Annotated in this window: 43 protein-coding genes and 2 pseudogenes; 39 read left to right on the forward strand and 6 right to left on the reverse strand. The window is 62.5% G+C overall.

Going from position 1 to position 43,764, the window contains the following annotated elements:
* The 13 genes and pseudogenes from tcuB to ACIQ17_RS05800 form a co-directional block, all read left to right on the forward strand.
* Positions 1-647 (forward strand): annotated as a pseudogene (gene tcuB / locus ACIQ17_RS05740) (tricarballylate utilization protein TcuB); the annotation flags it as partial.
* A 155-nt stretch (positions 648-802) separates the two neighbouring features.
* Complete coding sequence (locus tag ACIQ17_RS05745) at positions 803-1,666, forward strand: LysR family transcriptional regulator (RefSeq protein ID WP_398466410.1); 864 nt, start codon at positions 803-805, stop codon at positions 1,664-1,666.
* 148 nt (positions 1,667-1,814) lie between these two features.
* The gene (locus tag ACIQ17_RS05750) at positions 1,815-3,071 is read left to right on the forward strand and encodes an amidase (RefSeq protein ID WP_398466326.1); all 1,257 of its coding nucleotides are present in this window, start codon (positions 1,815-1,817) and stop codon (positions 3,069-3,071) included.
* Positions 3,068-4,261 (forward strand): CaiB/BaiF CoA transferase family protein, encoded by a 1,194-nt coding sequence (locus ACIQ17_RS05755; protein WP_398466328.1) that lies wholly within the window; start codon positions 3,068-3,070, stop codon positions 4,259-4,261. The genes ACIQ17_RS05750 and ACIQ17_RS05755 overlap by 4 nt, the downstream gene beginning before the upstream one ends.
* A 30-nt stretch (positions 4,262-4,291) precedes the next feature.
* Positions 4,292-5,146, forward strand: a complete 855-nt coding sequence (locus ACIQ17_RS05760; RefSeq protein ID WP_398466330.1) for an ABC transporter permease — start codon at positions 4,292-4,294, stop codon at positions 5,144-5,146.
* 2 nt (positions 5,147-5,148) lie between these two features.
* A complete protein-coding gene (locus ACIQ17_RS05765) occupies positions 5,149-5,985 on the forward strand; it encodes an ABC transporter permease (RefSeq protein ID WP_398466332.1) in 837 nt (278 codons plus the stop codon).
* 45 nt (positions 5,986-6,030) lie between these two features.
* Positions 6,031-7,143, forward strand: a complete 1,113-nt coding sequence (locus ACIQ17_RS05770) for a PotD/PotF family extracellular solute-binding protein (RefSeq protein ID WP_398466334.1) — start codon at positions 6,031-6,033, stop codon at positions 7,141-7,143.
* Positions 7,140-8,279 carry an ABC transporter ATP-binding protein gene (locus ACIQ17_RS05775; RefSeq protein ID WP_398466336.1) on the forward strand — a complete coding sequence of 380 codons (1,140 nt, stop codon included), beginning with the start codon at positions 7,140-7,142 and terminating at the stop codon, positions 8,277-8,279. The genes ACIQ17_RS05770 and ACIQ17_RS05775 overlap by 4 nt, the downstream gene beginning before the upstream one ends.
* A gap of 17 nt (positions 8,280-8,296) precedes the next feature.
* Complete coding sequence (locus ACIQ17_RS05780; RefSeq protein WP_398466338.1) at positions 8,297-9,121, forward strand: sugar phosphate isomerase/epimerase family protein; 825 nt, start codon at positions 8,297-8,299, stop codon at positions 9,119-9,121.
* Positions 9,122-9,129: 8 nt separating this feature from the next.
* Entirely contained in the window at positions 9,130-10,110 is a 981-nt protein-coding gene (locus ACIQ17_RS05785; protein ID WP_398466340.1) for an NAD-dependent epimerase/dehydratase family protein, read from the forward strand.
* A 9-nt stretch (positions 10,111-10,119) separates the two neighbouring features.
* The gene (locus tag ACIQ17_RS05790; RefSeq protein WP_398466342.1) at positions 10,120-10,896 is read left to right on the forward strand and encodes an SDR family NAD(P)-dependent oxidoreductase; all 777 of its coding nucleotides are present in this window, start codon (positions 10,120-10,122) and stop codon (positions 10,894-10,896) included.
* 56 nt (positions 10,897-10,952) lie between these two features.
* On the forward strand, positions 10,953-11,837 hold the full coding sequence (locus tag ACIQ17_RS05795) for an alpha/beta fold hydrolase (protein WP_398466344.1): 885 nt from the start codon (positions 10,953-10,955) through the stop codon (positions 11,835-11,837).
* Positions 11,838-11,874: 37 nt separating this feature from the next.
* A complete protein-coding gene (locus ACIQ17_RS05800) occupies positions 11,875-12,663 on the forward strand; it encodes an enoyl-CoA hydratase/isomerase family protein (RefSeq protein ID WP_398466346.1) in 789 nt (262 codons plus the stop codon).
* Positions 12,664-12,921: 258 nt separating this feature from the next.
* Here ACIQ17_RS05800 and ACIQ17_RS05805 read toward each other — a convergent pair whose 3' ends face one another.
* Positions 12,922-14,424: a PLP-dependent aminotransferase family protein gene (locus tag ACIQ17_RS05805; RefSeq protein ID WP_398466348.1), complete on the reverse strand. Its 1,503-nt coding sequence runs from the start codon at positions 14,422-14,424 to the stop codon at positions 12,922-12,924.
* Positions 14,425-14,603: 179 nt separating this feature from the next.
* Between ACIQ17_RS05805 and ACIQ17_RS05810 the strand changes: the two genes are divergently transcribed.
* From ACIQ17_RS05810 to ACIQ17_RS05865, 12 genes are all read left to right on the forward strand, one after another.
* On the forward strand, positions 14,604-15,134 hold the full coding sequence (locus ACIQ17_RS05810; protein WP_398466350.1) for a CinA family protein: 531 nt from the start codon (positions 14,604-14,606) through the stop codon (positions 15,132-15,134).
* Positions 15,131-16,129 (forward strand): CobW family GTP-binding protein, encoded by a 999-nt coding sequence (locus tag ACIQ17_RS05815; RefSeq protein WP_398466353.1) that lies wholly within the window; start codon positions 15,131-15,133, stop codon positions 16,127-16,129. Before ACIQ17_RS05810 ends, ACIQ17_RS05815 begins: the two co-directional genes overlap by 4 nt.
* Before the next feature lie 249 nt (positions 16,130-16,378).
* Entirely contained in the window at positions 16,379-17,110 is a 732-nt protein-coding gene (locus ACIQ17_RS05820) for an orotidine 5'-phosphate decarboxylase / HUMPS family protein (protein WP_398466355.1), read from the forward strand.
* A 2-nt stretch (positions 17,111-17,112) separates the two neighbouring features.
* A complete protein-coding gene (locus ACIQ17_RS05825) occupies positions 17,113-18,570 on the forward strand; it encodes an aldehyde dehydrogenase family protein (RefSeq protein WP_398466357.1) in 1,458 nt (485 codons plus the stop codon).
* A gap of 114 nt (positions 18,571-18,684) precedes the next feature.
* Entirely contained in the window at positions 18,685-19,941 is a 1,257-nt protein-coding gene (locus ACIQ17_RS05830) for an amidohydrolase family protein (RefSeq protein ID WP_398466360.1), read from the forward strand.
* A 30-nt stretch (positions 19,942-19,971) separates the two neighbouring features.
* Complete coding sequence (gene nadC, locus ACIQ17_RS05835) at positions 19,972-20,862, forward strand: carboxylating nicotinate-nucleotide diphosphorylase (RefSeq protein WP_398466362.1); 891 nt, start codon at positions 19,972-19,974, stop codon at positions 20,860-20,862.
* Positions 20,863-20,908: 46 nt separating this feature from the next.
* Positions 20,909-21,616, forward strand: a complete 708-nt coding sequence (locus ACIQ17_RS05840; RefSeq protein WP_398466364.1) for a pyrimidine 5'-nucleotidase — start codon at positions 20,909-20,911, stop codon at positions 21,614-21,616.
* 167 nt (positions 21,617-21,783) lie between these two features.
* Positions 21,784-22,914, forward strand: coding sequence for an ABC transporter substrate-binding protein (locus tag ACIQ17_RS05845; RefSeq protein WP_398466366.1), 1,131 nt, complete (start codon positions 21,784-21,786; stop codon positions 22,912-22,914).
* Positions 22,915-22,928: 14 nt separating this feature from the next.
* On the forward strand, positions 22,929-23,813 hold the full coding sequence (locus ACIQ17_RS05850) for a branched-chain amino acid ABC transporter permease (RefSeq protein ID WP_398466368.1): 885 nt from the start codon (positions 22,929-22,931) through the stop codon (positions 23,811-23,813).
* Positions 23,810-24,706, forward strand: a complete 897-nt coding sequence (locus ACIQ17_RS05855; protein ID WP_398466370.1) for a branched-chain amino acid ABC transporter permease — start codon at positions 23,810-23,812, stop codon at positions 24,704-24,706. The genes ACIQ17_RS05850 and ACIQ17_RS05855 overlap by 4 nt, the downstream gene beginning before the upstream one ends.
* On the forward strand, positions 24,703-25,476 hold the full coding sequence (locus ACIQ17_RS05860) for an ABC transporter ATP-binding protein (protein ID WP_398466372.1): 774 nt from the start codon (positions 24,703-24,705) through the stop codon (positions 25,474-25,476). Before ACIQ17_RS05855 ends, ACIQ17_RS05860 begins: the two co-directional genes overlap by 4 nt.
* Positions 25,469-26,173, forward strand: a complete 705-nt coding sequence (locus ACIQ17_RS05865; protein ID WP_398466374.1) for an ABC transporter ATP-binding protein — start codon at positions 25,469-25,471, stop codon at positions 26,171-26,173. Before ACIQ17_RS05860 ends, ACIQ17_RS05865 begins: the two co-directional genes overlap by 8 nt.
* A gap of 100 nt (positions 26,174-26,273) precedes the next feature.
* Here ACIQ17_RS05865 and ACIQ17_RS05870 read toward each other — a convergent pair whose 3' ends face one another.
* The gene (locus ACIQ17_RS05870) at positions 26,274-26,987 is read right to left on the reverse strand and encodes a GntR family transcriptional regulator (RefSeq protein WP_398466376.1); all 714 of its coding nucleotides are present in this window, start codon (positions 26,985-26,987) and stop codon (positions 26,274-26,276) included.
* Between the two features lie 228 nt (positions 26,988-27,215).
* Here ACIQ17_RS05870 and ACIQ17_RS05875 point away from each other — a divergent pair, with 228 nt between their 5' ends.
* From ACIQ17_RS05875 to ACIQ17_RS05940, 14 genes are all read left to right on the forward strand, one after another.
* On the forward strand, positions 27,216-28,457 hold the full coding sequence (locus ACIQ17_RS05875) for an alpha/beta hydrolase family protein (RefSeq protein WP_398466378.1): 1,242 nt from the start codon (positions 27,216-27,218) through the stop codon (positions 28,455-28,457).
* 2 nt (positions 28,458-28,459) lie between these two features.
* Complete coding sequence (locus tag ACIQ17_RS05880) at positions 28,460-29,107, forward strand: cysteine hydrolase family protein (RefSeq protein ID WP_398466380.1); 648 nt, start codon at positions 28,460-28,462, stop codon at positions 29,105-29,107.
* Positions 29,108-29,144: 37 nt separating this feature from the next.
* Positions 29,145-30,032, forward strand: coding sequence for a polysaccharide deacetylase family protein (locus ACIQ17_RS05885; protein ID WP_398466382.1), 888 nt, complete (start codon positions 29,145-29,147; stop codon positions 30,030-30,032).
* Positions 30,029-30,736, forward strand: coding sequence for a fumarylacetoacetate hydrolase family protein (locus tag ACIQ17_RS05890; RefSeq protein WP_398466384.1), 708 nt, complete (start codon positions 30,029-30,031; stop codon positions 30,734-30,736). The genes ACIQ17_RS05885 and ACIQ17_RS05890 overlap by 4 nt, the downstream gene beginning before the upstream one ends.
* Before the next feature lie 2 nt (positions 30,737-30,738).
* Positions 30,739-31,623 (forward strand): polysaccharide deacetylase family protein, encoded by an 885-nt coding sequence (locus ACIQ17_RS05895; protein ID WP_398466386.1) that lies wholly within the window; start codon positions 30,739-30,741, stop codon positions 31,621-31,623.
* A gap of 21 nt (positions 31,624-31,644) precedes the next feature.
* The gene (locus tag ACIQ17_RS05900; RefSeq protein WP_398466388.1) at positions 31,645-32,496 is read left to right on the forward strand and encodes a branched-chain amino acid ABC transporter permease; all 852 of its coding nucleotides are present in this window, start codon (positions 31,645-31,647) and stop codon (positions 32,494-32,496) included.
* Positions 32,493-33,458: a branched-chain amino acid ABC transporter permease gene (locus tag ACIQ17_RS05905; RefSeq protein WP_398466390.1), complete on the forward strand. Its 966-nt coding sequence runs from the start codon at positions 32,493-32,495 to the stop codon at positions 33,456-33,458. The genes ACIQ17_RS05900 and ACIQ17_RS05905 overlap by 4 nt, the downstream gene beginning before the upstream one ends.
* Before the next feature lie 50 nt (positions 33,459-33,508).
* Positions 33,509-34,768 (forward strand): ABC transporter substrate-binding protein, encoded by a 1,260-nt coding sequence (locus ACIQ17_RS05910; RefSeq protein WP_398466392.1) that lies wholly within the window; start codon positions 33,509-33,511, stop codon positions 34,766-34,768.
* Between the two features lie 69 nt (positions 34,769-34,837).
* Complete coding sequence (locus tag ACIQ17_RS05915) at positions 34,838-35,593, forward strand: ABC transporter ATP-binding protein (RefSeq protein WP_398466394.1); 756 nt, start codon at positions 34,838-34,840, stop codon at positions 35,591-35,593.
* Positions 35,586-36,290: an ABC transporter ATP-binding protein gene (locus tag ACIQ17_RS05920; RefSeq protein ID WP_398466396.1), complete on the forward strand. Its 705-nt coding sequence runs from the start codon at positions 35,586-35,588 to the stop codon at positions 36,288-36,290. Before ACIQ17_RS05915 ends, ACIQ17_RS05920 begins: the two co-directional genes overlap by 8 nt.
* Before the next feature lie 7 nt (positions 36,291-36,297).
* Positions 36,298-36,492, forward strand: coding sequence for a hypothetical protein (locus ACIQ17_RS05925; RefSeq protein WP_398466398.1), 195 nt, complete (start codon positions 36,298-36,300; stop codon positions 36,490-36,492).
* Positions 36,492-37,880, forward strand: a complete 1,389-nt coding sequence (locus tag ACIQ17_RS05930; RefSeq protein WP_398466400.1) for an amidase — start codon at positions 36,492-36,494, stop codon at positions 37,878-37,880. The genes ACIQ17_RS05925 and ACIQ17_RS05930 overlap by 1 nt, the downstream gene beginning before the upstream one ends.
* A gap of 13 nt (positions 37,881-37,893) precedes the next feature.
* Positions 37,894-38,883, forward strand: coding sequence for an amidohydrolase family protein (locus ACIQ17_RS05935; RefSeq protein ID WP_398466402.1), 990 nt, complete (start codon positions 37,894-37,896; stop codon positions 38,881-38,883).
* A gap of 17 nt (positions 38,884-38,900) precedes the next feature.
* Positions 38,901-40,403 (forward strand): aldehyde dehydrogenase, encoded by a 1,503-nt coding sequence (locus ACIQ17_RS05940; RefSeq protein WP_398466404.1) that lies wholly within the window; start codon positions 38,901-38,903, stop codon positions 40,401-40,403.
* Positions 40,404-40,599: 196 nt separating this feature from the next.
* Here ACIQ17_RS05940 and ACIQ17_RS05945 read toward each other — a convergent pair whose 3' ends face one another.
* The 4 genes and pseudogenes from ACIQ17_RS05945 to ACIQ17_RS05960 form a co-directional block, all read right to left on the reverse strand.
* The gene (locus tag ACIQ17_RS05945) at positions 40,600-41,379 is read right to left on the reverse strand and encodes an ABC transporter ATP-binding protein (protein ID WP_398466406.1); all 780 of its coding nucleotides are present in this window, start codon (positions 41,377-41,379) and stop codon (positions 40,600-40,602) included.
* Positions 41,372-42,217, reverse strand: coding sequence for an ABC transporter permease (locus ACIQ17_RS05950; RefSeq protein ID WP_398466408.1), 846 nt, complete (start codon positions 42,215-42,217; stop codon positions 41,372-41,374). Before ACIQ17_RS05950 ends, ACIQ17_RS05945 begins: the two co-directional genes overlap by 8 nt.
* A 5-nt stretch (positions 42,218-42,222) precedes the next feature.
* Positions 42,223-43,170, reverse strand: coding sequence for an ABC transporter substrate-binding protein (locus ACIQ17_RS05955; RefSeq protein WP_398466412.1), 948 nt, complete (start codon positions 43,168-43,170; stop codon positions 42,223-42,225).
* A gap of 42 nt (positions 43,171-43,212) precedes the next feature.
* Positions 43,213-43,764: pseudogene (locus ACIQ17_RS05960) on the reverse strand (allophanate hydrolase); the annotation flags it as partial.

A 43,764-nucleotide genomic window follows, 5' to 3' on the forward strand; every position in this document is an offset into this window, starting at 1 on the left:
AATTCTGGCGCGACGTGTCGCCCACGAAGGACGGTACGCCCGCCGACATCAAGGCTGCCGCGCAAGCGCGCGTGCCTGCGGTGGCCGAAGCCGTGCACGACGTCGCGCGGCTGAAATATCTCGGCGGGGGACATGGCGATGGCTGCAACGAGGGCGATGACGCCTTCACGCTGTGGCGCCGCCGCTTCCATCAGTTCACGCTGTATGGCTTCCTGCTGTGCTTCGCCTCCACCTGCGTGGCGACGCTGTATCACTATATCTGGAACCTGCAGGCGCCCTATGCGCTGACGAGCGCGCCCGTGATCCTCGGCACGCTCGGCGGCATCGGCCTGATCATCGGGCCGATCGGACTGCTGTGGCTGAACTTCAAGCGCGACGCGCTACGCGCCGACGTCAAGCAGAACGCCATGGGCCGCGGCTTCATCATGCTGCTGCTGCTGGTGAGCATCACCGGCCTGCTGCTCTTGGTGCTGCGCGACACCCGCTTCATGGCGCTGTGGCTGGCGATCCATCTCGGCACGGTCATGGCGCTGTTCGTCACGCTGCCCTATGGCAAATTCGCCCATGGCATCTTCCGGTCGGCGGCACTGCTCAAGTTCAATATCGAGAAGCGCATGCCGAACCGGCTGGGGCTGGGCGGGGAGTAATCGAATATACTGGGTGTGCGCTCTTGGCGCGAAGCAGACAGCAGAGAACGTCTTGGTGTACATGTCACCGGTGACCGGCTAGATCTGAACACCGAACACGTTGTGCAACACGAGACGTTGAGGATGGCTCGATCTACCGGAACGATTTCAGGACCCTGCAGCTTTTCACGGTCGCTTGCGAGCTTAACAGCATATCGCGTGCAGCCGATCGGCTGGGCATGGCGTCGTCGGCAGCAAGTCGCCGGATTCAACTGCTTGAGCATGATGCCGGTACGCCACTACTAGACCGCAAGCCGCATGGCGTTCAAGCTACTGCGGCGGGGCAGACGTTTCTCCGCTTTGCGCGCGATATCCTTCATCTGGTCGATCGCGCCGACCACCTAATGACGGAGCACGAATCTGGCGTCCGCGGCTATGTGCGCGTTGCGTCATCTAGTTCGGTGTTGTTGGCGCGGCTGGCCGCCGATCTGTCGCGTTTTGCCGAGCAGCATCCGGATATCGAGATCGATCTCGAAGAGCGCGGCACCGAAGGCACGCTGGAGATGGTGCGCAACAAGGAAGCGGATCTCGGGCTGGTTGTGAATGCCTTCGAGGCCCATTCGCTGGTCACCTTTCCGTTCGGTGGCGACAGGCTGGTTCTGGCAGTACCGCAGGTGCATCGATTGGCGGCCTATCAGCGGCTGAAGTTTGAGGCCTTCATCGACGAGGATTTCGTCACCATGGGCCACAACACGGCAGTCCGAAAGGTTCTGCTGGAGCAGGCGAGGCTGGTCGGACGGACGCCGCGCATCCGCGTTCAGGTCAACAGCTTTGAGGTGATGGCGCTGATGGCGAGTCGTGGTCTTGGCATCGGCGTCATGCCGGAAGCGGCTGCAACACCGCTGCTGGCCGCCTACGGGTTGAAAATGATCGAAATCGACGAACCCTGGGCGCGCCGAAATTTTTTGCTTTGCGTCCGATCGGTGCCTGAGCTTGAACCACCTACCCAGCGATTGATGAACTTTTTGCTGAAGCTGTAGCCATTTCGAAAAAGTCGAAGCCTGTCTTGCGGTAATTCGACTTTATCGATGTCTCGCGCAATGAGAGCGTTACCAGGACGCTTTCGGGGGAATTATTTTGCGCGATATGGCGACTGGCAGCTGGTTCGATCTCACGTCTAATGGACGAGTGGCCGAGTTTGCCCGCTGCCAGACCGCTGTTGCATCTGTCGGAACAGGCCTGAACGCCGTTGCTGCGCCGATGCAGGCGGCGTTCAACGCTCAGGGTCCGCTGCGCGGTTTGCCCTACGTCGCCAAGGACATCTTTGATCGCGTGACCCGGCGCGCCCAATGGGGCGGCGCCCGATCGCCAGGCGTTGCCTCCAGCGATGCATCAATCCTCAGTGTGTTCGATGCGGCTGGCGGATCGCAGGTTGCGGTCGCCGGCATGACGACGCTCGCTTACGAGCCGTCAGGTCACAACACCCAGCTCGGGCGCACCAGGAACCCCTGGCATCCCGAGGTGATCTCCGGCGGGTCTTCGAGCGGGTCTGCCGCGCTTGTTGCCGCGGGTTGCGCGCATCTGGGGATTGGATCCGACACCGGCGGATCGGTCCGCATTCCTGCGGCCTGTTGCGGCCTGGTCGGCCTGAAGCCCGGCTGGGGCGTGATCCCCACCAACGGGACGATGCCGCTGGCACCCTCGCTGGATTGCGTTGGCTTCATGGCGCGCCGTGCAGATGACCTGATCCACACATGGCCGGCCATCGCCCCCGCAGCAAAGGAAGCCCCGACCATCGGCAAGGTGATGGTGCTTGCTCCGTTGATTGCGCAAGCCGCGCCCGTCGTGCGCGACGCGATTGCGCAAGCGCTGCGTGTTCTCGCCGCCAGCGGTGTGGTGCAGCATCACCTGGACGAGACGGGCGTGATCGCCGAAGCGGATCGTGACGTCCTGACCATCATGCAGGCCGAAGCCGCGCGCCTGTATGGCGATCTCCCGCTCGCGGGTGATCCGGTGCTGGCGCAGCGGATCGGGAAGGGCACTGGCATTGGCGCAGACGAACTCGCCGCCGCATTGGCGCGCCGTGACGGATTGCTGGAGGCGTTCCTGGCGAGCTGGCGCGGCTGCGATGCGGCGGTGCTACCGGTGCTTCCGATGCCGGTGCCGCTGGCGACCGAGGTCGATCCGGACAGCTCCAGCTTCAGCGCCAGAACGCTTTACGCGCTGTCAGTGCATACGCGCTTCGTCAATGCGCTGGGTCTGCCCGCCATTGCGATTCCAGTGGGCTTTGACGCGCGCGGCGTGCCGCTGTCCATGCAGGTGATCGGGCGGCCCGGTGCGGAGCTGCCATTGCTGAAACTCGCGGACGACTATCAGCGCGCCACCGATTGGCTTGCACGCGTGCCGTCCATCGTCGAACGAGAAGATTCCGGAGCATCGGCTTGACCTCACCAACACCAGCCATGGCCCTGTCGCATCTGCGCGTGATCGATCTGACCCGCGTGCGCGCCGGCCCGACCTGCTGCCGCCTGTTTGCGGATTTCGGCGCGGATGTCATCCAGGTCGCGGCGACCGATGGCGCTGATCCGAATTCGAGCGTCACAGGCAACCGCCTCGGCAGCGACAGCCAGAACCTGCATCGCAACAAGCGATCGATCGCGCTCAATCTGAAGACGCCCGACGGCCTCAAGATTTTGATGGGGCTGGTGAAGACCGCCGATGTGGTGGTCGAGAATTTTCGCCCGGACGTCAAGGATCGGCTCGGTTTCTCGTATGAGCAACTGGCGGCCGTCAATCCGCGCATCATCCTCGCTTCGATCTCGGGCTTCGGCCAGACCGGGCCCTATGCGAAGCGCGCGGGCTTCGATCAGATCGCGCAGGGCATGGGCGGATTGATGAGCGTCACCGGCGAAGTCGGCGGCGGGCCTATGCGCGCCGGCATCGCGGTCGCCGATTCCTCCGCCGGCAACTATGCGGCGATCGGCATTCTGGTCGCGCTCGCCGAACGCGAGCGGAGCGGGAAGGGACAGTGGGTGCAGACATCGCTGCTGCAGGCGATGATCGCCATGACCGATTTCCAGGCCGCCAGCTACCTGGTCGAAGGCCGGGTGCCGCAAACCGCCGGCAATGATCATCCCGTCACCACGCCCATGGGCGTGCTGCCCACCGCGGACGGCCACATCAACATCGGCGTCGGCGGCGAAGGACAATGGGCCAGCTTCTGCAAGGCCATCGCACGGCCCGATCTGCAGGCCGATCCGCGTTATTGCGCGCAGGAACGGCGCTACCACAATCGCGCAGAGCTGATGGGCGAGCTTGCTACGATCTTTCGCACGCGCAACTCGGCGGAGTGGACCGAGGTGCTGACCGCAGCCAATGTCCCCGTCGGCCCGATCTATTCCATGGACCAGGTTTTTGGCGACGCTCAGGTCGAGCATGTCGGCATCGCAGCGCCGCTCAGCCACAGCGAGCTCGGTGACATTCATCTGGTGGGATCGCCGCTCACGCTGTCGCGGACACCGCCATCGGTGCGGACAGAGGCGCCGAGGCCGGGCGAGCACACCATGGCCATTCTGAAGGATCTCGGCATTGCCGATGGCGAGATTGAATCGATGCAGGCCGCTGGAGCGATCTGACGGCAACGGGCAGGGACGATCGGAGACGAGATGACGACCGCGCGAAGAGGCCTATTGCTGGTGATCCCGGCGACGACGTGGCTGCTGCTGTTTGCAGTCGCGCCGGTTGCCTTACTGATCGTGATGTCGTTCTGGACATCGAGCATCTTCGGCACCACGGCCGATTTCACGCTCGATAACTACCGGGTCATCCTCGACGACCCCATCTATTTCAAGGTCCTGCTGCAGACGCTGCGGATAGCCGTGACGGTGACGATCATCTCGCTGATCGTGTCCTACCCGATGGCCTATTTCATTGCGACGCGGCCGCCGACAACCAAGTCGATCTTCCTGGTGCTGCTGTTCCTGCCGTTCTGGTCGAGCTATGTCGTTCGCACGTTCGTATGGCTGCCGATGCTCGGCCGCAACGGCCTCATCAATTCGGTCCTGCTGAATCTCGGCCTGATCGACGCCCCGCTTGATTGGCTGCTCTACAATGAAGGCGCAACCCATGTGGCGCTGGTCTATGTCTACACGCTGTTCATGACATTGCCGATCTATCTGTCGCTCGACAAGCTCGATCCAAAACTGATCGAGGCTGCGGCGGATCTCGGTGCCAGTCCGTGGCGCACCTTCCGCCGGGTCATCCTGCCGCTGTCGATGCCCGGCGTGCTGTCCGGCTGCGTGATGGTGTTCCTGCTCGCCTGTGGCGCCTATGTCACGCCGCAACTGCTGGGCGGCACCACCGGCATCATGTTTGGTAACATCATTGCCCCGCAATACACCGTGACGAACAACTGGGCGCTCGGCTGCGCGCTGTCCGTGGTCCTGATCTTGGTGGTGCTGATCTGTCTTGCGGTATTCGGCCGGAAGGTCCGCCTCAGCAACGTGTTCTCGGGAGGCTGACCATGACCGACCTCACCATCGCCCCGGTTGCCGCCCCGACCCGCACCATCAATCTACGCCGCGCGGCTCTCATCCTGTATGCGGGCCTGTTCTACGCGTTCCTTTATGTGCCGATCCTGCTGCTGGTCGTACTGTCGTTCAACGACTCCCAGACCGTCGGGCTGCCGCTCAAGCAGTTCACGCTGCGCTGGTACGACGAGGTCTTTCAGTCCCGCGACATGCTGCTGGCGATCGGCAACAGCGTGATGCTCGGCATTGTCAGTGCGGTGGTCGCGACCGCGCTGGCGCTGATGATGGCGCTCGGCTTTCGGCACGACTTTCCTGGCAAGGGTCTGCTGATGAAAGTCATCCTGATGCCGATGCTGATCCCGGGCATTGTCGGCGGCGTGATCTATCTGATCTTTTTCGGATACGCCGAAATCCCGTTCGGTCTGTGGACCACGGCGTTGCCGGTTCACATCACATGGGTGTTGCCCTTTGCTTTCATGACGCTGTTTCCGCGCATGCACGGCCTCGATCGCAGCATCGAAGAAGCGGCAGCCGATCTCGGGGCGCGGCCGATGACGGTGTTCACGCGCATCGTGCTGCCGATCATCAAGCCGGGCGTGGTGGCCACCACAATGTTCGCTTTCACGTTGTCCTTCGACGAGTTCATCCGCACGCTGTTCTCGATCGGCAACCAGCGCACCATCCCGGTGCATCTCTGGTCGCTGCTGTCAGACCAGATGGCCCCGTTCTTGCCTGCAGTTGGCGTAATCATCATGCTCATCTCGATGATGGTCTCGCTGATCGGATTTGCCCTTTCATCCCGCAGCAACACATCGGCCAGTTCACACTGACGGCTCACATTTCGTTCGTTTGTTGATCATGCAATGGAGACAAAAATGACTGCCCTCAAGACGATGCACGGTCCTTTCATTCATCGCCGCTCGCTGCTGAAGGGCGGGGCCGCGCTCGCCGCGACCGCCGCGAAGGGCTTTCCGGCGCATGCGCAGGCGAATGAAGTCACCGCGCTGATGGTCAATGCGATGGTCAATCCGACGCTGAAGCCGATCGCTGAGGAAGAAGCGAAGGTCAAGATCGCCGAGGGAGCATTCATGTCCGGCACCGATACGGTGTCGCGCCTCACCGCGCCGGGCGGCGCCCGCTACGACTTGATGAACAGCTCGTTCGCGTTCTCGCAGCCGGTGGTGATGGGTGCCAAGGCCGGGCAGGAGCGTGTGCAGGCGATCGATCCGGCGTTGATCCCCAATCTGAAGCACATCAATGCGCCGTCCAAGGCCGGTATCGGCGAGCGCGATGGCAAGATCTACATGGTGCCGCATAGCTGGGGCTTCGACTCCATCCTCTACAATCGCAAGGTCGTGACGGATGAGAACGACGCCTATACCCAGTCCTGGTCGCTGTTGTTCGAAGACAAATATGCCGGTCGCATCGGCTGGTGGGATGTCGCGCATCAGATGCTGATGGCTGCCGGCCTCTATCTCGGCCATGCCAAGCCGGAGCAGATGGACCGCAATCAGCTCAATGAAGTCGCCAAATTCCTGATCGCCAAGAAGAAGAATGTGCGGACGTTCTACAGCACCTTCGCCCAGGGCTCCAACCTGCTCAGCAGCGGCGAGATCGACATCTGCTACGGCATCGCACCGATGCGCAACGAGTTGCAGAAGCGCGGTTTCGACATCACCGGTGCGTGGCCGAAGGAAGGCGTTCTGTCTCTGATCAGCACGTCCTATATCCCGAAGGATTGCAAGAATGTCGCCGGTGCGCATGCCGTCATCAACGCGATGTTGGGCGAGCGTTACACCAAGGCGCTGGCCGATGCCTGCGGTTATCTGCCAGCGGCGGATTTCGGTCTCAAGGATATCACGCCGGAGCAGCACAAGCGCTTTGGTTACGGTGTTCTCGACGGTTCGGTGAAGCACTATCCGCTCGCTTTCCCGACCAACATGAACATGTGGATCGAAACCTGGAGCAAGGTGAAGAGCTCCTCATGACATTCGCGGCGCGCATGACCATGTTTCAGCAGGAGGCCTCGCCTATGCCCGACGACACCCGCGAGACGGCCGTGTCGCTGTCGGGAATCGGCAAGACGTTCGGCGATACGACGGCGCTTGAGCCGGTGACGCTTGATATCAAGAAGGGGGAGTTTTTCTCCCTTCTGGGCCCGTCCGGTTGCGGCAAGACGACTTTGTTGCGGATCATCGGCGGCTTCGAGCATCCGACCTCGGGGGCGTTGCAGATCGGCGGACAGTCCGTGATCGGACGTCCGCCTTTCGAGCGGCGGACGAACATGGTGTTCCAGCATGGCGCGCTGTTCCCCCATCTGACCGTGGCGCAGAACATCGCCTTCGGTCTGGAGATGAAAAAGACGCCGCGCGACGTCATCACCAGGAAGGTCGGCGAGGCGCTCGAGCTGGTCCGGCTGCAGGACTTCGGGGATCGCAAGATCGACCAGCTCTCGGGCGGCCAGCGCCAGCGCATCGCGATGGCGCGTGCCCTGGTCAATGATCCTGAAGTTCTGCTGCTCGACGAGCCTTTGGGCGCGCTCGATCTGCGTCTGCGCCTGCAGATGCAGGACGAGCTGCGCCGGCTGCACAAGGAGATCGGCGGCACATTCATCTTCGTCACCCATGACCAGGGGGAGGCGATCTCGATGTCCGACCGTATTGCGGTGATGAGTCGTGGCCGGATCCAGCAGGTGGGCTCGCCGCGCGAGGTTTATGAACGTCCCGTCAACCGCTTCGTGGCGGAGTTCATGGGGCATTCGAATTTCTACGAGGGCACCGTCGAGACGAAGGCGGCCGACGGCCTCGGTGACGTCAATCTCCATGGCCGCATGTTTCCCTGCCGCATTCCGCCGGCTTTTGATGTCGGGTCCAAAGTATTTGTCGCGCTGCGCTACGAACGCGTCGAGGTGCAGCCGCTGGGCGACCTCTGCGCCGGTCTTGAAGGGACATTGATCGATGAGGCCTATCTCGGCCCCACGCTGCAGCGGACGGTCGATCTCGGGCCGCTCGGCAAGATCATCGCGGATTCCGCCAATAACGGACGCGAGGCGCCGCTCGGGATCGGCGCGCGTGTCTGCGTGCGATGGACGGTCGATAGTCCGACGGTTCTGTCAGCAATCTAGGAGCGTCAAGTCATCGCATGAACGGCCTGTCCATCAATCACTACATCACGCCTGCCGGCTATCCGCTCGAGCAGTTTCTGGATGACTGCGCGGGGGCGGGTGCCACCGGCGTTGGCCTCACCGAACGCGCGCTCGGCGAGGTTCCGCTGGCCCGCATCAAGGACATGCTGGCGGCCAGGAATCTGGCGGTAACGTCGGTCAACAGCGCCGGGTTCTTCCTGTGGGGGTCCGAGGCACGTGCGCAGGAACAGCGGAACATCAACGCGTTTCTGGTCGAGGCGTCGCAAGTGCTGGCAGCGTCGGCACTGACGACCATTGGCGGTGGTTATGTCGATGCCGGTGATGCACATCAAGCGAGCATCCAGGAGTTGCGCGGCCGCATTGACGATGCGTTGCCGCCGCTGATCGCGGCCGCCGAGGCGGCGGGCGTCAAGCTCGGTGTCGAGCCGATGCACCCCAGCCGGATAACCAACAAGTCGCTGCTCAATACATTGGCGCAGACAGCGCGACTGCTGGAGCGCTTTCCTGAACTCACGGTGATCATGGACGCATTCCACACCTGGTGGGAGCCTGATCTCGAAACCTTCATCGGCACCCATGCGTCGCGAATATCCTGCGTTCAGGTGTCCGGCGTGGTCCTGTCGAATGATCCGTTCATGGCGCCGTCGCGTTGCGGGATGCGGGACGGGGTGTTCGATCTCAAGCCGCTGATCCGCATGCTCGGCGATGCCGGCTATCGTGGCCCGTTCGAATTCGAGCTGTTTGCGCATGAGCTGCAGGGCCGCGCGGTGTCGGACGTGATCCGGCGGGCCGTCGACGATTTCAACCACCTCACAGGATAGCATCGTCCATGGCGACCGTGATCACCGGAGGCGCCGGCTTTGTCGGCATCAATATCGCAAGCGCCTTGTTGGCGCGGGGCGAGATCGTGGTTGTGTTCGATCGCTCACTGGTGCCGGCGGTGGCGCAGCGTCATCTCGAGTCGCTTCCCGGCAAGCTGATCAGCGTGATCGGCGATATCACCAACCGCGATCAACTGATGCGGGCGATCACCGACCACGGCGTCTCAAAAATGGTGCATGGCGCCGCGATCACGGCAGGGCTGGCGCGCGAGGCACGGGAGCCCGCGCTGATCGTGACGGTAAACACGATCGGCACCATCGAGGCGCTTGAAGCGGCGCTGGCCTGCAACCTGTCCCGCGTCGTTCAGCTCGGCACGGGGTCGGTGTATGGCCGATCGCCGCCGCGCAAAAGCGTGATCGACGAGGACGACGCACCGCACCCCGAGAGCCTGTACGGCATCAGCAAATATGCTGCCGAGTCCATTGCCCGGCGCTATCGCACCACGCGCGGGCTCGACATTGCGGTCGGCCGTCTCGGTGTGGTGTTCGGCCGCTGGGAATATGACACCGGCATGCGCGATACGCTCAGCATGCCGCTGCAACTGATGAAGGCCGCCGTCGCCGGCGAGAGTGTGCGCTTGCCCGCCGCGCTACCCGACGATTGGGTTTACGCAACCGACATCGCGTCTGCTGTGGTCGGGATGCTCGATGCCACCTGTCTTGATCAAGAGATTTACCAGTTGGCCACGGGGCATCGTTGGTCTGTGGCCGGCTGGTGCGATCGTCTGAAGACAGCGTATCCCGATTTTCAATATGAGCTGGTGGATGACATCACGCGCGCCACGCTCGGCTCCGCATCGCCAGCGCCGCGCGCGCCATTCTCGGTCGCCCGTTTGAAGGCCGCGACCGGTTTCACGGCGCGCTATGACGAAGCGACGGCCTTCGACGACTATCTCGCCTGGCACCGCGAACTTGCCACCGACACCTGAAGGTCTGATATGGAACAAGCTCTGCAAGAACGCTTCATGCTGAATGGTCGCGTCATGGTGATCACGGGCGCCGGCGGCGGCATATGCTCGGCGATCGCAAAGGCCTTTGCCGGCGCCGGCGGCCGGGTCGCCTGTCTGGACCGCAGCGCGCCGATCGACCTCGTCGCAGACATCAAGGCGGCCGACGGCGACGCGATCGGGATCGCCTGCGATGTGACGGATGATGCCGCGGTGAGCGCGGCGATTGCGGCGGTGGTGGCGGAGTGGGGCGGCATCTATGGCCTGGTCAATGGCGCGTCGAATGATGACCCGACCGGATCCGTGGTCGAGCTCGATTTTCAGGAGTGGCAGCGGACCTTTGCGGTGCATCTGAACGGGGCGTTTCTGGCCAGCAAGGCGGCGCTGCCGCATATGCAGCGCGCCGGCGCGGGCAGCATCGTTCACATCGCATCGCAGATGGGGCATGTGGGCGCCAAGGGGCGTCCCAGCTATTGCGCAGCCAAGGGCGCGCTGATTCAGCTCGCCAAAGCGATGGCGCTGGATCACGCGCAACAGGGCATTCGCGTCAACACGCTGTCGCCGGGCGCGATCGAGACGCGACGCCTGCTTCTCCGTGATCACGCCGATATGGACGATGCCATTGCGGCTAGCGCAGCTAAGCATGCTTTGGCCCGCGTCGGGCAACCCATCGAGATTGCCACCGCTGCGCTGTTTCTGATGAGCGATGCGTCCAGTTTCATGACCGGCACCGACCTTCTGGTCGATGGCGGCTATGCCGCGATGTGATTTCCGAAAGCGCGCCTATGGACGTCGCGCGACAACCGAGAAGACAGGAGTAGATCATGCCCTTCGCAACCGCCGACGATGGCGTCAAGCTGCACTATGAAGAAACCGGCAGCGGGACACCGATCATCTTCGTGCATGAATATGCAGGCGATCATCGCAGCTGGGAGCCGCAGATGCGCTTCTTCGGGCGACGGTACCGGGCCATTACCTACGCCGCGCGCGGCTTTCCACCGTCCGATGTGCCGGAGGATGTCGCGTCCTATTCGCAGGCGCGCGCCGCCGATGACATTCTCGCCGTGCTCGATCATCTGAAGATCGACACCGCCCATATCGTCGGCCTGTCGATGGGCGGCTTTGCCACGCTGCATTTCGGCTTCCGCCATGCGGCGCGCGCACGCTCGCTGTGCATCGCTGGCTGCGGTTATGGCGCCGAACCGGACAAGCAGGTGCAGTTCAAGGGGGAGGCGGACGCCGTGGCTGCGGCCATCAAGGCGGAGGGCATGAAGAGCTTCTCCCAGAAATACGCCTATGGCCCGACGCGGGTTCAGTACGAAAACAAGGATCCGCGTGGCTTCGCCGAATTCAAGCAGCAACTGTCCGAGCATAGCGACACCGGATCGGCCAATACCCAACTTGGCGTGCAACGTGAGCGTCCGTCGCTGTTCTCACTGGTGGATCAGATGAAGACGCTTCGTGTGCCGTCACTGATCGTCACCGGTGACGAGGACTGGCCTTGCCTGCTGCCCGGCGTGCTGATGAAGCAGAACATCCCAACGGCGGCTCTGGCGGTGGTGCCGAATTCAGGCCACACGCTGAATATCGAAGAGCCCGACGAGTTCAACCGCGTCCTGATGAACTTCCTGACCCATGTCGAAAGCGGCCGTTGGCCGACGCGCGATCCGCGCGCCGAAAGCAAGTCGATTACCGGCATCAAGGGCTGAGGCCGTTCGGCCGCTGACGGAAAACATGGAAAAAGAGATGTCCGCCGATACCCCATATGTCTCCAGCGAAGTCCGTGACGGCATCGCCGTCGTCACGCTCTGCAGGCCCGAAAAGCGCAACGCCATCAGTCTGGCAATGTGGCGCAAGCTTGCAGTTACGTTCAGGGAACTGGACGCACGGAGTGATGTGCGCGTCGTGATCCTTACCGGTTCAGGCGGACATTTCTGCGCCGGCGCTGATATTTCCGAGTTCGACGAGGTCCGCGCCGATGCCGGATCGGCGCAGCGCTATGATGCCATCGCTGAACAGGCCACCATGACCATCAAGCAATGGCGCGGGCCAACCATCGCGGCCATTTCCGGCTTTGCCGTCGGAGGTGGTTGCGGTCTCGCTTTGGCTTGCGACTTCCGTTTGGCCGACCATACGGCCAAAATCGGGATCACCGCCGCCCGGTTGGGCATCGTCTACAGCCTGCTGGATACCGGGCTACTCTATCGCCAGGTTGGACTCGCGGCCGCAAAGCGGATTCTGTTCGGCGGCGAGCATCTGCCTGTCGATGAAGCCGTTCGCATCGGCCTGGTCGATTTTCCAGTGGCCGACGACGTCCAGGCCGCAGGAATGCAGTTCGCCGCCAAGCTGGTGTCTAATGCTCCGCTAACGAGTGCAGGCAGCAAGCAGATTTTGGACGCCCTCGCCGAGGGTTCAAGCGAGGAAAAACGCGCCGAAATCGATCAACTGATCGCCGATGCCTACCAGAGCGCGGACTACAAGGAAGGCCGTGCTGCTTTTGCTCAGAAGCGACGCGCCCAATTTCGTGGTATCTAAAGAGATCATCGGTACTCGTATTCTCGTCCGCCGGCCGGGAACAGCATCGCCACGGATCTATTCTCTGCATAAGTAGGTTGCGTTCGTCGTTGAAGCAGGCATGTCGGTAATCCCGCTGCTATCTACGCCATGCCCGCCCCGCTGAAGCGGGCGGCGAGCGCATGAAATAGCTCCAAGGTTTGCTCCTGGCGCAAAGCGGACGTGATCCGCTTCGACTGCTCGTGAGCGATGTTTGTTGGTCGCTATTGAGGGGCGGATCTAAGCAGGCGCAATCGGTGCTCGCTGCTTGAACTCGTGCAACGACGGATCGCGAGATGCGAGTAGTTCGGCAAGGCGATCAATGCCAGCCCGGATCTGTTCTTCCGTCAGAGAAGCATAGCCGAGTAATAGCCAGTTTGTCTCGAAGGTATCGCCATCATATTCATGGCCACCGCCGGATTGCACGGTGTAAATGCCGATATTGCGCGTTCGTGCGATCGCCTTGATGTTATGCGACGGCGCTAATTGGTCTGGTAGTCGCCACGCGATATGCGTGCCAGCATCGGTGCCCATGAGTATGACGTTGCCGAAGCGTTCGCGCAAGCGGGTAACGAGCGCATTGCGCCGAGAGTAGTAGTGCTGCTGGCTGCGCCGCAGGTGGCGCAAGAAGCCGCCGCCTTGCATGAAACGCGCGAGCGCGGCCTGTTCCAGCCAGACCTGCCCGTTGTCGAGCAGCCCCTTTGCAGTGGCGGCGGCATCGACCAGATGTTCGGGGAAGATCGCGTAGCCGGTTCGCAGTCCGGCACCGAGCGACTTCGAGAACGTGCCGAGATAGATGACATGATCCGGCGCCAAGGCCTTCATCGCAGCCAGCGGCGAACCATCATAGCGAAACTCGTTATCGTAGTCGTCTTCTATGACATGGGCACCGGTTTGCTGTGCCCAGCGCAGGATGGTGCGCCGTCGCTGCAGAGACAGTGTGGCACCCATCGGAAACTGGTGTGATGGCGTGAGATAAGCGAGGCGCGCATGCGATCGCGCAACGGCCGCCGCGTCGATACCGTCCCGGTCTACCGGGATCGGCAGCAGCTGCATACGATGGCTTTCGAACAGATAGGCTGCGCCCTGGTTGCACGGATTTTCCACCGCGATCTCGTCGCCGGGAGAGGCCAGCAGGCGCAAGACCAGATTGAGGGCGAGCTGCGCGCCGGCGACCACTACCACCTGCTCTGGGCGGACCCGGATGCCGCGGGTCGCGCCGACATGGTCGGCGATCTCGATACGAAGCGCCATGAGGCCGCATGGATCGCCATATTCGGTGAGGTTGTGACCCGCCGATGCCAGCGACTGCATGACAAGCCGCCGCCATGTCTTGAGCGGGAAGGCGCGCGGGTCGGTGCGCTGGGTCCAGAAGTCGATCGGGATGTTCGAATTGTTGAGGATTGCGTGCGGGCGGCCGTTAAAAACTGGTGCGGTACGCGCCTCCTGACTGTCAGCGGCGAATTCGTCGGGGGCGTCGTCGGTCAACACCGTGCGATCCGGCAGGACGTCGGCGACGAACGTACCGACCATCGGTCTGGCGACGAGATAGCCCTCGTTGATCAATCTCTCGTAGCCGAAGATCACCGAGTTACGCGAAACCTTGAGCTGCGCCGCGAGCAGGCGGGACGATGGCACCGCGGCACCGGCACGCAGCGTTCCCGTCACGATCTGCTCGCGAATGCGTTCGTAGATCTGTTCCTGCAGACTCCCCACACCGTCGCGGTCGAGCGTGATCAGCACCTTATGCCTCATCCGGTTCGCTCATCGCAGCAAAGACCATATTTGTCATCGCAGCAAGTCTTCGCGATGTCGCGCAGGTCCAGATCGTGACGATGTTCTGGAACCACCGCACTACAGTCGTTGACTTCAACGCATGCCGACATTCATCCTGAGAAAAACCGCCCACAAGCGAGCTTGCGATGCCAACGAACCATCCGTTTCTGACTGAAGGCCAGACGATCTTTCCTGCTGCGCTGCTCGATGCGGCAACTGCGGCGCTTGATGCCGCGAAGCGCAAGGGGGTGCGTCTTGCTGCAGCCGAGACAGTGACTGCGGGCCTTGTCAGCTCGTGCCTGACTTCGGTATCCGGCGCATCGCAGATATTCGATCGCGGTTATGTGCTGTATCATGAAAGCGCTAAGGCCACAGGCCTCGGCGTTGACGAGGAGGTCTCGGCCAAGCATGGCGCGGTGAGCGCCGAAGTCACGCAGGGGCTCGCCGAAGGCCTCCTGTCGCATTCGGGCGCGGCGGTGACGGTCGCGATTACCGGCTATGCCGGACCCGGCGGGGGAAGCGCCAAGAATCCGGTCGGGACCATCTTCATCGCCGCAGCCCGCAAAGACGTGCCGCTGCTTTCCGAGCGTCATGTCTTCTCCGGCAGCCGCGACAATGTCCGGCTCGAGGCTGTAGCTGCCGCCATTCGGTTGCTGCATCGGCAGATCGACGTATGAGCCGCGTCCCGCTTGTCCTGCTGACGGGCTTTCTCGGCTCCGGCAAGACGACCTTGCTCAACGCGTTGCTGTCGCGCGAAGAGTTTCGCGATACGGCGGTGGTCATCAACGAGGCGGGGGATGTCGGTCTCGATCATCTGCTGGTCGAGCAGGGCGCCGACACAGTGATGCTTCTCGAAGGTGGCTGCCTTTGCTGCCGTGCCAAGGGAAGCCTCGCACCGGTCTTGGAAGGCCTGCTGCGACGCAGCCGCGACGGAAGTCTGCCGCCGATCCGGCGTCTCGTCGTAGAGACCAGCGGTTTGTCCGATCCTGCTGCGCTGCTGGAAGGTCTGATCTCGGACGCCTTCTTCAACCATCGTATTGCACTGGCGGGCGTCGTCACCGTGATCGATGCGCGCGCATTTCGGCAAATCGTGGACATTCATTCGGAAGCACGCATGCAGGTGGCGCTCGCAGATCGCCTGCTGATCTCAAAATCAGATGTGACGGACAATGGAGAACTGGCCGCCGTTCAGCAGAGGCTGCGCGAGATCAATCCGCATGCAGAGCAGACCGTGATCCATCCGCGGGCAGTGGCGATGGAGACGTTCTGGCCGCAGTCGCTCGACCTGCCGCGAGCGTTGATCGCGCCGCGCGGCATGATATGTGCGCCGGAGCCGGTGCCGATTGCGACCGCGTCGGCGGCTTTCGACGGTGCGATCGCGCCCGATATTCTAGAGGAATGGCTCGACCACACCATGAGCCTGCTCGGCCCGATGCTGCTGCGGATGAAGGCGATGCTAGACATCGCGGGGGCGTCCGGACCGACAGTGTTGCATGCAGTGCAGGGGCTGCTCCATCAGCCGGTGGACATGAAGGACTGGCCGGTGGTCGAGCGGCGCAACCGCATCGTGCTGATCGGTCGCGACGTCGAGGCGCAGATTCTCGACGACGCGCTTGACCGTCTCACGGTCGCGGTCAGGCGAACAACGACGAGACAGACCGTTCTTCTCTGATCCAGGCCGGGTTAAATGGATCACAGATATTCGCGACCAATGGGCAATTGCCATGGCAGGCGAGAACAATCATGGGCGTTCAATCTCCGAATTTTCGCTAATGCAGATGTCTGTTCTCTTTCACCGCAACGCAGTGGCTCTTTTTAATGGAGGCATCACGACTGGTACCAATAACGCGTCAGGCGGCGGACCTTGGGCAATGGGCGTGGTCCACCTAGCGTCGCTGCACATATCAGCGACGAGGATTTCATGGCAAAGCCGCTCAAGGGCGATATGGGCATCGTGCCCGCGCTCGATATCGATTCCCACGATCATCTCGAACGGGTGGTGCGCGAGACCTCGAAGCGCGAAGGTGTCGCCGGGTACAAGTTGGGCTTGACGTCAGTCATGCAATTCGGCCTGAAGGAATCCGTGCGGCGCCTGCGCGATCTCACCGATCTGCCGATCCTTTACGATCACCAGAAGGCCGGCCCCGACATGCCCGACATGGCGGTGAAATATACTGCGATGTGCAAGGACGCGGATGTCGATGGTCTGATCCTGTTCCCGGTCGCCGGCCCGACGGCCGTGGACGGTTTCGTCGGCGAGGCGGTGCGCGCGGGCATCATCCCGGTGGTCGGCGGCGAGATCCCGGTGCCGGACTATGGCGTCTCCGGCGGCGGATACATGCTGGACGATGCGCTCGATCGCATCCTCGTCCGCGCCGTCGACAACAAGGCCGATCATTTCGTGCTGCCGGCCCATGACAGGGTGAAAATCGAGCGCTGGTCCAGATGGATCGCTGCGAATGTGACGTCGCCGCTGGTACTCATCACCGGCTTTGGTGCACTGGGCGGCACCATAGAGACGGCGTTCACATCGGCCGCGGCCTGCAAGCGCCGTTTTGCCATTGTCGGGCGCCTGATCACGGGCGCGAAATCGCCTGGTGATGCCGCGGCGAAGCTTTATGAAGACATGCAGGCGGTGAAGGCATCGGCCTGACCATGGCTTCGATCCCGGCAGTCCGCACGACCCCCTTTATCGACGGTGGCTTTACGGCTGCAGGCGACGGGAGTGAGACGATCCGCGATCCTGCGACCGGCGACATCATCGCGCATGTCGCCTCGGCGGGGGGCGGGCAGGTCGCTGAGGCCATCGCAGCAGCGCGCCGCGCTTTCGACCACGGTGACTGGCCGCGAATGCCGGTGTTCGAGCGAGGTCAGATCCTGCGCGCTATCGCGGATGGTATTCTGGCCCGTGCGGAGGAGTTTGCGCTGCTTGAGGCCGTCAATGGCGGCAAGCCGATAACGGGCGCACGGCGCGAAGTCGCAGGTGCAGCGCGTGTATTCAGTTATTACGCCGGCGCCATGGACAAGTTTTTTGGCGACACGATTCCGGTATCCGACACCCTCCTGAATTTCACGCTGCGCGAGCCACTCGGCGTGGTGGCGCAGATTACACCCTGGAACTTCCCGCTACTCGCGGCAGCCTGGAAACTGGCGCCTGCGATGGCGGCGGGTTGCACATGTCTCTTGAAGCCGTCGCCCCTGACGCCGCTCTCCACTTTGATGCTCGCCGAAGTCATCGTCGGCTGCGGCGTGCCACGCGGCGTTGTGAACATCGTGCCGGGCGGCGCCGGGATCGGGCAATTGCTCGCCGAAGATCCGGCCATCGACGGCATTTCCTTCACCGGCTCGACCGCAGTCGGCATCGCGGTCATGCGGGCGGCAGCCGGCAGCGTGAAGAGCGTAGCACTTGAGCTTGGCGGCAAGAATGCCTGCATCGTTTTTGCCGATGCCGATATCGAAAAAGCGGCAAAGAGCGCGGTCGGCGCCGCATTCGGCAATGCCGGGCAGTCCTGTTCGGCGCGGTCGCGCCTGCTGGTGCAGCGATCGGTCGTGCCGGCCTTTACGGAGGCGCTGGTTGCCGAACTCCACAAACTGAAACTTGGCGCGCCGCTTGATGCGGCGACCACACTCGGGCCGTTGATTTCGGCAGACCATTGGAGCCGCGTGGACCAGCATGTGCGCACAGCCCAACAAGGCGGCGCCCGGCTCGTCACTGGCGGCCGCCGTCCGGAAGATCTGTCGCAAGGCAATTTCTTCCTTCCCACGGTGTTCGCCGATGTGACGTCGGACCTGCCGATCTATCGCGATGAAATCTTCGGTCCTGTGTGCAGCATTACGGCCTTCGATAGAGAGTGCGACGCAATTGGCATGGCAAATGCCTCTGACTACGGGCTCAACGGCTCGGTGTGGTCTCGCGACATCGGGCAGGCGTTGCGTGTCGCCAAGGAAGTTAGAACCGGAATGATCGCCGTCAACGGATTACCGAGCGCCAGTTCGACCAGCGTATTTGCGCCGTTCGGCGGCTACAGGCGCTCCGGCCTCGGCCGTGAACTCGGGATGAACGCGCTGTCGTTCTACACCGAAACGAAGACGGTCACGGTGGATCTGTCATGAGGGACGCACCGTCGCAGGGCGTTTGCCCGGTGGACCCATGCATTGATCGTCGCTTGGCACTTCGCCCCCGAACTGGCCCTGTTAGCTTTTGAATCGCATATGAGGACCTGCTGAATGTTGACTGCGATTGTCGGTGGTACCCTGATCGACGGGCTCGGAGGCGATCCGATCAAGTCCGGCGTCGTCGTCATCGAGAACGGGAGAATAATCGCTGCGGGCGCCGAAGCGAATGTAGCAATTCCTTCCGGCGCGACCCGGTACGACGCGTCGGGACGTACTATTCTTCCAGGCTTCATCGACTGCCATGTCCACGGCACCTATCGTGCGCGCGACATGCGTCAGCATCTGCTCAATACGCCAACCTACAATGTTCTGCGATCGATCGACATCTTCCGTCAAACGCTCGCTTGCGGCATCACAACTGCGCGCGACATGGGCGGTGCCGATGCCGGTTTCCGGACCGCGATCGAGGAGGGCCTGATCGACGGTCCGCGGCTGCTGATCTCGCTCGGCATGATTTCGCAAACCGGAGGTCACGGTGATTACTGGGTCCCCGCCGACATGCGGATCAAGAAGCGCGCCTGGCTTCCCGATACGGTGGCTGACGGCGTGGAGGACATTCGCCGACTGGTGCGCGAATTGCTGATGCGCGGCGCCGATTTCATCAAGATCTGCGCGACCGGTGGCATCACCTCGGTCACCGACAGCTGGGACGAGCCGCAATTCACCATCGAGGAAATCCGCACCGCCGTCGAGGAAGCCGCAGCCAAGCGCCGCCGCGTCGCGGTGCATGCTGAAGGCATCGATGGCATCCGCAATGCGGTGAAGGCCGGCATCCATACGCTGGAGCATGGCTGGTTCCTCGATGAGGAATCCGCCGACATCATGATCAAGTCGAACACCTGGTGGGTGCCGACCCTCGCGCTCGTGCCACTGTCCGTGGAGAAGCGCAAGGAAGACAAGTCCTGGGCCGCGCATCAGATGGGCCAGGAAGACGTCAAGGACAAGCAGATCTACAATCTGATGCAGGACCAGATCCCGATCTGGAAGGACGCCGTGCGGCGCGGCGTCAAGGTGGCGATGGGGACCGACCAGTCGCACCGCCTTCTGGTCGGCGAGAACATGGTCGAACTGAAGTTCATGGTGGACTGGCTCGGGATGTCGCCGATGGAGGTGATCGTCGCCTCCACCAGTAAGGCGGCCGAATGCATCGAGCGCCCCGATCTCGGAGCGCTCGTGCCGGGCAGGGCCGCGGATGTGCTGGTCGTCGGCGGCGATCCGCTCGCCGACATCACAGTGATGGAAGACCGCAGCCGCCTGCATCTCGTCATGAAGGCCGGCAAGGCCTTCACCAACACGCTTTCGTCCTAGTTCGCGCTTTGCAATCGAGGGATTGATTCGATGAGACTGAACCGCTTCATGATCCGGCCGCTGGTCGAGCAGGCGCTGCGCGAGGAGCTCGGGCCGGGCGACACGACGGGAGGTTTCCTGGTCGGCGAGGATCCGGTGCAGACCGCACAGATCTATGCCAAGGGACATGGCATCGTCTGCGGCCTGTTGCTGGCTGACGAAACCATCAAGGCGATCGAGCCCGAAGCGCAGGTCGAGCATGTCGTGCAGGACGGCGACGTCGTGGCGCCCGGCACGGTGCTTCTGCGCGTCAGGGCGAAGGCCTCGACCTTCTTCATCATCGAGCGCAACACGCTCGACTGGCTGCAGCAGATGTCCGGCATCGCCACCAAGACGCGACGCTATGTCGATCTGGTCAAGCACACCAGTGTCCGCCTGACCGATACGCGGAAGGGCTGGCCGGGTCTGCGCATGATCATGAAATATGCGGTTCGCGTCGGCGGTGCGCACAACCATATCTTCAGCCTCGCCAACTGCATCCTGGTCAAGGACAACCACATCAAGATCGCCGGCTCGATCACCAATGCGATCGCGACCCTGCGCGCCACCGCGCAGCACACGTTCAAGATCGAGGTCGAGTGCGAGACGCTCGAAATGGTGGAGGAGGCGCTGTCCTGCGGCGTCGAGATCATCATGTTCGACAACATGGATATCGACGAGATGCGCGCAGGATTGAAACTGGTCAATGGCCGCGCCATGACCGAGGCTTCGGGCGGCATCAACGAGCAGACCATCGTGCCGATCGCTGAAACGGGCGTCGATATCATCTCGGTCGGCGATCTCACCCATTCGATCCGTGCGCTCGATATCAGCCTCGATGTCCAGGACATCAAGCCGAGCGCCCACCGCACCATCAAGCGTCTGAAGGAAGCGGCCATCTGAAACGAGCGCGAAACACGCGCCCGGCATTCGATCATCGAAAGGCGTCATGACCGTATCGGCGAACGAAATGATCCAGGGTAACATGCGTGAGGCTTTCGCGCATGTCGATCACTGGGTTTTTGATCTCGACGACACGCTTTATCCCCGGTCTGTCGGTGTGCATGAACTGCTGCGCCGCCGCGTGGTCGCATTCATTGCGGACCACATGAAGATCGATCCGGCCGCAGCCGAAGCCATTCATCTCGATTACTATGAGCGTTTTGGTTCGACCTTGCAGGGCATGGTCGAGCTGCATGATGCGACGCCGGCGGCATTCCTCGATTACGTGCACGATATCGACCTGTCGATGCTGGTGCCGAACCACGCATTGATTGACGTCTTGAAGGCGTTGCCGGGCAAGCGCATCGTTTTCACCAATGCGTCGCGCGGGCACGCGGCTGCTGCGCTTGCCGCGATGGGTATGACGGATCTGTTCGACGTCATCGCCAGCATCGAGGACAGCGGATTCGTCGGTAAGCCGCATCTCAGTGCCTTCGAGATCTTCTTGGCTAAACACGGTGTCGCGCCCGAACGCGCGGCAATGTTCGAAGACCGGCCGGGAAATCTGCGTGTGCCGCACCGGCTGGGCATGAAGACGGTGCTCGTGGTGGATCCGCTTCTCGCCGATGCGGCAGGCGCTCGCGTTTCGAGGTCGGGTCACGTCGATGTCGTCGTGACGAATCTGACCGCTTTCATCGGTGAACTAACAATCTAGGCGGGCGCACATGATGAAGACCTCGTGTCATGCGCGATCGTTGGAAGATCAGTTCAATAAGTGAGCAAAGATTGTCTGATCTTTCCTCTCGCCGTCCTACAAAAACTATGTAGCTTTCTATCAAAGCCGTTTTCGCCGAAAGGCAACATTGAAAAGGGGACGTGTCGATGAAGACTTCGATGGTTGCTGTGTTGCTTTCTCTCTCCGGCGCGATCGTGGTGCCGGCGGCTTTCGCGCAGACGCCCGTCAAACTCGGCATCGTGCAGGCGACGTCGGGTGGATCGGCGGCGCTGTACGGAACGATGCAGAAGAACGGCGCCGAGCTTGCGATCGAGGAAGTCAATGGCTCCGGTCAGTTGCCGGGTTACAAGCTGGTCGGTCTGCATCAGGATGATGGCGGCGATCGCGGCCAGTCGGTGAACATCTTCCAGCGTCTGATCAATCAGGAGAAGGTTGCGGTCATTCTGGGGCCGACGCTGGCGACGTCGGCCTTCGCCGCGGATCCGCTGGCGCAGAAAGCCGGTGTGCCCGTGATCGCGAGCTCCAACACCGCACCGGGTATCACAGACATGGGCGACTATATCTTTCGCACCAGCCCGCCCGAAGGCCAGGTGTTTCCGGGCGTGCTTGCTTATGTGAAGAAGAAGTCGGCGCCGAAGACCGCGGCGCAGATCTACGGCATCGACGACACGCTGATGAAGTCGGCTTATGCGGTACACAAGAAGGCGCTGGAATCCGAAGGCATCAAGATCATCGCGACGGAGACCTTCCAGAAGGGCGATGTCGACTATTCGGCGCAGCTTACCAAGATCAAGGCGGCCAATCCCGATCTGATCGTGATCGGCGGTCTGGCCGAGGAGACGGCGAATATCGTGCGTCAGGCCCGGCAGCTCGGCATTCCGGCATCGACGCAGATTCTCGGCGCCAATGCGGCGATCTCCACCAAGCTCGCCGAACTCGCTGGCGCTGCGGCGGAAGGCTTCACCGTCGGGTCGGGCTGGTTCATCCAGTATGACAGCCCCAAGAACAAAGCGTTCGTCGAGGCCTATCGCAAGAAGTACAATTCCGATCCGGACAATTTCGCGGCCCAAGCCTACACGTCGGTTTATATCGTGGCCGATGCGGTGAAGCGCGCGGGGGGCGTCTCCGATCTGAAGAAGCTGCGCGATGCGATCGCTGCGACCAAGGATCTCGAGGCCAATAACGGCAGCTTCGCCTTTGATGCCAATCGCGAGCCGGCGGTGGCACCGAAGGTGCTGGTCATGAAGGGTGGCAAGTTCACCCTTGCGGCCGACTGATCCGGGCCGGCGTGATGTCGACTTTCCTGCAGCAACTCGTCAACGGCATCTCGCTGGGCTCGACCTATGCGGTGTTTGCGATGGGCTGCACGCTGATCTTCGGCGTGCTGAACATCGTCAATATGGCGCAGGGCGCTTTCTTCATGGGCGGCGCCTATTTCGGGCTCGAGGCGGCGCGCTTCGGGCTGCCGGCGCCGGTCGCGCTCGTTGTCGCCTTGCTCGGCGGCGGCATGCTCGGCGTGCTGTCGGAGTTGGTGGTGTTCCGTACCTTGCGGGCCCGCGGCGGTCATCGCTGGATGGGTCTCGTGGCGAGCCTTGCGCTGGCGCGGATGATGGTGGGACTGGCGCAGGAAATCTTCGGCACACAAGTGCAGCGATATCCCGCAAGCGACCTGCTCTCGGTGTCGTGGGAGTTGGGTGGCGTTCGCATCCAGCTGTTGCAGGCCGTCATTCTCGTGGTCTCCGTGCTTCTGATGGCCGTGCTGGCGTTGTTGCTGCAACGGAGCTCAACGGGGCGAGCGATCCGCACCGTCGCCTTCAGCGAGGATGTAGCGCGCATCGTGGGTGTGCCCGTGGGCAAGACCATCATGGCGACGTTCTTCCTCGCCGGCGCTCTGGCGGGGGCGGCCGGTATGCTGCTCGGCAATCTGTTCAACGTTGTATCGCCTTTCATGGGCGAGCAGATGCTGGTCAAGGGCCTGACGGTGATCATTCTCGGAGGTCTCGGAAATGTCCCGGGCGCCGTAGCCGGCGGGTTTGTGCTCGGACTGATCGAGGTGTTTAGCGTCGCCTATGTATCGTCGTCGTTCCGCGATGCAATCGGCTTCGGATTGATCTTCTTCATTTTGCTGGTCAAGCCGAACGGATTGTTCTCCGGATTTGAAGAGCGTCGCGCATGAGTGCCTGGGTCAGTCAGTTCTATGCGAGCTACTCGAATATCATCGATCTGTGTCTGCTGAATTCGTTGATTGCCTATGGCCTGTTCTTGGCGCTCAGTGCCAACATGGTCTCGCTGGCGACCGGCGGCTTCATGGCGCTTGGGGCCTATTGCAGCGTCTATCTCACCATGGAGCTCGGCGTTCCCTTTGTAGCGGCCTTGCTGGCGGGTGCGATACTCGGTGCACTCGGAGCAGCCGTCATCGGCGCCCCTGTGCTGCGGCTGCGCGGCGACTATTTCATGCTCGCCACCTTCGCCTTTACCGAAGTGATCCGTGTCATTGCGCTCAACTGGGACAGCGTCACTGGCGGCGCCATCGGTATTGTCAGTATTCCTCGCTACACCGAGACGTGGCACCTCGCACTGGCCGTCATTGTCATGGTCTATGTGGTGCATACGCTGCGTCGCTCCTATTTCGGGCGCGCGATCGCAGCGATCAAGCAAGATGACGTGGTGGCGCAATCGATGGGCGTCAACGTGTTCGCGCATCGGCTGTCCTTATTTATCGCCAGCGGATTTGTCTGCGGTGCGGCCGGCGCGCTTGCAGCGCATCTCAACTATTTTGTCGGTCCGGGCGACTTCGGCGTGGTGCGGAGCGTCGATGCGCTGACCTATCCCATCCTCGGAGGCGTCAATTCACTGGCCGGTCCGGTGGTCGGTGCTATCTTTACCACTATCCTGCCGGAGGCGCTCCGCTTCTCGAACCAGCTGCGCGAGATACTGATGGGCATGCTGGTCGTGGCGATCGTGCTATATCTGCCGGGCGGCGCCATGTCGGTGCTGAAGCTGCGATGGCCACGCGCGACATCGTCGGGCTCGAAACTGGCCGCTCCCGCCGGGCAGGCGCAGCCATGACCGGCGCCAAGCTCGAAATCTGGAAGATCGCCAAGCGCTTTCAAGGTATCGTTGCGGTCGACAGCATCTCCTTCGTTGCCGAGGCAGGGCAAGTGACAGGGCTGATCGGGCCAAATGGCTCCGGTAAGACCACGACGATGAACATGATCACCGGCCTGTATCCGACCGATGCTGGGCGGATCACGCTCGATGGCGCGCCGCTCACGGGCCGTGACCCTCACGAGGTCGCCGCGCACGGCGTCGCGCGCACATTCCAGAACATCCGTTTGCTGCCCGAGCAATCCGTGCTCGCGAATGTCATGCTCGGTACCCATCTCGGTCATCGGCAATCGATCCTGTCGGTGCTGGCCCGCCTGCCTGGCGTGGCGCGCGAGGAGCGTGATGCCAAAGCGCGTTGCCGAGTGTTGCTCGATGAATTGCGCATCGCCCATCTCGCAGACATTCCGGCAGGGGATCTGTCCTATGGCGACCGGCGCCGCGTCGAGATTGCTCGGGCCCTGGCGTCACGGCCACGGCTGTTGCTGCTCGACGAACCAGCTGCAGGTATGAATCATGCCGAGAAAGGCCGGCTTGGCGAGCTCATCCAGCAGATTAGGACCTCCGGCATCACGGTGTTGCTCATCGAACACGATATCGATCTGGTCTCGAGGGTTAGCGACCATATCGTGTGTTTGAATTTCGGGCGCGAGATTGCGGAAGGTACGCCGGCGCAGGTGCGCGCGAGCGCCGCCGTGATCGAGGCTTATCTGGGGCGCGACGAAGATGCTTGAGATTCGCAGGCTCAGCGCCGGCTATGGCGCGGTTGATGTGCTGGAGGCGATTTCACTGACCGTCCCGACAGGTTCCTGCGTCTGCCTGATCGGCGCGAACGGTGCTGGCAAGACCACGACGTTGTCGGCCATCTGTGGCCTCGTCATGGCGTCGTCGGGCGACATCCTGCTTGAAGGCGAGGATATCCGGCGCAGCGCCGCCGATGTCATCGTGCGACGCGGCGTCAGCCTCGTGCCTGAGGGACGTCGCGTCGTGTCGAACATGACGGTTGAGGACAATCTGTTAGTTGGCGCCTATACGCGCCGCGATGACAAGGTCGGTGCCGATCTGGATAGCGTGTACCGGCGGTTCGCGCGTCTGCGCGAGCGCCGCAAGCAGTTTGCTGGTCAGATGTCCGGCGGCGAGCAGCAGATGCTGGCGATCGGCCGCGCGCTGATGGCGCGCCCGAAGCTGCTGCTGCTTGACGAGCCCTCCATGGGACTGGCGCCTCAAATCGTCAACGATATCTTTCGCACCATCCGCGAGATCAACGAGGCGGGCACGACAGTGCTGCTTGTCGAGCAGAATGCGCGCAAGGCGTTGTCGATCGCGAGCTACGGATACGTCCTGGAATCCGGACGGATCGGCGCCGAAGGAAGGGCCAGCGAACTTCTCAGTTCGCCCCAGATCGTGGCGTCATATCTTGGTGCTGGCTAGGCGCGTCGCGGCGTGGCGCCGAAACCTTGGTCGGATTGATGGTTGCCATTTGCTGCAAAGTCCACCGCTTGCGGAAGCGGACATGTTTTGCATATACGCCTTACTGTGCCCGGTCAGTTAGCGACTTGACGAGGGAAGCTCGTACACCGGAGACGTGTTCCCGCATCACTGCTTCGGCGCGCCACGGCTCGCGCGCCATGATCGCCTCGTAGATGCGATGATGATCGTCATGTCGCCGTCGCACATCGCGATGCTCGAAGGCGACGATGTTCCGGCTCGATGACATCGGCACGTGATGGCAGATGCGGATCATCTCGCTCAGCATGCGGTTGCGTGCGGCGGCCAGCAGCGTGTCGTGAAAATCGCCATTGATGCGGCGATAGATGAGAAGATCGCCCTCAGCAAATTCACCACGGGACAACAGGTCGTCGCCCGCGATCAGGCTTTGTTCGATCGTGGCGCGCTCGCTGTCGCTGAGGCCTCGCTCGGCGGCAAAACGCGCGGCCAGTCCTTCAAGCGACGCGCGGATTTCATAGGCATCGACAATGACGCTCAGCGGAAATTCCCGAACGATGAAGCCGCGGTTGGGCGCGTAGTCGAGCAGCCCTTCGCCGGCCAGAGCCTGAAGGGCTGCGCGCACGGGCGTACGGGATACGTCCAGTGTCTTGCTGAGCCGGACCTCGTTCATGCGCTCGCCGGCATTGACGGTGCCATCCAGGATGAAATTGCGGATCTGCTCCATGACCGAGAGTGCACGGTTGCCCGCGCGGCCTCCTGCGGTTTCAGTCGTTTTGAGGTCGGTCAGATCAGGCATATCGATCTCTCGCACTGCAAAAAGTGTACACACTTGTGCCTTCGCTGGCTTGGCTCGGTAGAGTATCCTACATATTTCGCGCGGAATTGTGCATGAAAATCACGCATCGATAGGAGGCAACCTGCGGAAATGATCATCAGACACAGAAAGTGTATGTAATTATCGTTGACTCCGATTTGAGACACGCAATGATGCGCCGTCGGAAATGACCAAGGAGCGGCGCGTCTCATGGTTTCTGGGAAGGCTGTTGGCGAAAATGCCATCGAGGAGATCACTGCGGATCGTTTCCCGCATTATGAGCCGTTCGGCTGGCATCATTGGCCCGAGCATCCCTGGCTGTCCTATCAATTCCGCCGCGGTCTCGGTGAAACCCAGGAAGGCGGCGGCAGTGTCTCCGAGGTGATGCTGGCGGGATCGCGGATGATCCCCGGCGATCTCGAAAGCTGGCACAAGGAATGGATGGTGATCGCCGATGCCAACTGGCAGCGCGGTCTCGCCGAGGAAAAGCTCGGGCACATCCGCACCGCCATGAACTGCTTTCTCCGTGCGGCGGACTATTATCGACAGGCCGAATTCCATCTCGAGCCGACCGACCTACGCCGACTGCCGACATTCGAGAAGATGGAAGCGTGCTCGCACAAGTTCATTTCCCATCTCAATCCGCCCGGCGAAGTCGTCGACATCCCCTATGAGCCGGGCAAGCCAATCTGTGGCTATTTCATCCGTGCGCCATTTCCCGGTGACAGGCTCCCGGTCTTGATCTGCATGGGCGGGCTGGACTCCATCAAGGACGAGATGTGGTTCATGCAGGCCCATGGCTGCCTGCAGCGCGGCATTTCGGTGTTGATGGTCGATCTACCCGGCCAGGGTGGCACGCTGCGGCGCCACGGTCTTGCGACCCGCGCCGATACGGAAGTGCCGGTCGGCAAATGTATCGACTGGCTCGAGCAGCGCAGCGATGTCGATGCATCGCGCATCGCGGTCTGTGGCTCCAGCATGGGCGGATACTACGCCGCGCGAGCGGGATGTTACGAGCATCGCCTGGCTGCCGTGATCTCGCACGGCGCGGTGTGGTCCGTGCATGACATGTGGGGCCAGAAGGGCGACGATTTCGGTCTTGCGATGCATATCCGCTGGGTATTCGGCGCCAAGACCATGAAGGACGCTCACGAACTCATGAAGCCCTTCACGCTGAGGGGGCACCTCGAGCACATGAAGTGTCCGTATCTCGTGCTGCATGGCGGTCACGACGTGCTGACGGTCACAGCGGCACGGTCGACCTATGATTACGCCATCGCCAACGGCGTCGATGCGACCTTGCGCGTGCTCGAACCGGAGGAGACCGGCGCCGAGCATTGCCAGCACGATAATCCGACCATCGGGCAGGAAGTGCTGGCCGACTGGCTGACCGACAAGTTTGGCATCGATCAGCGCGCGCTGCTGAAAACCTCATTCAATCCGCTGGTGTGACCATGAATCTCGGTGTCGATCACATCAAGGCTGCGGTCGTCGCGATCGACCTGCATCGCGGTCATCTTGATATGGCGGTGGCGACAATGCCGACGACCCCGGATGTCGCGGATCGCATCATCGCAGCGAACAAGCGCCTGTTCGACTGGTGCCGTGCCAACGGCATTTTGGTCGTGCATCAGCTCACCTCCTATCGCGACGAGGCGGAAATCCGCGCCAATCCGTTCTGGCGCACGCGTGCAGAGGATCCCGGAGCGACGCGCAAGAACGTCATGCGGCACAATATCATCGGCGGCCCCGGCTGCACGGTGATGCCGGAACTGCTCGACCCCCGGGATTTCATCGTCGATACCAAGAAACGCTACGACTGCTTTCTCGGCACCGATCTCGATTTCGTGCTGCGCTCCCATGGCATCAACACGCTGCTGATCACCGGCGTGAACACCAATTCCTGCGTGCTGGCGACGACGACCGCCGCCAATGTTCGCGACTATTCGGTGATTGTGGTCGAGGACTGCGTGGACAGCATGGACGGGCCCGAGCTGCATGCCGCCGGTCTCGCCTGCATCCGCACCGCCTTCGGCTTCGTGATGGATACCGACGCGGTGATGAAGCTCGATGGCCTTAAGGCCGGCAGGAGCGTCGCATGATCCGTTTCAATGTCTCATCTCCAAAGGGCATCCAGCCATGACCGGTCCCATGCAGCCGCGCGAGCGGTGCGAGTTTTCCGCCATTGTCGATCGTCCCAAGCTGAAACTGCCGGGCAATGCGCGCCTGATCTTCTGGACCATCGTCAATTTCGAGGTCTGGGATATTTCCAAGCCGATGGCGCGTCAGGTGATCCCGGCGCCGACCGGCCTGCCGCTGCTGCCCGACGTGCCGAACTGGAGCTGGCACGAATACGGCATGCGCGTCGGCGCGTGGCGATTCTTCGAACTCTACAAGAAGCTCGGCATCAAGCCGACCTTATCGATCAATGCCCGCGTCTGCGAAGATTATCCGCGGGTCGCGCAGGAAGCCAAGGATCTCGGCTGGGAATTCATGGGCCATGCCTATGAGCAGGGGCCGATCCACAAGGAAGCCGACCAGAAGGCCATGATCCATCGCTCGATGGACGTGATCGAGACGTTCACCGGCAAGCGCCCGGTCGGCTGGCTCGGACCGGGCCTGACGCAGACGCTGGAAACGCCGGAATATCTTGCCGAAGCCGGCGTGAAATACATCGGCGACTGGGTCTATGACGACGAGCCCACGGTGATCCGCACCGAAAAGGGGCCGTTGACCACGCTGCCTTATACGGTCGAGATGAACGACATCCCGATGATGATGGTGCAGCATCACGGTGCCACCCAGTTCCTCGATCGCGCCAAGGATCAGTTCGACCGCCTCTATGCAGAGAGCGCCGATCGCCCGAAGATCATGTCGATCGCGATCCATCCGTATATTTCGGGCCAGCCGTTCCGCATCAAATATCTCGAGCAGGTCTATGACTATGTGAACCAGTTCGAAGGCGTGGTGCATATGAACGGCGCCGAGATCCTCGACTGGTACAACACGCAGGCGGTGGCCAAGTGAGCGTGATCAGCCAGCAGGTGCTGCCGCCCGTACCGGTTACAGGCGTCCCGGTGGTCGGCGGTGGCTTCTTTCCGGTGCGGCGCGTCTACTGCGTCGGCCGCAACTATCTCGACCATATTCGCGAGATGAAGGAAGCCGACGAGCGTGACCCGCCGTTCTTCTTCCAGAAGCCGCGCGACAGCGTTGTACCGGATGGCGCACGCGTGCCGTATCCCGCCTTCACCGAGGACTTCCAGTTCGAGGTCGAACTGGTGCTGGCCATCGGTGAACCCGGTCGCAATATCGCAGTGGAAGATGCGCTCGAGCATATCTGGGGCTATGCCGTCGGCATCGACCTCACGCGCCGCGACCGCCAGCGCGATGCACGCGACATGCGGCTGCCCTGGGAGATGGGCAAGAGCTTTGACGCCTCCGCACCCTGCGGCGTGATCGCGCCGGCGCGCGATGCCCGTCACTTCAACAATTGCGCCATCACGCTGTCGGTGAATGGCGTCGAGAAGCAGCGCGGCGATATCGGCCAGATGATCTGGAGCGTGCCGGAGATCGTGGCGCAGCTCTCCAAGCAGATGAAGCTGGAGCCCGGCGACCTCATCTATACGGGCACGCCGGCCGGCGTCGGTCCCATCGTGCCCGGCGATGTCATCGATGCCCGCATTGAAGGCCTGCCGTCGCTCGGCATCACCATCGTCGCGGCGGAGGAGTGAGCATGCTGCCCACCGAACGCATTTCCTATTCGCCGATCGATGCACGCCCGCCGCTGAAATTGCCGGATGGCAAGCGCATGGCGGTGTGGATCATCGTCAATGTGGAGGAGTGGGACGCTAAGCAGCCAATGCCGCGGACGGTGCTGACGCCGCCGGCCGGCGGTTCGCCGTCGCCGGACGTGCCGAACTGGGCGTGGCACGAATATGGCAACCGCGTCGGTTTCTGGCGCATGCTAAAAGTGTTCGATGATTACAAGCTGCCGGCTGCGCTGGCGATCAATGGCTCGGCCATTGCGGCCTATCCGCCCATTGTCGAGGCAGCCAAGGCGCGCAACTGGGAGTTCATGGGGCACGGCTTCACCCAGCGCAACATGCAGAAGGTGGAGAACGAGCGCGACGACATTCGCAAGACGGCCGACGTGATCGAACAGGTCACCGGCAGGCGGCCGCGCGGCTGGCTGGGGCCCGGCCTCACCGAAACCTGGGAAACGCCGGACCTGCTGAAGCAGGAAGGTTACGCGTATGTCTGTGACTGGGTGCTGGACGACCAGCCGGTGTGGCTGAAGACCACGACCACGCCCATCGTCAACATCCCCTATACGCAGGAATGCAACGACGTCGCCATGATGCTGATCCAGCATCACAAGGCATCGGAATATTACGACCGCGCCATCGACCAGTTCGAGCAGATTTACGAGGACGCCGCCGACAGTGCTCGCGTGATGGCATTGGTTGTGCATCCCTACATCATGGGCGCGCCGCACCGCCTGAAGCATTTCCGCCGCATCTTCGAGACCATCGCGAAGAAGCCGGACGTGGCCTTCATGACCGGCGAACAGATTCTCGATTGGTATCTCGACGTCGGGCCGAAAGCGCCGGCGGTCTAAGGGCAGGTAAAGTCACGGGGCATGAGCGTCTTTCAAATCCTGAACGGCCTGACTTTCGCAGCACTGCTCTTTGTGGTGGCGAGCGGCTTCACGCTGATTTTCGGCCTGTTGCGCATCGTCAATCTCGCCCATGGCGCGCTGTATCTGTTCGGCGGCTATATCGGCTACAGCATTGCGGTGAAGACCGGCAGCTTCCTCGTCGGGGGCGTCGGAGCCATGGCGGCGATTGCGGCCATCGGCTTCGTGCTCGATCAGGGGCTGCTGCGCTTCGTGCGCGGCAACGAGTTGCGACAGGTGCTGCTTACCCTCGGCGTCGCCTTCTTCCTGAACGACCTCGCGCTAGTGATCTGGGGCGGCGACAGCTTTACGGTCCCGATCCCGGAAGCCTTGCGCGGCGGCGTGCGCGTGTTCGGCACCTTCTATCCGAAATATCGCCTGTTCGTGCTGGTGATGGGCATCCTCGTCTTCATCGGCCTGTGGGTGCTGCTCAACCACACGCGGCTCGGTGCGCTGATCCGCGCGGGGGTCGATGACGCCGAAATGGTGGAAGCCTCGGGCGTCAATATCCGCCGCGTCTTCCTGTTCACCTTCCTGTTCGGTTCGGCACTGGCCGGTCTCGGTGGCCTGATGGGCGGCGCGTTCCTGTCGCTCTATCCCTCGGCCGATGCTGAAATCCTCACCTTCAGTCTGGCTGTCGTCATTATCGGAGGACGCGGCAGTCTGGTCGGCGTCGCGGTCGGCAGCCTGCTGGTCGGCCTCCTGAATACGCTGGGGCAGGTGATGTTCCCCGAACTCGCTTATTTCGTGATCTTCGGCCCGATGGCGGTGCTGCTGGCATTCCGTCCCCTCGGCCTGTTCGGACGTGCCACATGACGCAGCCTGCATCCTCAACCCGTATCGCAGGTATGACAGGCCGAGGTCTCGTCATTGCCGCCGCGGTGGTCATCGTTGCCGCGCTGCTGCCGCTCGGTCTGTCGAGCTATCAGGTCGGCCTTGCCACCGAAATCCTGATCTTCGGCATTCTCGCAATGTCCATCGACATTCTTGCCGGCTTCGCCGGTCGCACCTCGCTCGGCCATGGTGCCATCTTCGGCGTCTCCACCTATGTCGTGGTCTATCTGACCGCCCAGGCCGAGATGTCGCCCTGGATTGCGCTGTTGCTGGGTGTTGCCGCTGCCACTGCCGTTGCGGCCGTGTTTGCGCTGCTCGCCGTGCGAACCTCCGGCGTCTATTTCCTGCTGCTGACGCTCGCACTCGGCATGATCATCTGGGGCGTCTGCCTGCGCTGGACCCAGGTGACCGGCGGCGAGAACGGCATGCGCGGCGACGTCCGGCCGGCCATCCTGGTGGGGCAGAGCGCGTTCTACTGGGCGGTGCTCACCTGTGCGGCGGTCGTGTCCTACGCCATGTGGCGGTTCGTGCGGTCGCCCTTCGGCCTGACCCTGCGCGGCATCCGCGACAGCGAAAGCCGCATGCGCAGCCTCGGCTACAATGTGCCGCTGCATCTCTTCATCGGCTTCACCGTCTCGGGCGTCTTCGCCGGCATTGCCGGTGCGCTCTATGCGATGTTCAACAACTTCGTCAGCCCGTCGACCGTCGCGCTCGCGCAGTCGGTGGAGGGCGTGCTGATGATGATCGCGGGCGGCGTTGGCACGCTGTTCGGCGCCTTTGTCGGCGCGGCGGCCATCATCGTGCTGGAGAACATCGTCAGCTCCTATACCGAGCGCTGGCTGATGGTGCTCGGCATCACCTTCGTCCTGATCATGATCTTTGCCCCCGAGGGCATCATCGGCAAGCTGCGCGCGATGTTCTCGCGCAAGGCCAAGGCAAACTGAAATCACGCTCACTTCCGTTTCAATCGGGTTTCTCACGAAAGGGCTTCGAGATGGATCGCAGACAATTTCTCAAGACTTCGACCGCCGCAGTTGCTGCAGCGGGTGTTGGCGTAGCACCCTGGCGCGCCGCGCAGGCGCAGGCGACCCCGATCAAGATCGGGCTGCTGGCGCCGCTGACCGGCGTCGTCGCCTCGGGCGGCAAGGAAATGGTCGAAGGCGTGCAGTTCTATCTCGAGCAGGTGAAAAACGAGATGGGCGGCCGCAAGGTCGAACTCGTGATCGAGGATGACGCCTCGAACCCGGACACTGCGCTGCAGAAGGCGCGTCGCCTGGTGGAGCAGGGCAATTGCCACATGCTGATCGGCAATCTGCTTGCCAATACCGGTCTTGCCGTCGCCAACTACGTCAAGGGCACCGGCACGCCTTACTTCATTCCGATCATCGCCGCCGATGATCTCACCCAGCGCGCACGCATCAAGAACGTGATCCGCGTCGCCGGCTACACGGCCTCGGCCTTCACCCACCCGTTCGGTGACTGGTGCCTGAAGCAGGGCTACAAGCGCATCGCCACCATCAGCCAGGATTACACCTTCGGCCATGAACAATGCGGCGGTCTCGCCCAGGTCTTCACCGAAGGCGGCGGAACCATCGTGCAGCAGTTCTGGCATCCGCTGAACACCGCGGATTTCAGCCCCTATCTCGGCCAGCTGGCCGATCTCAAGGTCGATGCGATCTTCGCCATGGAGACCGGCGCCGACTCCACGCGTTTGATTCAGCAATATGCGTCCTTCGGTCTGAAGGAGAAGACGCCGCTGTTGATGGCCATGAACGGCACCGACCAGTCGGTGATCCGCACCATGGGCCCGGAATGCGAAGGCATCGTCGCCGCCGCGCATTTCGCCGAAGGTTCGGACGTGCCGACCACCGCGAAATTCGCCAAGGACTATGAGGCCAAATACGGCAAGATCCCGTCGCTCTACGGCTTTTCCATGTACTCGGGCATGATGTGGATCGACGCTGCGCTGAAGAAGATGGGCGGCAAGGTCGAGGATCGCGAGACTTTCATCGACACAGTGCTGAAGACCGAACTCGATAACTCTCCGCTCGGCAAGACCGTCAAGTTCGACGATTACGGCAACCCGATCTACGACGTCTACATCCGCAAGGTCGTCAAGCGCGCCGATGGCAAGTTCTGGAACGCGCCAATCGAGACCTATCCGAATGTCTCGCAGTTCTGGAAATACGATCCGGCAACCTACCTGAAGCAGCCGCCTTACTCGCGGACCTTCCAGGGCATCAAGAAGACCTGATCGCTACTCGTCGTCCCCGCGGAAGCGGGGGCGACATCCAGGCTTTGTGTTCTTCATCAGGAATAATTCGTGTCCGAACCGACTTTGACGCTGAGCGATGTTACGGTGGCTTTCGACGCCTTGAAGGCGGTCGACGGCGTCAGCCTGACGGTGCCGCGCGGCCAGCGCCGCGCCATCATCGGGCCCAACGGTGCCGGTAAAACGACATTGTTCAATGCCATCGCCGGCGCGCATCCGCCGACTTCCGGCAAGATCATGTTCAATGGCCACGACGTGTCCAGACTGCCGCCGCATCGACGCGCCCAGCTTGGCATCTCGCGCACCTTCCAGATCACCAATCTGTTCCCCACGCTCAGCGTGCAGGACAACATGATGCTGGCGCTGCGCGGACTGAAGCCGAAGAAATTCTCGCTGTTCGGTTCACCCGATCCGGACGAGAGCGAATCCGCACGCATCGCGGCCGCGCTGAAGGCAGCGCGCATTGCCGGGCGTGCCGACGTGATCGTCAAGGAAATGTCCTATGGCGAGCAACGTCAGCTCGAAATCGCCATCGCGCTGGTGACGACACCGACCATGCTGCTGCTCGACGAGCCGGCGGCCGGCCTGTCGCCGTCGGAGCGCTCGATGATCGCGGAAGTCATTCGCGCGCTCGATCCGGCCATCACCGTGATCCTGATCGAACACGACATGGATCTCGCGCTCGGCCTGGTCGATCACGTCACCTGCATGTTCGAGGGCCGCGTGCTGGTGGAGGAACCGCCGGAGGGCATCCGCCGCAACGCCAAGGTTCAGGAAGTCTATCTCGGGAAGCCGCGTCATGCTTGAGATCCGTGATCTGCATAGCGGCTATGGAGATGCCGTCGTGGTGCGCGGCGTCTCGCTCGACGTCAAGTCGGGTGAAATCGTGGCACTGCTCGGCCGCAACGGCATGGGCAAGACCACAGTGATCCGCTCCATCATGGGCCTCGTGCCACCGCAAGTGCGGTCAGGCACGATCACATGGCGTGGCGCAAGCCTGATCGGGCTGCCCGCGCACGACATCGCCGCGCAGAAGATTGCCATCGTGCCGCAGGGCCGCCGGCTATTCCCGTCGCTGACGGTCACCGAGCATCTCACCATGCTCAAGAGCGCCCGCGCCAGGGATGGATGGACTCTCGATCGCGTATTCGGGATCTTTCCGCGTCTGGCGGAGCGGCGCCATCATCGTGGCGGCCAGCTCTCCGGCGGCGAGCGCGGCATGCTCGCGGTCGGCCGCGCGCTGATGATCGATCCCGAACTGATCCTGATGGACGAGCCGTCGGAAGGTCTCGCGCCTGTGATGGTGCAGCATCTCGAAACCATCATCGTCGATCTGAAGAAGGAGGGGCTCTCGATCCTCCTGGTCGAGCAAAATCTTTACAGCGCGCTTGCGGTTGCCGATCGCGTTTATGTGCTGGAGACCGGGCAGGTCGTGCATCACGGCACGGCGGAGGAGCTGAACAACCAGACCGATGTGCTGTTCCAGCGCCTCGGCGTGCAGTGAGGTTGTGATGAGTGAAGACCTTTTGCGGCAGGTCGCAGCCGAACTGAACCAGGCGTCGGACGCCGCCAGCCGCACTGCGCGTGCGGCGGCGCTCGTCACCGACGTGAATGCGCGTATTGCGGTCGAGGCCGCGCGCGCGATGCCGTTCGATTCGTCGCCCTATGCCTACCAGGCGTGGCTCGCCAAAGCGGACAGGTCCTGATGCAGGCCACGGAGATTGCAGCCCTCGATCTCGGCGCGCTCGCCAAGGCCATTGCGGATGGCGAAGTGACGTCGGTGCAGGCGACCACCGTCGCGCTCGATCGTCTCGCCGGTATTGGCCACAAGCTCAATGCCGTCGTCCGTCTCGACGACGCGCGCGCGTTGAATGCTGCGGCAGCTGCAGACAAGCGGCGGGCTTCCGGCGCAGCCTTGGCGCCGCTGCATGGGGTGCCGCTGGCGCATAAGGACCTCTTCTACCGCGCTGGCGATCTTTCCGGCGGGGGCTCGAAAATCCGCGAAAATTTTCGTGCCGAGGTCACATCGACGGCGATCGCCCGGCTCGATGCGGCGGGCGCGCTCGATCTCGGCCGCCTGCAGCTTGCCGAATTCGCCATGAGCCCGACCGGCTATAACGAATCCCTCGGCCATGCCCGCAATCCCTGGAATCTCGCGCATGTGCCGGGCGGATCGTCGTCCGGCTCCGGCGTTGCCGTGGCGGCACGGCTGGTCACTGCCTCGCTTGGCACCGATACCGGCGGCTCGCTGCGCCACCCTGGCGCCATGTGCGGGCTGATCGGGCTGAAGCCGACCTGGGGCCTGGTGCCGACGGATGGCGTGATGCCGCTCTCGGCCTCGCTCGATTGCTCCGGCCCGCTGACGCGCACCGCCAAGGACGCGGCCATCATCCTCTCGGTCATCGCTGCGCGCGACTATCTTACAGGCATCGATGCCGGCATCGCCAGCCTGCGCATCGCCGTGCCCGGCGGCTATTATCGGGAACTGTTGCATCCGGAGATCGCGGCTGCGCTGGACGAGGCGATCAGGACGCTCACCTCGCTCGGTGCCACGATTTCGGAAACTGCGCCGCCTGACATGGCGCTCATCAATGCGCTGATGCAGCTTGTCATGAGCGTCAAGGCCGCGACCATCCATCGCCCTTGGCTGATCGAACGTCCGCAGGAGTATGCCGATCAGGTCCGCGCCCGTATCGAGCCTGGCCTGTATTATCCTGCCACGCGCTATGTGGAAGCACTGTCGCTGCGCGCGCAGCTCACCGAGGGTTGGGTCGCGTCCTGCATCGGCGATGCGGATCTCGCTCTGCTGCCCGCCATCTCCATCCCGGTGCCGACCATCGCCGCGACCACCGAAGGGGATCCCGCCGACGTCGCGCGCATCATCGGCCAGCTCACCCATTGCACCCGTGGCATCAATTATCTCGGGCTGCCCGGCGCCTCGGTGCCATCAGGCTTCGACAGCGCCAGCCTTCCCATCGCGTTCCAACTGGTCGGCCGGCCTTACAGCGAAGCCACCATGCTGCGGACGGCACATGCCTATCAGGGCGCGACCGACTGGCATCACCGCGCCCCGGCCGCGGCCGAACTCCACTGAAAAGAGAACTTTCATGCCCATCATCGACATGCATACCCACGCCCTCAGCAAGCGCGTCGAGCCGCTGGTGGCCGGCAAATATGATCCGATGAGCAATCCCTATCGCCGCGACATGTCGCCGGCGAGCCGTGACACCGATGCGGAGCAGGGCAAGATCCTGCCCGGCCTGATGCTGGATGTCGCCAAACGCCGCGAGATGATGGCGAAGATGGGCGTCGACATCCAGGTGGTCGCACCGGCGCCGGCACAGCAGAACTACTGGGCCGACGAGGAGCTTCTGGTCGCGCTGTCACGCGTGCAGAACGAGGATATCGCCGCGCTGGTGGCGCAGGACCCGCAGCATTTCGCCGGCATGGGCACGTTGCCGATGCGCTTTCCGCAGCGGGCTATCGAAGAGGCTGTGCATGGCGTCGAGACGCTCGGCCTGCGCGGTTTCCAGGTCGATACCCGCGTCGAGGACCTCGAACTCTCCAACGCCGCCTTCGATCCGCTCTATGCGCGGCTGGCAGAGCTGCGCGCGCCGCTGTTCGTGCATCCGCTCGGCTTCTCCCATGGCCAGCGGCTCGGCGACTTCTTCATGGTCAACAGCGTCGGCCAGCCCGTCGAAGAGACCATGGCGATCGCGCATTTCATCATGGGCGGCATCCTCGATCGCCATCCCGGTCTCGATGTGGTGATCGCCCATGGCGGCGGCTATTATCCATTCTATGCCGCGCGCATGGATCATGCCTGGAAGGTGCGTCCCGAAGTGCGCCGGCTGATTCCGGAGGCGCCGTCCACCTATCTCAAGCGCTTTTGGTTCGATACCTGCGTCTTCTCGCCGACCTTGATCGAGCAGCTCATTGCGATGGTGGGCGTCGATCGCGTGATGATGGGTTCCGACTATCCGTTCGACATGGGCGACGACGATCCGGTCGGCCTCGTCAGGCAGGCCAAGCTCTCGGACGGAGACCGCGAGAAAATCCTGTTCGGCAATGCCAGCCGGCTGTTCCGGATCGCCTGACGCAGGGAGAGCAGAGCATGATGAATGACGGCAAGCCTTACGGCCTCTATATCGACGGCCGCTTCCTGCCGGCGTCCTCCGGGGGCGTGATCCGGGTCGAGAATCCCAAGGATCGCAGCCATCTCGCGGATGTCGCCGAAGGCGACGAGAGAGATATCGACCGCGCCATCGACGCCGCCGAGCGCGCGGCCTCGGTCTGGGCAGCGACGCCCGGCGCCGTGCGCGGCGATATCATGCATCGCGCCGGCGAATTGCTGGCTGCGAAGCTGCCCGAACTCGTCACCATCGAGATCGACCAGATCGGTCGCGCACGTCGCGAGATGAGCGCGCAACTCGGCCGCCTGCCGGAATGGTTCCGCTATTTCGGCGCGCTGGCGCGGACGCATGAGGACACCGTGCCGCCCTTCGGCGGCAATTTCCTGAATTACACCCGTCGCGTCCCGCTCGGCGTGGTCGGCCACGTCACACCGTGGAATCATCCGCTACTGATCCTGACCAAGAAGATCGCGCCGTCCATGGCGGCGGGCAATACGATGGTGGTGAAGCCGAGCGAACTGGCGCCGATCACGCCGCTGTTGCTCGGCGACATTTTCAAAGAAGCCGGCGTGCCGGATGGCGTCTACAATGTCGTGCCGGGCTATGGCGCGACCGCAGGCAAGGCGTTGACGACCAGCAAGCGCATCAAGAAAATTGATCTCACCGGCGGCACTGAAACCGGGAAGATGGTCGCATCGCTCGCCGGCGCCAATCTCACAAAGGTCTCGGCCGAGCTTGGCGGCAAGGCTGCGGTTATCCTGTTCGAGGATACGCCGATCGAACGCGGCGTTGCCGCGGCATTGTTCGCATCCTTCATCGCCACCGGCCAGACCTGTGTGCAGGGCGCGCGTCTTCTCGTGCACCGGTCGGTCCATGATGCCGTCGTCACTGAGCTGGTGAGGCGCACCAATGCGATCCGGCTCGGCGACCCGCAGGACATGGCGACCCAGATGGGACCGCTGGTGTCAGCAAAGCAGCGCGATCTCACCGAGCGCTATGTGAAGATCGGCCTGGAGGAGGGCGCGACCCTCGCAGCTGGCGGCAAGCGGCCGGACGGCGCGGCCTTCGAACAAGGCTATTTTCACCAGCCGACCATCTTCACCGGAGTGAAGCCGGGCATGCGCATCGCGCAGGAAGAGATCTTCGGCCCGGTCGTCTGCGTCATCCCGTTCGACACCGAGGAAGAGGCGATCGCCATTTCCAACGGCACCGAATTCGGTCTCGCCGCCTCGATCTGGACCCGTGACGTCACCCGCGCCCATCGCGTCGCGCACCGGCTGCAGAGCGGCATCGTCTGGATCAACGACCATCACCGCATCGATCCGTGCTCACCCTGGGGCGGCTTCAAGATGAGCGGAATCGGGCGTGAGAACGGGGTGGTCGCCTATGAGGAATACACCCAGATCCAGAATGTGATCGTCAATCTCTCGGACGAAGAGTTCGACTGGTATGCCGAGGACGGCAAGGCGAAGCGCTATAGTTAGAATGGCGATACGAGGAAACGTGCATCATGCCAATGCGTTACTTTGTGCTTCGATCGTGTGTGTCCGAATGCTTCGAAGACATGAGATTTCTTGCTCAATGCTATCTCATATTCGACTTTACTGATCGTGAGCCAAGATGATCGTAGGCAACCACAGCTCGACATGCCCGCTTCTGGCGTAGAGCGGACGTTCTGTTTTAGGCCACCTTGCGGCCGTGATGGCTGTGCAGCTTGCTGGACAGGATGCGGCGCCACTCGTTGAATTCGGAGCTCGCAATGTCGCGCGGCCGCGGCAGGTCGATGGCATATTCGCTGTCGATCCGGCCCGGACCTGGTGACATCACCACCACGCGATCAGCCAGGAACACCGCTTCGTCGATGGCATGGGTGACAAACAGCACCGTCAGCTTGGTGCGCGACCAGATTTCCACCAGCTCGTCCTGCAGGCGTTCGCGCGTCATGGCGTCGAGCGCACCGAACGGCTCATCCATCAGCACGACTTCGGCGTCATTGGCGAGCACGCGGGCGATGGCAACGCGCTGCTTCATGCCGCCGGACAATTGATGCGGATAGGCGTTGGCGAAGCGCTGCAATCCGACGAGCTCGATGAACTTGTCAGCGGTCTCGGCAACTTCCTTCGAGGCGCGACCGCGGGACTTCGGTCCGAAGCCGATATTGTCGCGCACCGTGAGCCATGGAAACAAACCATAGTCCTGAAACACCATGCCGCGGGTGGGATTGGGGCCAATCACCGGCATGCCCCACATCAGAACGTCGCCGCTGGTGGCCGTCTCGAAGCCAGCGACCATGCGCAGCAAGGTCGACTTGCCGCAGCCCGAGGCGCCGATCAGGCAGATGAACTCGCCCTTTCGCACCGTCAGATTGGCATTGCGCAAGGCCTCGACCGACTGGCCGTTCATCGCGAATGTCTTGCTGACATTCTTGATTTCGAGGATGGGGAGGGCGCTGTCAGACATGGGAAGGACTCCAGGCGAGCAGGCGTCGGCCGATCCACATGATGACCTGATCCGACAGGAAACCGAAAACACCGATGACCAGCATGCCGCAGATCACGATTTCGGTGCGGGACAGCTGGCGGGCTTCCATGATGATGGCACCCAGGCCGGTCGGCACGCCCGTCATCTCGCCGACCACGATCACCACCCAGGAAAAACCAAGGCCGAGACGCAGGCCGGTGAAGATCGAGGGCAACGCAGCCGGCAGCACGACGCGGAAGAATTGCGCCGATCCCAGACATCCGAGCATGGATGCGGCCTCGAACAGGCGCGGCTCGACCGAACGGACGCCGAACACCGTATTGAGCAGGACCGGATAGAACGCGCCGAGAAAAACCAGGAAGAATGCGGAGCGCGGACCGAGGCCGAAAATGATCATGGCCAGCGGCAGCCAGGCGGTGACCGGGATCGGCCGCATGATCTGCAGCGTCGGTTCGAGCAGCTTGCGGATCGGTTCGATGCGTCCGATCAACATGCCGAGCGGCAGGGCCACCAGCACCGCAAGTCCGAAGCCGCCGAACACGCGGCCGACCGAGGCGAGCAGATGCGTCAGCAGCGTGCCGCTATAGGCGTCGTCATTGATGCCGCCGACGGCGAGGTCCTGCAGTTCGAGCCAGACCTCCATCGGCGGCGGAATCAGGCTGGCCGGGCGGCCGGCCGTCATGAAGTGCCAGAACAGCAGCAGCGCCACCGGCAGGATGAGCGCCTGTGCGAGGGTGACCAGCCGTCGCCGCGCAGACGCCGGCACCAGTGGCCGGCGCTGCGCATCGACCGCCTTCTCGGTGGAAGTCATGACCATGTGGCTCATGCCGGCTTCAACGCGTCGACAAAGCTGGTGTCGATGAACGTGGCGAAGTCGGGCAGACGCTTGATCTGCTTCAGCGCCAGCATGTGGTCGGCGTAAACCTTGGCCTGCTGGATCTGGGTCGCGCCGAAGCGCCAGGTCAGCTCGACATTCGGAACCGACGCTTCGATGGCTTCCTTTTTCTGGCCGAGCCGGGACGAGGCCATGGCCACAAGCTCATCCTTGTTCTTGGAGGCATAGTCGGTGCCCTGCTGGTGGATGCCGAGCATGGTGCGGACGAGGTCCGGCTTGTTGGTGATGGTGTCGCGATGGGTGCCGAACACCATGTTCAGCGAACCCATCGCCGTCGAATAGGGGTATTCGACAAGCTGGCCGACACCGGTCGAGAGCGACACGCCGGGGCCCGGCTCGGCGCCGACATAGGCATCGACATCGCCGCGCGCCAGAGCGATATGCATCTCGCTGAAGGAGACGCGCACCGGCTCGACATCCTTGATCGACATGCCTTCCATGCGCAGGCGCTCAAGGAAGAACACTTCCTGGGTGGTGCCGGGGAAAACGGCGACGCGCTTGCCCTTGAGATCCTTGATAGCGTGGATCGGGCTGTCCTTCTTGGCGATGATCGCCATGCCGCGATTGCAGGTCGAGGCGATCAGGACGATCGGCTCGCCGGCAGCGGCGCCGAGCTGACCGGCAGCGATGCCGAAATGCCCGAAATCGACCGACCGGGTCACCACCGCCGTCTTGCATTCCGTCGGCGTTTCGAACGGCAGCACCTCGACCTTGTAGCCGGCCGGTACGAAGCGCTCATAGAAGTAGGGCGCAATCGAATGGATCAGCTTCAGCGCGCCGACGCGGATGACCGTCGGGTTCTGGGCCCTGACGATCGTCGGCGCCGCAACGGCGGCCGCACCTAGTCCAACAATAACACTCCGGCGATCAATCAACGTTCGCATAGCCACTCTCTCCTCAGGTCAGAATGAACAGGTTCAAACCACACTGGCGCGATAGGCACGCCAGCCGCCGAAATGGGTGATATCGGTCGCGCCCTTGAGCGCGAACGGCTCGCACAGGAAGCCTTTGACCTGGCTGCCATCTTCGAGCGTCAGCGTACCGATGCCGAGCGGTGCCGGGATGGCATCCACGAAGGTGCCAAATCCCTCGGCCGGCAGATCCCAGATCTCGACCTCGATATGGCCGGCGGCATCGGCATCGCGAATGAGGCCCGGCTTGGCCGGAACGCTGCCGTCGAGGGCGTAGAGCGCATAGCCGGGCGCGGTGCGCGTGGTCGCGAGCAGACGGCCATCGCGTTCCTGCAATTGCGGGTTCAGTGGCTGGCCCGACAGATGTGCGCCGACGACCGCAATGGATATCCGGCCGGACTGTTTCGCGGATGATAATGACGCGGGACTGTGCTGGCATCCTTCGAACCGGTTGCCCAGCGCGGCGATCGCTCCATCCTCGAATGCGCGTCCAATGAGTGTGACGCCGAATGGCAGGCCATTCGGCCGAAAGCCGGCACGCACCGCGATGGCGGACAG

Source organism: Tardiphaga sp. (assembly GCF_044340795.1).
GTDB lineage: Bacteria > Pseudomonadota > Alphaproteobacteria > Rhizobiales > Xanthobacteraceae > Tardiphaga.

Excerpts from the sequence above, each read along its gene's own strand:
- ACIQ17_RS05925 (WP_398466398.1), top strand. The coding sequence starts at position 36,298 with ATGAGTGAAGACCTTTTGCGGCAGGTCGCAGCCGAACTGAACCAGGCG.
- ACIQ17_RS05765 (WP_398466332.1), top strand. The coding sequence starts at position 5,149 with ATGACCGACCTCACCATCGCCCCGGTTGCCGCCCCGACCCGCACCATC.
- ACIQ17_RS05800 (WP_398466346.1), top strand. The coding sequence starts at position 11,875 with ATGTCCGCCGATACCCCATATGTCTCCAGCGAAGTCCGTGACGGCATC.
- ACIQ17_RS05825 (WP_398466357.1), top strand. The coding sequence starts at position 17,113 with ATGGCTTCGATCCCGGCAGTCCGCACGACCCCCTTTATCGACGGTGGC.
- ACIQ17_RS05865 (WP_398466374.1), top strand. The coding sequence starts at position 25,469 with ATGCTTGAGATTCGCAGGCTCAGCGCCGGCTATGGCGCGGTTGATGTG.
- ACIQ17_RS05920 (WP_398466396.1), top strand. The coding sequence starts at position 35,586 with ATGCTTGAGATCCGTGATCTGCATAGCGGCTATGGAGATGCCGTCGTG.
- ACIQ17_RS05860 (WP_398466372.1), top strand. The coding sequence starts at position 24,703 with ATGACCGGCGCCAAGCTCGAAATCTGGAAGATCGCCAAGCGCTTTCAA.
- ACIQ17_RS05770 (WP_398466334.1), top strand. The coding sequence starts at position 6,031 with ATGACTGCCCTCAAGACGATGCACGGTCCTTTCATTCATCGCCGCTCG.
- ACIQ17_RS05875 (WP_398466378.1), top strand. The coding sequence starts at position 27,216 with ATGGTTTCTGGGAAGGCTGTTGGCGAAAATGCCATCGAGGAGATCACT.
- ACIQ17_RS05785 (WP_398466340.1), top strand. The coding sequence starts at position 9,130 with ATGGCGACCGTGATCACCGGAGGCGCCGGCTTTGTCGGCATCAATATC.
- ACIQ17_RS05905 (WP_398466390.1), top strand. The coding sequence starts at position 32,493 with ATGACGCAGCCTGCATCCTCAACCCGTATCGCAGGTATGACAGGCCGA.
- ACIQ17_RS05815 (WP_398466353.1), top strand. The coding sequence starts at position 15,131 with ATGAGCCGCGTCCCGCTTGTCCTGCTGACGGGCTTTCTCGGCTCCGGC.
- ACIQ17_RS05870 (WP_398466376.1), bottom strand. The coding sequence starts at position 26,987 with ATGCCTGATCTGACCGACCTCAAAACGACTGAAACCGCAGGAGGCCGC.
- ACIQ17_RS05810 (WP_398466350.1), top strand. The coding sequence starts at position 14,604 with ATGCCAACGAACCATCCGTTTCTGACTGAAGGCCAGACGATCTTTCCT.
- ACIQ17_RS05845 (WP_398466366.1), top strand. The coding sequence starts at position 21,784 with ATGAAGACTTCGATGGTTGCTGTGTTGCTTTCTCTCTCCGGCGCGATC.
- ACIQ17_RS05760 (WP_398466330.1), top strand. The coding sequence starts at position 4,292 with ATGACGACCGCGCGAAGAGGCCTATTGCTGGTGATCCCGGCGACGACG.
- ACIQ17_RS05940 (WP_398466404.1), top strand. The coding sequence starts at position 38,901 with ATGATGAATGACGGCAAGCCTTACGGCCTCTATATCGACGGCCGCTTC.
- ACIQ17_RS05900 (WP_398466388.1), top strand. The coding sequence starts at position 31,645 with ATGAGCGTCTTTCAAATCCTGAACGGCCTGACTTTCGCAGCACTGCTC.
- ACIQ17_RS05880 (WP_398466380.1), top strand. The coding sequence starts at position 28,460 with ATGAATCTCGGTGTCGATCACATCAAGGCTGCGGTCGTCGCGATCGAC.
- ACIQ17_RS05935 (WP_398466402.1), top strand. The coding sequence starts at position 37,894 with ATGCCCATCATCGACATGCATACCCACGCCCTCAGCAAGCGCGTCGAG.
- ACIQ17_RS05850 (WP_398466368.1), top strand. The coding sequence starts at position 22,929 with ATGTCGACTTTCCTGCAGCAACTCGTCAACGGCATCTCGCTGGGCTCG.
- ACIQ17_RS05950 (WP_398466408.1), bottom strand. The coding sequence starts at position 42,217 with ATGGTCATGACTTCCACCGAGAAGGCGGTCGATGCGCAGCGCCGGCCA.
- ACIQ17_RS05795 (WP_398466344.1), top strand. The coding sequence starts at position 10,953 with ATGCCCTTCGCAACCGCCGACGATGGCGTCAAGCTGCACTATGAAGAA.
- ACIQ17_RS05840 (WP_398466364.1), top strand. The coding sequence starts at position 20,909 with ATGACCGTATCGGCGAACGAAATGATCCAGGGTAACATGCGTGAGGCT.
- ACIQ17_RS05790 (WP_398466342.1), top strand. The coding sequence starts at position 10,120 with ATGGAACAAGCTCTGCAAGAACGCTTCATGCTGAATGGTCGCGTCATG.
- ACIQ17_RS05910 (WP_398466392.1), top strand. The coding sequence starts at position 33,509 with ATGGATCGCAGACAATTTCTCAAGACTTCGACCGCCGCAGTTGCTGCA.
- nadC (WP_398466362.1), top strand. The coding sequence starts at position 19,972 with ATGAGACTGAACCGCTTCATGATCCGGCCGCTGGTCGAGCAGGCGCTG.
- ACIQ17_RS05775 (WP_398466336.1), top strand. The coding sequence starts at position 7,140 with ATGACATTCGCGGCGCGCATGACCATGTTTCAGCAGGAGGCCTCGCCT.
- ACIQ17_RS05895 (WP_398466386.1), top strand. The coding sequence starts at position 30,739 with ATGCTGCCCACCGAACGCATTTCCTATTCGCCGATCGATGCACGCCCG.
- ACIQ17_RS05780 (WP_398466338.1), top strand. The coding sequence starts at position 8,297 with ATGAACGGCCTGTCCATCAATCACTACATCACGCCTGCCGGCTATCCG.
- ACIQ17_RS05945 (WP_398466406.1), bottom strand. The coding sequence starts at position 41,379 with ATGTCTGACAGCGCCCTCCCCATCCTCGAAATCAAGAATGTCAGCAAG.
- ACIQ17_RS05820 (WP_398466355.1), top strand. The coding sequence starts at position 16,379 with ATGGCAAAGCCGCTCAAGGGCGATATGGGCATCGTGCCCGCGCTCGAT.
- ACIQ17_RS05855 (WP_398466370.1), top strand. The coding sequence starts at position 23,810 with ATGAGTGCCTGGGTCAGTCAGTTCTATGCGAGCTACTCGAATATCATC.
- ACIQ17_RS05830 (WP_398466360.1), top strand. The coding sequence starts at position 18,685 with ATGTTGACTGCGATTGTCGGTGGTACCCTGATCGACGGGCTCGGAGGC.
- ACIQ17_RS05930 (WP_398466400.1), top strand. The coding sequence starts at position 36,492 with ATGCAGGCCACGGAGATTGCAGCCCTCGATCTCGGCGCGCTCGCCAAG.
- ACIQ17_RS05885 (WP_398466382.1), top strand. The coding sequence starts at position 29,145 with ATGACCGGTCCCATGCAGCCGCGCGAGCGGTGCGAGTTTTCCGCCATT.